General features: G+C 45.4%; 50 protein-coding genes and 1 riboswitch (2 of these 51 only partly in view). Of the genes, 10 read left to right on the plus strand and 40 right to left on the minus strand.

All coding sequences use genetic code 11. From position 1 onward, the window contains the following. Nucleotides 1-1,439 carry the 5' end (the start) of an FctA domain-containing protein gene (locus tag A5867_RS00320; RefSeq protein ID WP_087626662.1) on the minus strand. Its footprint begins 5,086 nt before the window's first position, so 1,439 of the gene's 6,525 nt are visible here — the first part of the coding sequence; its start codon is at nt 1,437-1,439; the stop codon falls past the left edge of the window. Nucleotides 1,440-1,732: 293 nt separating this feature from the next. Here A5867_RS00320 and A5867_RS00325 point away from each other — a divergent pair, with 293 nt between their 5' ends. Continuing rightward, a complete protein-coding gene (locus A5867_RS00325) occupies nt 1,733-3,151 on the plus strand; it encodes a helix-turn-helix domain-containing protein (RefSeq protein WP_087626663.1) in 1,419 nt (472 codons plus the stop codon). A gap of 212 nt (nt 3,152-3,363) precedes the next feature. Here the strand turns inward: A5867_RS00325 and rpoC are convergent, their stop codons facing one another. Both rpoC and rpoB read right to left on the minus strand, forming a co-directional pair. Continuing rightward, nucleotides 3,364-7,014, minus strand: a complete 3,651-nt coding sequence (gene rpoC / locus A5867_RS00330; protein WP_015510610.1) for a DNA-directed RNA polymerase subunit beta' — start codon at nt 7,012-7,014, stop codon at nt 3,364-3,366. Nucleotides 7,015-7,101: 87 nt separating this feature from the next. Next, a complete protein-coding gene (gene rpoB, locus A5867_RS00335) occupies nt 7,102-10,719 on the minus strand; it encodes a DNA-directed RNA polymerase subunit beta (RefSeq protein ID WP_008381746.1) in 3,618 nt (1,205 codons plus the stop codon). Nucleotides 10,720-11,152: 433 nt separating this feature from the next. On the opposite strand from rpoB, the gene A5867_RS00345 reads away from it, so the two are divergent. Continuing rightward, nucleotides 11,153-12,115: a biotin--[acetyl-CoA-carboxylase] ligase gene (locus tag A5867_RS00345; RefSeq protein WP_087626664.1), complete on the plus strand. Its 963-nt coding sequence runs from the start codon at nt 11,153-11,155 to the stop codon at nt 12,113-12,115. 325 nt (nt 12,116-12,440) lie between these two features. Here A5867_RS00345 and menA read toward each other — a convergent pair whose 3' ends face one another. The 3 genes from menA to pplA all read right to left on the minus strand — a co-directional run bounded on the left by menA (nt 12,441) and on the right by pplA (nt 15,685). Further along, nucleotides 12,441-13,394 carry a 1,4-dihydroxy-2-naphthoate polyprenyltransferase gene (gene menA / locus A5867_RS00350; protein ID WP_005230333.1) on the minus strand — a complete coding sequence of 318 codons (954 nt, stop codon included), beginning with the start codon at nt 13,392-13,394 and terminating at the stop codon, nt 12,441-12,443. A gap of 12 nt (nt 13,395-13,406) precedes the next feature. After that, nucleotides 13,407-14,483: an FAD:protein FMN transferase gene (locus tag A5867_RS00355; protein WP_087626665.1), complete on the minus strand. Its 1,077-nt coding sequence runs from the start codon at nt 14,481-14,483 to the stop codon at nt 13,407-13,409. Between the two features lie 263 nt (nt 14,484-14,746). After that, a complete protein-coding gene (gene pplA / locus A5867_RS00360; RefSeq protein WP_016608361.1) occupies nt 14,747-15,685 on the minus strand; it encodes an extracellular electron transfer flavoprotein PplA in 939 nt (312 codons plus the stop codon). A gap of 270 nt (nt 15,686-15,955) precedes the next feature. On the opposite strand from pplA, the gene A5867_RS00365 reads away from it, so the two are divergent. The 4 genes from A5867_RS00365 (at nt 15,956) to A5867_RS00380 (ending at nt 20,079) form a co-directional block, all read left to right on the plus strand. Then, nucleotides 15,956-17,896, plus strand: coding sequence for an NAD(P)/FAD-dependent oxidoreductase (locus A5867_RS00365; protein ID WP_005230327.1), 1,941 nt, complete (start codon nt 15,956-15,958; stop codon nt 17,894-17,896). Nucleotides 17,897-18,102: 206 nt separating this feature from the next. Continuing rightward, nucleotides 18,103-18,510, plus strand: a complete 408-nt coding sequence (locus A5867_RS00370; RefSeq protein WP_010748871.1) for a NusG domain II-containing protein — start codon at nt 18,103-18,105, stop codon at nt 18,508-18,510. A 10-nt stretch (nt 18,511-18,520) separates the two neighbouring features. After that, nucleotides 18,521-19,081 carry a Gx transporter family protein gene (locus A5867_RS00375; protein WP_005232987.1) on the plus strand — a complete coding sequence of 187 codons (561 nt, stop codon included), beginning with the start codon at nt 18,521-18,523 and terminating at the stop codon, nt 19,079-19,081. 11 nt (nt 19,082-19,092) lie between these two features. Then, entirely contained in the window at nt 19,093-20,079 is a 987-nt protein-coding gene (locus A5867_RS00380) for a polyprenyl synthetase family protein (RefSeq protein ID WP_010748870.1), read from the plus strand. A 162-nt stretch (nt 20,080-20,241) separates the two neighbouring features. Here the strand turns inward: A5867_RS00380 and gor are convergent, their stop codons facing one another. From gor to A5867_RS00470, 18 genes are all read right to left on the minus strand, one after another. After that, nucleotides 20,242-21,588 (minus strand): glutathione-disulfide reductase, encoded by a 1,347-nt coding sequence (gene gor, locus A5867_RS00385; protein WP_087626666.1) that lies wholly within the window; start codon nt 21,586-21,588, stop codon nt 20,242-20,244. 93 nt (nt 21,589-21,681) lie between these two features. After that, nucleotides 21,682-22,923, minus strand: a complete 1,242-nt coding sequence (locus A5867_RS00390; RefSeq protein ID WP_008381725.1) for a U32 family peptidase — start codon at nt 22,921-22,923, stop codon at nt 21,682-21,684. 13 nt (nt 22,924-22,936) lie between these two features. Then, entirely contained in the window at nt 22,937-23,857 is a 921-nt protein-coding gene (locus A5867_RS00395) for a peptidase U32 family protein (RefSeq protein WP_074934236.1), read from the minus strand. A 269-nt stretch (nt 23,858-24,126) separates the two neighbouring features. Further along, on the minus strand, nt 24,127-26,607 hold the full coding sequence (locus A5867_RS00400) for an ATP-dependent Clp protease ATP-binding subunit (protein WP_010748867.1): 2,481 nt from the start codon (nt 26,605-26,607) through the stop codon (nt 24,127-24,129). Between the two features lie 5 nt (nt 26,608-26,612). After that, a complete protein-coding gene (locus tag A5867_RS00405) occupies nt 26,613-27,080 on the minus strand; it encodes a CtsR family transcriptional regulator (RefSeq protein ID WP_005230319.1) in 468 nt (155 codons plus the stop codon). A gap of 229 nt (nt 27,081-27,309) precedes the next feature. Beyond that, complete coding sequence (gene pknB, locus A5867_RS00410; protein ID WP_087626667.1) at nt 27,310-29,304, minus strand: Stk1 family PASTA domain-containing Ser/Thr kinase; 1,995 nt, start codon at nt 29,302-29,304, stop codon at nt 27,310-27,312. After that, nucleotides 29,301-30,041 (minus strand): Stp1/IreP family PP2C-type Ser/Thr phosphatase, encoded by a 741-nt coding sequence (locus tag A5867_RS00415; RefSeq protein WP_074536310.1) that lies wholly within the window; start codon nt 30,039-30,041, stop codon nt 29,301-29,303. The genes pknB and A5867_RS00415 overlap by 4 nt, the downstream gene beginning before the upstream one ends. 14 nt (nt 30,042-30,055) lie before the next feature. Then, nucleotides 30,056-31,414, minus strand: a complete 1,359-nt coding sequence (gene rsmB / locus A5867_RS00420; protein ID WP_015510616.1) for a 16S rRNA (cytosine(967)-C(5))-methyltransferase RsmB — start codon at nt 31,412-31,414, stop codon at nt 30,056-30,058. Next, nucleotides 31,404-32,357 (minus strand): methionyl-tRNA formyltransferase, encoded by a 954-nt coding sequence (fmt, locus tag A5867_RS00425; protein ID WP_010748863.1) that lies wholly within the window; start codon nt 32,355-32,357, stop codon nt 31,404-31,406. The genes rsmB and fmt overlap by 11 nt, the downstream gene beginning before the upstream one ends. Then, on the minus strand, nt 32,350-32,841 hold the full coding sequence (gene def / locus A5867_RS00430) for a peptide deformylase (protein WP_005230314.1): 492 nt from the start codon (nt 32,839-32,841) through the stop codon (nt 32,350-32,352). The genes fmt and def overlap by 8 nt, the downstream gene beginning before the upstream one ends. Before the next feature lie 10 nt (nt 32,842-32,851). Next, nucleotides 32,852-35,254, minus strand: coding sequence for a primosomal protein N' (gene priA / locus A5867_RS00435; protein ID WP_087626668.1), 2,403 nt, complete (start codon nt 35,252-35,254; stop codon nt 32,852-32,854). A 128-nt stretch (nt 35,255-35,382) separates the two neighbouring features. Next, nucleotides 35,383-35,688 carry a DNA-directed RNA polymerase subunit omega gene (rpoZ, locus tag A5867_RS00440; protein WP_005232977.1) on the minus strand — a complete coding sequence of 102 codons (306 nt, stop codon included), beginning with the start codon at nt 35,686-35,688 and terminating at the stop codon, nt 35,383-35,385. Nucleotides 35,689-35,693: 5 nt separating this feature from the next. After that, complete coding sequence (gmk, locus tag A5867_RS00445) at nt 35,694-36,308, minus strand: guanylate kinase (protein WP_005230308.1); 615 nt, start codon at nt 36,306-36,308, stop codon at nt 35,694-35,696. A gap of 124 nt (nt 36,309-36,432) precedes the next feature. Further along, entirely contained in the window at nt 36,433-36,714 is a 282-nt protein-coding gene (locus A5867_RS00450) for a hypothetical protein (protein WP_005230307.1), read from the minus strand. A 13-nt stretch (nt 36,715-36,727) separates the two neighbouring features. Then, the gene (locus tag A5867_RS00455) at nt 36,728-37,612 is read right to left on the minus strand and encodes a YicC/YloC family endoribonuclease (RefSeq protein WP_010748861.1); all 885 of its coding nucleotides are present in this window, start codon (nt 37,610-37,612) and stop codon (nt 36,728-36,730) included. Nucleotides 37,613-37,639: 27 nt separating this feature from the next. Further along, nucleotides 37,640-37,855 carry a YdbC family protein gene (locus A5867_RS00460; protein ID WP_005230288.1) on the minus strand — a complete coding sequence of 72 codons (216 nt, stop codon included), beginning with the start codon at nt 37,853-37,855 and terminating at the stop codon, nt 37,640-37,642. Next, nucleotides 37,848-39,512, minus strand: coding sequence for a patatin-like phospholipase family protein (locus tag A5867_RS00465; protein ID WP_087626669.1), 1,665 nt, complete (start codon nt 39,510-39,512; stop codon nt 37,848-37,850). The genes A5867_RS00460 and A5867_RS00465 overlap by 8 nt, the downstream gene beginning before the upstream one ends. A gap of 75 nt (nt 39,513-39,587) precedes the next feature. Continuing rightward, nucleotides 39,588-40,304 (minus strand): class A sortase, encoded by a 717-nt coding sequence (locus tag A5867_RS00470; protein WP_005230283.1) that lies wholly within the window; start codon nt 40,302-40,304, stop codon nt 39,588-39,590. Between the two features lie 231 nt (nt 40,305-40,535). Here A5867_RS00470 and A5867_RS00475 point away from each other — a divergent pair, with 231 nt between their 5' ends. Then, nucleotides 40,536-41,324 (plus strand): hypothetical protein, encoded by a 789-nt coding sequence (locus A5867_RS00475; protein ID WP_005230281.1) that lies wholly within the window; start codon nt 40,536-40,538, stop codon nt 41,322-41,324. A 55-nt stretch (nt 41,325-41,379) separates the two neighbouring features. Here the strand turns inward: A5867_RS00475 and thiT are convergent, their stop codons facing one another. The 7 genes from thiT to A5867_RS00510 all read right to left on the minus strand — a co-directional run bounded on the left by thiT (nt 41,380) and on the right by A5867_RS00510 (nt 48,361). Further along, nucleotides 41,380-41,952, minus strand: a complete 573-nt coding sequence (thiT, locus tag A5867_RS00480; RefSeq protein WP_015510621.1) for an energy-coupled thiamine transporter ThiT — start codon at nt 41,950-41,952, stop codon at nt 41,380-41,382. A 52-nt stretch (nt 41,953-42,004) separates the two neighbouring features. Next, nucleotides 42,005-42,106: riboswitch (TPP riboswitch) on the minus strand. Nucleotides 42,107-42,287: 181 nt separating this feature from the next. Continuing rightward, nucleotides 42,288-43,262 (minus strand): ribose-phosphate diphosphokinase, encoded by a 975-nt coding sequence (locus A5867_RS00485; RefSeq protein WP_005230276.1) that lies wholly within the window; start codon nt 43,260-43,262, stop codon nt 42,288-42,290. A 115-nt stretch (nt 43,263-43,377) separates the two neighbouring features. Continuing rightward, on the minus strand, nt 43,378-44,751 hold the full coding sequence (gene glmU, locus A5867_RS00490; RefSeq protein ID WP_005230274.1) for a bifunctional UDP-N-acetylglucosamine diphosphorylase/glucosamine-1-phosphate N-acetyltransferase GlmU: 1,374 nt from the start codon (nt 44,749-44,751) through the stop codon (nt 43,378-43,380). Nucleotides 44,752-44,929: 178 nt separating this feature from the next. Continuing rightward, nucleotides 44,930-45,754 (minus strand): pur operon repressor, encoded by an 825-nt coding sequence (purR, locus tag A5867_RS00495; RefSeq protein WP_005230273.1) that lies wholly within the window; start codon nt 45,752-45,754, stop codon nt 44,930-44,932. A gap of 151 nt (nt 45,755-45,905) precedes the next feature. Continuing rightward, complete coding sequence (locus A5867_RS00500) at nt 45,906-46,736, minus strand: metal ABC transporter permease (protein ID WP_005230272.1); 831 nt, start codon at nt 46,734-46,736, stop codon at nt 45,906-45,908. Then, nucleotides 46,709-47,389 carry a metal ABC transporter ATP-binding protein gene (locus A5867_RS00505; RefSeq protein ID WP_005232967.1) on the minus strand — a complete coding sequence of 227 codons (681 nt, stop codon included), beginning with the start codon at nt 47,387-47,389 and terminating at the stop codon, nt 46,709-46,711. The genes A5867_RS00500 and A5867_RS00505 overlap by 28 nt, the downstream gene beginning before the upstream one ends. A gap of 12 nt (nt 47,390-47,401) precedes the next feature. Continuing rightward, nucleotides 47,402-48,361: a metal ABC transporter substrate-binding protein gene (locus A5867_RS00510; RefSeq protein WP_034696266.1), complete on the minus strand. Its 960-nt coding sequence runs from the start codon at nt 48,359-48,361 to the stop codon at nt 47,402-47,404. 306 nt (nt 48,362-48,667) lie between these two features. Here A5867_RS00510 and A5867_RS00515 point away from each other — a divergent pair, with 306 nt between their 5' ends. After that, the gene (locus A5867_RS00515; protein WP_005230269.1) at nt 48,668-48,847 is read left to right on the plus strand and encodes a hypothetical protein; all 180 of its coding nucleotides are present in this window, start codon (nt 48,668-48,670) and stop codon (nt 48,845-48,847) included. 172 nt (nt 48,848-49,019) lie between these two features. On the opposite strand, the gene ispE is transcribed toward A5867_RS00515, so the two are convergent. Beyond that, nucleotides 49,020-49,871 carry a 4-(cytidine 5'-diphospho)-2-C-methyl-D-erythritol kinase gene (gene ispE, locus A5867_RS00520; RefSeq protein WP_034858541.1) on the minus strand — a complete coding sequence of 284 codons (852 nt, stop codon included), beginning with the start codon at nt 49,869-49,871 and terminating at the stop codon, nt 49,020-49,022. 174 nt (nt 49,872-50,045) lie between these two features. Here ispE and A5867_RS00525 point away from each other — a divergent pair, with 174 nt between their 5' ends. After that, a complete protein-coding gene (locus A5867_RS00525) occupies nt 50,046-50,453 on the plus strand; it encodes an Hsp20/alpha crystallin family protein (RefSeq protein WP_005230267.1) in 408 nt (135 codons plus the stop codon). A gap of 56 nt (nt 50,454-50,509) precedes the next feature. Here A5867_RS00525 and A5867_RS00530 read toward each other — a convergent pair whose 3' ends face one another. From A5867_RS00530 to A5867_RS00545, 3 genes are all read right to left on the minus strand, one after another. Next, nucleotides 50,510-51,265: a DUF6681 family protein gene (locus A5867_RS00530; protein WP_060791862.1), complete on the minus strand. Its 756-nt coding sequence runs from the start codon at nt 51,263-51,265 to the stop codon at nt 50,510-50,512. Nucleotides 51,266-51,273: 8 nt separating this feature from the next. Further along, complete coding sequence (locus tag A5867_RS00535; RefSeq protein WP_074934244.1) at nt 51,274-51,717, minus strand: hypothetical protein; 444 nt, start codon at nt 51,715-51,717, stop codon at nt 51,274-51,276. A gap of 182 nt (nt 51,718-51,899) precedes the next feature. Next, entirely contained in the window at nt 51,900-52,451 is a 552-nt protein-coding gene (locus tag A5867_RS00545) for a hypothetical protein (protein WP_081117075.1), read from the minus strand. Between the two features lie 124 nt (nt 52,452-52,575). Between A5867_RS00545 and A5867_RS00550 the strand changes: the two genes are divergently transcribed. Further along, nucleotides 52,576-53,088, plus strand: a complete 513-nt coding sequence (locus A5867_RS00550; RefSeq protein ID WP_010748853.1) for a type 1 glutamine amidotransferase domain-containing protein — start codon at nt 52,576-52,578, stop codon at nt 53,086-53,088. 134 nt (nt 53,089-53,222) lie between these two features. Here A5867_RS00550 and A5867_RS00555 read toward each other — a convergent pair whose 3' ends face one another. The 5 genes from A5867_RS00555 to A5867_RS00575 all read right to left on the minus strand — a co-directional run. Further along, nucleotides 53,223-53,522 (minus strand): hypothetical protein, encoded by a 300-nt coding sequence (locus A5867_RS00555; RefSeq protein WP_015510628.1) that lies wholly within the window; start codon nt 53,520-53,522, stop codon nt 53,223-53,225. Nucleotides 53,523-53,697: 175 nt separating this feature from the next. Continuing rightward, nucleotides 53,698-54,846: a mannitol-1-phosphate 5-dehydrogenase gene (locus A5867_RS00560; protein ID WP_087626670.1), complete on the minus strand. Its 1,149-nt coding sequence runs from the start codon at nt 54,844-54,846 to the stop codon at nt 53,698-53,700. A 22-nt stretch (nt 54,847-54,868) separates the two neighbouring features. Beyond that, the gene (locus A5867_RS00565; protein WP_005230254.1) at nt 54,869-55,306 is read right to left on the minus strand and encodes a PTS sugar transporter subunit IIA; all 438 of its coding nucleotides are present in this window, start codon (nt 55,304-55,306) and stop codon (nt 54,869-54,871) included. A gap of 15 nt (nt 55,307-55,321) precedes the next feature. After that, nucleotides 55,322-57,094, minus strand: coding sequence for a PTS mannitol transporter subunit IICBA (locus A5867_RS00570; protein ID WP_087626671.1), 1,773 nt, complete (start codon nt 57,092-57,094; stop codon nt 55,322-55,324). Nucleotides 57,095-57,408: 314 nt separating this feature from the next. Further along, a protein-coding gene (locus A5867_RS00575) for a PTS sugar transporter subunit IIA (protein ID WP_005232954.1) crosses the window boundary here: on the minus strand, nt 57,409-57,671 show its 3' portion. It continues 172 nt past the right edge of the window; the window shows 263 of its 435 coding nt (coding positions 173-435); its start codon lies beyond the right edge, outside the window; it ends in the stop codon at nt 57,409-57,411.

Raw genomic sequence — 57,671 nt, forward strand, 5'->3', positions numbered from 1 at the left:
CCAAAGCGTACGATTTCCCCCTCTTTATTCTGTTGTTCTGTCCCATCAAAGGACCAGTCCTCTGAAGGGATTGGATTACCGTCTTTGTCAGTGATCACCAAAGTTTCTGGAACAAAAAAGTGCAAGGCTTTTTCAGGATCTGTTCCCGAGTAGGTCTGATCCAAAACTCTGGCTTGGTCTTTGTCCAATGTAACGGAAATTTCCCAAGATGTTCGTTTCGTTTCTGGATCGTAGCCTTTAAATCGTTTGTATTCTGATTGTTCATCATAGGTAACCGTTGCTTCTGCGGTTTTTTCTGTAAAATCGCTACCGTTGATTGTTGCCGTGTTTTTGAAAGAAGAAGCCGTTGGATCGGTGACTGCACTATTGATGACGATTCGAACCGGTTGATCAACCGTTTGATTGAAGGTAAACGTGTTGTTAACACTGTTATACGTATATAAGCCATCGGTACGAATCCATTCATCGGTGGATTCATCGTACAAGTAGCCTGTCGAGGTACTATAAGCTAATCCTTGTGGCATCTTATCGGTAATCACCACATCATGCAATTCACGACTGGTTTGGTTAAAAATAATTTCCCAAACCACTGAACCGCTCGAAGTCACGTTACCAGTCTTAATGATATCGACCTCATAAATAGGCAATGTAATGATGATCTCATGGCCATCTTCATCGTAAATCCCGGTAGGAATAGTCACTTCCTCAGTAACGGTGCTTACACTTAATTCAGTGATCAGATCAATAGTCCCTGAGCGGTTGGAAAGTGTTTGTGCCGCCTCATTAAAAGTAACGGTCAATGTACCATCGAGTGCTAAGGTAAAGCTTCCGATCGATTGTCCGCCGGAACGGGTCAATTCACCACTGACGGTGTTATGAATGGCAAAATAATTCGGCAATTGATACGTATAATAATCACCAGCACGAATTTCTTCCGTATCTGCTATCGACCAGTCAAAATGAATTTTGATATTGTCATTATACATCGGTGGATTTTCGGCAGTGAAAGGCTGATCGTTTAAGTCAGTGATTCGGACATTGTCAAAAAGCTGCACGCCCCGTTCATTCAGGTTGGCACTAAGATTTTCAGCGGTAGCAGAAGCTTCCGTTTCCGTCTCAGCATCTGGTGCTCGGGGTTGAATGCTGTTTTGATTCAGTGTCGAAGATGCTTGGGTTGCTTGACTTTCACTAGGGACGGTTGCTTGTTCTTCTTCTGCTTGACTCGTTGCTGACTGAACTGCTCCCGCTGTCGATGAATCCGTAGGTGCTTTTTCCGTATCGATCGTTCCGGTCACAGGTTCAGTACTTTCTAACGTTTCGGTCGTTCTTTCGGTGCTTTCGGTTGCGTTGATTGCTTCTGCCAGTATGATCGTTGGTTCACAAAGGATAGAACCAAGCAAGACTAGCAAACATATATAGATAGAAAATTGTTTTTTCATAATTGCTCATTCCTTTTTATAAATTTTTTTCAATTGATCTCGGAAGCGCTCGACGAATAATATTGTTCAACAGTGAGCAAGATATCCCAACAAACAACTGCTTTTTGCCTCCTCCCCATGATTCAAAAATTTTGGTCTTTGCTACTTGTATCAAACGTATTACTACTATTCCACACTTCTATTTTCCCAAAATTTTGGGGTGGGATGTATTCAAAAAAAATACAACACGCAATTTTTTTGAATACATGTAAAAACGTGATACTATTTACTTAAAAGGGGGCTCAGGGGCAATCATGTTACGGAAATTGTTATCATCTACAACACAAAAGAAACTACAGCTGATTGAGTATTTATTAGACGATCAGGGGACGAGTCTTCACGATTTGGCAGTGAAATTTTCCATTTCAATGTCTGCAGCGAAAACCTATATCGCGGAAATCGACAATGAATTTTCGTTTCTGGACTTACAATTTGACGATTATTCAGCTGTTCGCCTACACTTGCAGCCTTTCGCTACTCGACTAGACGTATACAGCCAGTTTTTAAATCGCTCGTCTGCGTTTCAATTGTTAGAACTACTCTTCTCATCAAGTTTCACTAGTTATGACATGCTGGCACTAGAATTAAATTTAAGCAAGTCATCGATCATTCGTTTGATCAAGAGGATCAATTTGGTTCTGGCACCGTATGATTTCTTCATCGCAACCAAACCCATCCAGTTAAAAGGAAATGAAAACAATATTCGCCAATTTTTTCTGATTTTCTTCTTAGAGAAGTACCAGTATGAATTTGTGGATGCCAACATTAACCAAGAGCAGGATTTCTTGAAGATCGCCCGTATCATGGCGGCTGCGACACCCTTAAAACTTTATTTTTCCGACATCAAAAAAATTGCCTTTGTCATCTATATCAACACGAAGCGCGATCGCTTATACGCTTCCAATCCCAATGGGAACCACATCGAATATTTCTTAGAAAAAATCGATTTAAGCGAATTTACTGGCTACAGTCGTGCTTACGTCGAGAAAATGGTCGGCTATATCACAACCCATATCGGTCAAGACCCCGCTGTCTTTCGCGAGACCAAACAAGAGTTTTATCAAATGACCAAGCGTATATTTAAAAAATACAACTATCATGAAGCCAATTTTGAAGAGAAGTTGGATGCCGTCGTCTTTTCCTATTTTCTTGGAATCAACTTGCAGGTTCCTTACTGCATCTTGGATGATCGCTTTGCTCGTTTTGTCAATAACTGTGATTTGGTCCAACAGACAGTCAACCAAGACATCGTTCAGCTTTTGACCCATTCGAGTTTACCGATCATTCGACCAAGTACGATCAATTACCTGATTTATATTTTTCATACTTCTTTTCCCAATTTTGCCAAAGAAATCATCGACGCCAATGCTGACTTTCACTTAGCCTTGTTCTATGATACAAATAGTTACCATACGGAATTTATCCAGACGAAAATCCAACAGTTTATTCCTTATCAGCTAACAATCACGATTTTAAATCCTCTGGACTCGTTTTCTCTGACCAAACTGGACGAGACTTATGATTTGATCATCGGCAATTTGACCCCCTCCTGCAGAAAAAATGTGTTTCATTATGCAGACATCAACCTGACTTCGAATGATTTGGCGTTTATCGCTCGGCAGATTCAGGAAAAGGGGATTCGGATGCTGCAAGAACGGCAAGAGGAAAACTAATACACCAAAAAAGCACCTTCGAAAGAGTTGAATGACATACGCCAAAGAACAATTTGAGCGCATGTCGGGATTCATCATACTTTCGAAGGTGATTTCTTTTGCACATATGACCTAACAACATTCATTTCTATAATATAAACAAAAAAAGCTTGCCATTCCGAAGAATGACAAGCTTTTCCGTCACACTGAGTCAATCAGGTGCTGGGCATTGATTAGTTTTGGCTGTTCAATGCGTCTTCAGCAGCCATTTGTGCTTCGATGTCTGAGATGCTGTAGACATTTTCGCTGGCAACTGTTACTTCTTTTGGTTCCATTTCACGGTAACGAGGCATACCAGTACCAGCTGGGATGATCTTACCGATGATAACATTTTCTTTCAATCCAAGAAGTGGATCTTTCTTGCCGCGGATCGCTGCATCGGTCAACACACGAGTGGTTTCTTGGAAGGACGCAGCAGACAAGAAGCTGTTGGTTTCCAAGGATGCTTTCGTGATCCCTAATAGGACTGGACGGCTAGTTGCAGGAACGCCGCCGGCTACCAATGTGTCGTAGTTGCGGTCTTTAAAGTCGGCGATATCCAACAATGTTCCTGGCAAGATGCCTGAATCACCTGGATCCATGACGCGGACTTTACGCAGCATTTGACGAACCATTACTTCGATATGTTTGTCGCCGATTTCTACCCCTTGCATACGGTAAACGCGTTGAACTTCCCGTAATAGGTAGTTTTCAACAGACAAGACATCGCGAACTTGTAACAGTTGTTTTGGATCGATCGATCCTTCCGTCAATGGTGCACCACGATGGATAAAGTCGCCTTCTGCTACTTTCATCCGGGCAGTATAAGGAACGGTATACGTACGCGTATCGGTTTCCCCTTTGATGGTCACTTCTTTGGTCCGAGTTGAAGGGTCTTCTGAGATATCGATGACTTCTCCGGTAACTTCGGTAATGACCGCTTGTCCTTTCGGATTACGGGCTTCAAAGATTTCTTGGACACGAGGGAGACCTTGCGTGATATCGTCTCCGGCAACCCCGCCGGTATGGAAGGTACGCATGGTCAACTGAGTACCAGGTTCACCGATTGATTGGGCAGCGATGGTACCGACTGCTTCCCCAACTTCAACTTCAGAACCAGTGGCTAAGTTGCGGCCATAACAATGTTTACATACACCATGTTTGGTGTTACATGTGAAGACAGAGCGAATGGATACTGTTTCGATGCCAGCGTCCACGATGGCTTTAGCTAAATCTTCAGTGATCAATTCATTGACCCCGAGAAGGACTTCGCCAGTTTCAGGATGGATCACTGATTTACGTGTGTAACGTCCAATCAAACGTTCTTCTAAGGATTCGATGATTTCGTTTCCTTCGCGAATTGCTTGAATGTCTAAACCACGGTCAGTACCACAATCGTCTTCACGGATGATGACATCTTGGGCAACGTCAACTAAACGACGTGTCAAGTAACCGGAATCGGCTGTTTTCAAGGCGGTATCGGTCATCCCTTTACGGGCACCATGGGTCGAGATAAACATTTCCAAGACAGATAGACCTTCACGGAAGTTTGAGATGATCGGCAATTCCATGATTCGTCCGTTAGGCGCGGCCATCAATCCACGCATCCCAGCAAGCTGAGTAAAGTTGGAGATGTTACCACGGGCACCGGAATCAGACATCATGAAGATTGGGTTTTTCGCTTCCAATGATTCCATCAGTTTTAACTGAATTTCATCTTTGGCTGCATTCCAAACACCAATAACTCGTTCATAACGCTCGTCATCGGTAATCAAACCACGACGGAATTGTTTCGTGATCGTTTCTACTTGTTTGTGGGCATTGTCGATGATGTCATGTTTTTCGTGCAAGTTCATGATATCAGCGATACCAACGGTGATACCTGCCATTGTTGAATGGCTGTATCCTAAGTCTTTCATGCGGTCAAGCATGCGTGACGTTTCAGTGATGCGGAAACGTTTGAAGACTTCTGAAATGATGTTTCCTAAGTTTTTCTTCTTGAATGGGCCCACAAGCTCTTGTTCTTTGATGAAGGCAGGCACATCTGTACCAGCTTCAATAAAGTACTTGTCTGGTGTTTGAACCGTCAAGTTGTAGTCAGTCGGTTCGTTCAAGAATGGGAATTCTGGCGGCATGATCGAGTTGAAGATCACTTTACCTACCGTTGTTACCATCAAACGTTGTTTTTGTTCAGACGTGAATGGTTTGTCCCCTAAAGTGTTTGGATTGATGGCGATCCGTGTGTGTAAATGCACGTAGCCATTGCGCCATGCCGTAACTGCTTCGTCCATGTCACGGAAGATCATGCCTTCCCCTTCACGGCCTTCTTCTTCCATCGTCAAGTAGTAGTTCCCTAGGACCATATCCTGAGATGGTGTTACAACTGGTTTTCCGTCTTTTGGATTCAAAATGTTTTGGGCTGCTAACATCAGCATACGTGCTTCTGCTTGCGCTTCTTCGTTCAATGGTACGTGAACGGCCATTTGGTCTCCATCGAAATCGGCATTGTAGGCTTCACAAACAAGTGGGTGCAAACGAATGGCACGGCCTTCAACTAAGACTGGTTCAAATGCTTGGATACCTAATCTGTGAAGCGTAGGTGCCCGGTTCAATAGCACTGGATGTTCTTTGATGACATCTTCTAAAACATCCCAAACTTCGTCTTCTTGACGTTCGATTTTGCGTTTGGCATTTTTGATGTTTGACGCGATTTCACGAGAAACAAGCTCCCGCATCACGAATGGTTTGAACAATTCGATCGCCATTTCTTTTGGCAGACCACATTGATACATTTTAAGGAATGGACCAACGACGATAACTGAACGACCTGAGTAGTCGACCCGTTTTCCTAGCAAGTTTTGACGGAAACGACCTTGTTTCCCTTTCAACATGTGAGAAAGAGATTTCAATGGGCGGTTCCCTGGTCCTGCAACTGGACGGCCGCGACGACCGTTATCGATCAAGGCATCGACTGCTTCTTGCAGCATCCGTTTTTCATTTTGAACGATGATGTTTGGTGCATTCAAGTCTAACAAGCGTTTCAAACGGTTGTTACGGTTGATTACACGACGATACAAGTCGTTCAAGTCACTTGTGGCAAAACGTCCACCTTCTAATTGCACCATTGGGCGCAAATCAGGCGGGATAACTGGGATAACGTCCATGACCATCCAGCTTGGTTTGTTTCCTGAAGCACGGAATGCTTCTAAGATATCCAAACGGCGGATCGCACGGGTCCGTTTTTGACCAGTTGCGTTTTTCAATTCTTCTTTCAATTCAGCAACTTCGCCTTCAAGATCAACGCCATCTAATAATTGTTTGATGGCTTCGGCACCCATCGCTGCTGAAAATTCTTGACCGTATTGGTCACGTTTTTCACGGTATTCCCGTTCAGTCAATAGTTGTTTTTTCTCAAGGCTGGTGTTTCCTGGTTCAATCACTACGTAAGAAGCAAAGTAGATGATTTCTTCCAATGCACGTGGGCTCATGTCTAAAACAAGACCCATCCGTGAAGGAATGCCTTTGAAGTACCAAATGTGTGATACTGGTGCTGCTAGTTCAATGTGTCCCATGCGTTCACGACGCACTTTTGAACGTGTTACTTCCACGCCGCAACGGTCACAAACGATGCCTTTATAGCGGATCCGTTTGTATTTGCCGCAAGCACATTCCCAGTCTTTGGTTGGACCGAAAATACGCTCGTCAAACAACCCTTCGCGTTCAGGTTTTAACGTACGGTAGTTAATGGTTTCTGGTTTTTTTACTTCACCATAAGACCAGCTTCTGATTTTTTCAGGAGAAGCCAAACCGATTTGCATACTTTCGAATTTATTTACATCGATCAAAAAAGGTTCCCTCCATTTCATTTCATGGACATATCCGATAGAACGGGGGCTATTTCCGCTAGTGGCGGAAATAGCGAGGGCCGTCTATTATTGCAAGCGATCTTCTGCTGTCTCGATTTGTTGGTTCAACGCGTCGGCGGCATTTTTAGCTTCTGTTTGTGCTTTTTGTTCTAATTCGCGGGCTGTTTGTTGCTCCGCAAATTTTGTTAAGGCATCAACGGTGATCAAATCATCATCGTCATCATCCATATCACGTAGTTCGATCTCTGCATCATCGATATCTAGGACACGCATGTCTAGACCTAGTGATTGCAATTCTTTTACTAATACGCGGAATGATTCTGGTACACCTGGTTTTGGAATTGGTTCCCCTTTGACGATTGCTTCGTATGTTTTCACACGACCAACCACGTCATCTGATTTGTAGGTCAAGATTTCTTGCAAGGTGTAAGCAGCACCGTATGCTTCCAGTGCCCAAACTTCCATCTCTCCGAAACGTTGTCCACCAAATTGGGCTTTTCCTCCCAATGGTTGTTGCGTAACCAATGAGTAAGGTCCAATGGAACGGGCATGCAATTTATCATCGACCATGTGGGCCAATTTGATCATGTACATGACACCAACGGAGATACGGCCATCAAATGGTTCGCCGGTACGTCCGTCGTAAAGCACTGTTTTGGCATCGCTGGCCATTCCTGCTTCAGCAACGGTTGCCCAAACATCTTCATCGCTGGCTCCATCAAAAACTGGTGTTGCCACGTGAATGCCTAATTGACGCGCAGCCATTCCTAAGTGTAACTCTAATACTTGTCCAATGTTCATCCGAGAAGGTACCCCTAATGGGTTCAGCATGATATCGACTGGTGTGCCATCTGGTAAGAAAGGCATGTCTTCTTCTGGCATAATGCGAGAAACGACCCCTTTGTTTCCGTGACGTCCGGCCATTTTATCCCCTTCATGGATTTTCCGTTTTTGAACGATATAAACGCGAACCAGCATGTTCACACCTGGTGACAATTCATCGCCAGCTTCGCGGGTAAAGATTTTGACATCGTGGACGATTCCGCCGCCGCCGTGAGGCACACGTAGAGAAGTGTCACGCACTTCGCGGGCTTTTTCACCAAAGATTGCGTGCAATAAACGCTCTTCTGCTGAAAGTTCCGTTACCCCTTTTGGAGTGACTTTCCCAACAAGCAGATCGCCATCTTTGACTTCCGCACCAATGCGGATAATCCCCATTTCGTCTAGGTCTTTCAATGCGTCTTCCCCAACGTTCGGGATTTCGCGAGTGATTTCTTCAGGTCCTAATTTTGTGTCGCGGGCTTCTGATTCATATTCTTCAATATGGACAGAAGTGTAAACATCATCTTTCACCAAACGACGGCTCATGATGATGGCATCTTCATAGTTGTACCCTTCCCAAGTCATGAATGCGACTAAGACGTTTTGTCCTAGTGCCATTTCGCCTTGTTCCATAGATGGGCCATCTGCTAAGATGTCGCCTTTTTCGACTTTTTCACCAAGTGCCACTAATGGACGTTGGTTGTAGCTGGTTCCTGAGTTTGAACGACGGAATTTGGTAACAGAATAAACGTCCAATGCGCCATTGTCACGACGAACGCGCACTTCGGCTGCATCCACGTATTCTACGATTCCATCATGTTTACATAACAAAGCAGCTCCTGAGTCATGTGCTGATTTGTATTCCATACCAGTACCAACCCAAGGTGCTTTCGGATTGATCAATGGTACAGCTTGCCGCTGCATGTTGGCACCCATCAAGGCACGGTTGGAGTCATCGTTTTCCAAGAAAGGAATACATGCGGTTGCGACTGCGACTACTTGTTTTGGTGATACGTCCATGTAGTCGACTTTATCGATCGAAACTTCCAAGTTTTCAGAAGTAGCACGCGCCATAACAACGTCGTTTACGAAAGAGCCGTCTTCATTTAACAAGCTGTTTGCTTGGGCCACAACGTAGTGGTCTTCGGTATCGGCAGTCAAGTAATCGATCTTGTCAGTAACACGGCCTGTTTCGCGGTCAACTCGACGGTATGGGGTTTCAATGAAGCCATACTTGTTGACTTTGGCATAAGAGGCCAAGCTGTTGATCAACCCGATGTTTGGTCCCTCAGGCGTTTCGATCGGACACATACGGCCATAGTGGGAATAGTGAACGTCTCGGACTTCATAGCCGGCACGGTCACGGGTCAAACCACCAGGTCCTAAGGCAGATAGACGACGTTTATGGGTCAACTCACCCAGTGGGTTTGTTTGGTCCATGAACTGTGACAACTGAGAAGAACCAAAGAATTCTTTGATACTTGCGACAACCGGACGAATATTGATCAATTGTTGCGGTGTCAAGGTTTCGGTGTCTTGGATCGACATCCGTTCACGCACGACACGCTCCATCCGAGCAAGCCCGATCCGGAATTGGTTTTGCAATAATTCACCAACAGAACGAATCCGACGGTTTCCTAAGTGGTCGATGTCATCGACATTGCCGATGCCTTCCATCAAGTTGAAGAAGTAGCTCATTGAAGCAATGATATCCGCTGGACGAACCGTACGTGTAGCAGTATCTGGATAGCCATTACCGATCACGTTGACTTCTTGTTCTGGATCTTTTGGTGAAAAGACTTTGATGACTTGGACGGTCATTGGTTCGGTAACGACCCCATCTTCTGATGGATAGTACGTTACACTGTTTAGGCCATTATCGATAAATGCGCCTAGTGTTTCCATGACTTGGTGAGTCAAAACCGTGCCTTTTTCAACAATGATCTCGCCTGTTTCAGGGTCAACCAAGGTTTCTGCTAAGGTCAAGTTCAATAGACGTGTTTTCAAGTCTAATTTTTTGTTTACTTTGTAACGACCAACATTTGCTAAGTCGTAACGTTTTGGATCAAAGAAACGTGCGTTCAGCAAGCTACGTGAGCTGTCTGCTGTTTTTGGCTCGCCTGGACGAAGACGTTCGTAAACATCTTTCAATCCTTCTTCGGTACGAGAATCGCTTGCGTTTTTATGCAAGTCTTTTTCGATCGTGTTGCGCAATGATTCACTGTCGCCGAAAATTTCAAAGATCGTGTCATCAGAACCAAACCCTAGGGCACGGACTAAGACCGTCAAAGGAATTTTACGGGTACGGTCAATCCGTACGTAAGAGATATCTTTGGCATCAGTTTCCATTTCTAACCACGCACCGCGGTTAGGGATAACAGTTGAACCAAAGCCTTCTTTGCCGTTTTTATCGACTTTGCCATGGAAATATACACCTGGAGAGCGGACCAACTGAGAAACGATAACCCGTTCTGCCCCGTTGATGATAAAGGTTCCTTGTTCAGTCATTAATGGGAAATCACCAAAGAATACTTCTTGGGATTTGATTTCCCCAGTTTCACGGTTCGTCAAACGCAAAGTAACATGTAATGGTGCCGAATAGTTTGCATCATGGGCACGGGCTTCTTCTACTGTATACTTTGGTTCTTTCAATTCATAATCCACAAATTCTAGGGACAAGTTACCGTTGAATCCTTCGATTGGCAAAATATCTTCAAACATTTCTCTTAGGCCCTCATCTAGGAACCATTGGTAAGAGTCGGTTTGAATTTCAATCAAATTCGGTAATTCTAATACTTCACTGATCCGTGCGAAACTTCTACGTTCGCGATGCTTTCCGTATTTTACTACGTGTCCAGCCAAGCTCTTCACCTCTTCATAAAGTCTTTCAAAAAGGCTATCCGATTATTTACAAAACTGTAACAAATATTAAATATAGGTTACAGAAAGCATTTTTTGCGGCTTTTAGGCAAAAAAAAACCAAAAATAGAACGGATGCATTGGGCATTTTCTACTTTTGTTTCCTTATTCCTAAGCCGAAACGGACAATATTTCGTTTCTGCTTTTTTCGTTCAGATAGTTTTTGCAACTCCTTATTATACAGACGAAGCACTTTTCTGTCAAGCTTTCATTGGAAGTTACAATGCTTTTCTGACGCACCCATTTCCTAAGATTTTCTAAAGAAAAAAACAAGGCTGGTGAGGACTGTTTTTCGTAAGAAACTACTTTGCTTTTTGCCGATTTCTTGCTATGCTAACGAAAACGTTACACGTGAAACATTAGGAAGGATATCCTTATGACGACAAAAGAAAAAATACTGACCTTATTACAAAAAGAAGATACTGTACTGTCCGGAGAAAAACTAGCCCAAGCCTTGTCGATCTCTCGTACAGCAGTCTGGAAAGCCATTAAAGAACTTGAGAAAGAAGGCTATCATTTCGAACACTTGGCCAACGGCTATCGCTTTGTCTCCGCTGACCGCTACGATCAAGCAGCACTTGCAGCCGCCTTGCCGATGATCCCCACGATTCAAATCAAGGATGCTGTTGAGTCCACCATGAAAGAAGCCAAGATCGCCGCTTTGGATAGTGGACTGGCAACCCCCGCCCTTTTTTTGACCGAAACGCAAACAGGCGGTCATGGCCGCTTCGAACGACCGTTTTTCTCACCGAAAAAACAAGGGATCTACATGAGCTTGCTCTTAAAACCCAACCAAGCGTTTCAAGAATTGCCGCAATATACCGTTTTGGCGGCGGTGGCAGTCGCAGAAGCCATCGATGCCCTTCTAATGAAGGAAACGGCCATTAAGTGGGTCAACGATCTGTACTTAGATGGAAAAAAAATCTGCGGTATTTTATCTGAAGCAACCAGTGACTTTGAGACAGGTCGCATTACTTCGGTTGTAATCGGTATCGGCATCAGTTTTTCGATTCCGCAACAGCAATTTCCAGCAGAGATTCGGGAAAAAGCGACCTCACTCTTTCCTGGTGAAGAGTATCCAACCTTTTCTCGGGCAACCTTGATCCAAGAAATTTGGCGCCGTTTCTTCCAATTGTTGGCAAAGCTGCCTGACATGGATTATATGGCCCGCTATCGGCAGAAGTCCTTCGTTTTGGGCCGCACCGTTCAGTTTACACAACAAGGTGTGACCTATGAAGGAATCGCCAAAGACATTACTAACACAGGTGAATTAGTGGTGGAAACAGCAACGGAGCGCAAGGTGCTTTCTTCTGGAGAAATCAGTTTGGACCGGTATTGATGCTGAGAAAAGTCGCAAATCCGCTTGCTGATTCGCTGCTTTCGCAAGGAATCAGTCAAGCATAAATGCTCCATAAACAGATCTGCTTATTACGAGGGGTCATACAAAAGAACAACCTAGGCAGCTCCCCTTTCTATCGGGTTTAGCCACTGTCACCAAAACTTTACTGTTGCAATCAGGATCGCAAAGAAAGCGAGCCTCATCTTTTCATACTAAGTAGGATGCTCGTTCTTTTATCATGTCTTTTCTACAGTTTTCATGCGCTCTTTCATTCCCCACATAAAAAGATCGACCTGCTCTTTCAAGAGCGGGTCGATCTTTTCTTTTACAGCAATTGCCACAGCAGACACAAAAGCAAGCCCAAGGCATAGCTGCTGTTGAATAAAATCATGTTCTTAATCGAATAGCCGAAGCTACGTGGGTGGGGCAGGCTGGTTTGATGTTCTTTCAAGTTTTGGCGGATTTTTGGCAGTGTTAGAAACACGAGCAAAATCGGCCATTGAAAGAGTCCAAACAAGAGGCCCAATAAGATAGCGGCATAAGACGCCAACATCATGCCTTGAAACAGACGGATACCTGCTTCGCGACCGATGTAGTACACCAGCGTGTAGCGATGGTTTTCGATATCGGCTTCCAGATCCCGTAAGTTATTGGCTAACATGATGTCAGCAATCGTGAAAATCAACGGCAAGGATGCCAACACGATGGCGCACACGGCCCAGAGGTTCCCCACTAAGCCAAAGGTTCCGTTTGCAAAATCCAGTGCCAGATAAAACACTTTTTGATCAATGGTATTGATATAGATCGTGATGGCAAAAATCCCTAATCCCATCGTTACACCGCTGAACACCTCGCCTAAAGGCATTCGCGATAACGGAATGGGGCCAAAGGTATAAAAGACCCCGATAAAACAAACCACCAGCCCCATCACTAGCAGCAGCCAGCCGGTAACAAAGGTCAAGTAAAGACCGATCAGTAAGGTTCCTGCCAGCATCGCAAAAATCAGATTGCGAACAGTAGCTTCTGAGATGTTTTCGCGCCCGATCACATTGTGCTGGTATTTGTAGGTCTCTGATTTGGCTTTTTTGAAATCCATATAATTGTTGATGGACGTCGTCGTCAAATCAAACAGCAGCATCCCCAGAAAAAAAATCACAGTATTCAACGGATGAAATTCATGAAAATACACCAACGAGAACAACACACCCATAATGAAGGGGAAGACACTCGCCACCTTGGTGCGGATCTCCACCACTTCTAAAAACACTGAAAGAGACATCTTTCACTCCTCCTATTCTAAATCAGCACGATCACCCATCGTGTAGCCTGATTCCTCTGAAAGCTCAAAGGTATCTTTGATGCCGTCTGTTACGTACACTTTATCTTCTTTTGTGATAAAGATCGCATCGGTTCCCTTTTCGGTATGCTGTTCGATATAAGCCAAGCCTTCTTTGACTCCTTTATCAAACGCCACCGTAGTCAACCCGTCACCATCGATGGATTTGTCAGTGATCACAGTCACACTTGCTACATCGCTATCGTAAGGATAGCCCGTCTCAGAATCAAAAATATGGTGATACGTTTTGCCGTCTACTTCTAAGAAGCGTTCGTAGATCCCTGAAGTAACTACTGTTTTATTGGTTTCTTTGATACTGCCGATAATCGAGCCGCGAGATTTGTTTGGATCTTGGATTCCGACATTCCATGGCTCATCTGCACCGCGGTTGCTATGACCTAACACATAGACATTCCCGCCCAAATCGACGATCGCGGAAGTCACGCCATTGTCCTTCAGTACTTTGACGACTTCATCCGTGATGTAGCCTTTGGCGATCGCCCCAAGGTCAAGGATCATGTCCTTGTCTTTTAAATACACCGTGTGGTCTTCGTCGTTAAACTCGACTTGTTCATAATTGATATGTTTCAACGCTTCATCGATCTCAGATTGTTCTGGCTTGCGGGCATCATCAAAGCCGATTCGCCATAATTGGGTGATCGCACCGATGGCCATATTAAAGCCGCCTTCTGATTTCACACTATAATCATAGGCTTCTTTCAACAAATAATAGATATCATCTGAAACCTTCACTGGCTTGATGCCAGCTTGCGCATTGATTTCATCGATCTCTGACCCTGCTTGGTTGATGGTGATTTTATCGCCTAACTCTCTGATGCGGTCAAAGGCAGGCTTCATAGCGTCCTCTTTGCCTTCATCATAAATGCGAATCCGAGTATACGTACCTAATAAAAATTCTTCTTGAAAATATGGTTCTTCTCGCAGCGTCGTTGCTTCCTGATCACTGCCGCAGGCTGCCAACATTGTGCCTAAAAAAACAAACATCAGAAAAAACGTTACTTTCTTTTTCATGATTTTCCTCTTTTCTATTGTCTTCAACCTTCATATAATAGCCTTTTTTTGGCAGAATGAAAAGGGGCATTCCGTGATTCCTCAACGTATTTTAGGAATCCTTAATCGAACCTTTTCTTCTTTGTAAAAAACAGTTCTTTTTTAAAAAAACTTCCCACCAGATTGCTTCCTTTTGCACGAACTTGCTTTTGTGACCTTGTTGCCCACGAAAAAAAGACAGCACTCAAAACGAATGCTGTCCTCTTCATGGAAAGAAGTTGTGATTATTCAGTAACGAAGTTATCCACTTCGATTGTTGTTTGGTCGCCTTTTTCAGCGGCATTCAACAATTGTTGTGCATAGATAACAAAGCTGTGGAAGCTGTGGGTTGCCCCGGAAACAACATCCATGTCTGCCACAGAGCCGTCTTCGGCATTGACTGCAGAAACAAAGGCTTCATTGAAGTTTGGAATGAACTCTTCTGGACTTGTACCAGATTTTGCTTCCATGTTTTCGTTGTATGATGCATCATCTTTTTTCGACTCGCCTGCTTCGTTTAGGTAGTCGTAGTTTGATTCAGAGATTTTGCCGTCAGCCACAGTCATTGAAAAGACTACACGGTAACCGTTTGAGTAGTTCTTTTCTTCTAATGTATAGGTTCCGTCTTTCAAGTCTGCACCATTGTCGATTTCAATGGTTTCCGTGTTGCCTGCTTGCGCCGCTTGAATCAATTGTTGTGCATAGTTTTGGAAGGAATCAAAGGAATGAGTCGCGCCAGAAACTACTTCGATTGAAGAAGGGCTTTGTGCGGCAACTAACTCTTCATTGAATTTAGGAATAAATTCTTCTGGGCTGATGCCTGCTTTTTCTTTCATTGTTTCATTGTATTCCGTGTTTTCTGTTTTTGATTCGCCATCCGCATTCACATTGTCATATTTTGATTCAACAATTTTGCCGTCTTTGACTGTGATCTCAAATGTGACACGGTAGTCGTTTTTATAGTTCTTTTCTTCTAAACGATACGTACCATCTTGCATTGGCTCGCCTGCAACGACGGTTGCTTCTGAGCTTTCTGTAGTTGCAGAATCGCTTGCAGAAGTTTGTGATGTACTTTCACTAGTTGACGAAGAACCTGTATTGTTGTCGTCTGCTCCGCATCCCCCTAACAATAATGCTGCGAATGAAAATACCGCCATACCTACAATCAATTTCTTTGCTTTCATAATTATCCACCTTTTACTTGTTTATTTTCCCCACAAAAAAGTTTGTGATACATCTAACATTGTAAAGTAAATTTACGAGATGTCAACCGCTTCCTTTCCGCTTTTTCAATAAAAAATGACTTATTTTTTGATTTTCGCAAGTTTTCACGAATTTCAGGAAATATGCGTTTTTTTCATCAGAATCGTTAGACAAATGAACCATTTGTCTATATAATAGGAACGATTGTGTAATTATTATCATAGATTATTTTTATTAAGGAGAGATTTGCAATGGCAAAGAAAAACATTGTCGTTGTCGGTGCCGGTTATGCAGGCGTTTCTGCTACGAAGTACATGGCAAAGAAATTGAAAAAAGACAATGATGTTGAGATAACATTGATCGACCGTCACTCTTATCATACGATGATGACTGAACTGCATGAAGTCGCTGGAGGACGTGTAGAACCTACCGCAATTCAATATGACTTGCAGCGCTTGTTCTCACGCAAGAAAAATGTTCGTTTAGTAACCGATACAGTAACCGGGATCGATAAAGAAAATAAAACCGTCCAAACAAAATTAGGCAGCTATTCATTTGACTACTTGATCTTAGGGATGGGTGGCGAACCGAATGACTTCGGTACACCTGGTGTCAAAGAAAATGGCTTTACTCTATGGTCATTTGACGATGCTGTCCGCATTCGCGAACACATTGAAAAAACTGTCGCAAAAGCAGCGATCGAACCAGATGCAGCATTACGTAAAGCAATGTTGACGTTTGTCGTTTGTGGTTCTGGATTTACTGGGATCGAAATGATCGGTGAACTGATCGATTGGAAAGATCGTTTAGCTTCCGATTATAAATTGGACCCAAGTGAAATCAGCTTGAAAGTCGTTGAAGCAATGCCAACGATCTTAAACATGCTTGATCGTAACGATGCAGCCAAAGCAGAACGTTACTTGAAGAAAAACAATGTTGATCTTGTCTTGAATGCACCAATCGTTGAAGTTGCACCTGACCACATCAAACTAAAAGATGGTTCAACGATCCCAACCCACACATTAATCTGGACTGCCGGCGTCAAAGGAACTAGCGATGCTGCTGATTTCGGTTTAGAAACCGCTCGTGGTTTCCGTCTAGTTGCCAATGAGTACATGGAAGCAAAAGGCTACGAAGACAAAAACATCTATATTATTGGTGACTTGGTTTACTTCGAAGAATTCCCGAACACACCAACACCACAAATCGTGCAAGCAGCTGAACAAACTGGGCACACTGCAGCAACGAATATCGTTTCAGCCATCAAAGGCGGCGAAAAACATAAATTCAAAGGAAACTACCAAGGATTTATGGTTTCCATCGGTGCCAAATGGGGCGTGGCAAACTTATTCAATAAGATTCACCTGAGCGGTTTCTTAGCGATCATTATGAAACATATCGTTAACTTGAAATACTTCTTTGATATTCGTTCTGGTTACTACATGTTCCAATACTTGATGCATGAAATCTTCCACATCAAAGATGACCGGACAGTCGCTCGTGGTCATACGTCTCGTTACGGAAACGTCTTGTGGAGTGTTCCGCTTCGTATTTTCTATGGTCTTGTCTGGTTCGTTGAAGCTTTCAAGAAAATTTTGGGTACGAATGGGGAAGTCTTCAAACCTGGTACATGGTTCGGTGAAGGTTCTTGGTTCCAAGGCAACAGCGTTTTCCCTTGGACTTGGGAATACCAAACAGTCGCTGATGCAGCAAGTGGTGCTAGTGAAGCAGCCGATGCAGCAAGTGCCGCTAGTGGTGCCGGTGAAGCAGCCGATGCAGCGACACAAGCCGCACACTTCGGTTTGAGCTATGCCTACGGTGAGCAACCAATGATCGTGATTGAAAAATCACCTGACTGGTTCACAAAAGTTATGCAATTTATCATGCCAAACAACGACGTTGCCATGTTCTTCCAAAAATTCATGGTCTTCTTTGAAATTGCTTTAGCTCTTGCATTGATGGCTGGTCTCTTCACTTGGTTAGTAAACGCAACGACTATCGTTTTAGTGTTGACTTTCTGTATGTCTGGTATGTTCTACTGGGTAAACATCTGGTTCATTCCAGTTGCATTTGCCTTGATGAACGGTTCAGGACGCGCAGTCGGTTTAGACCGTTGGGTAATCCCATGGTTGCAACGTACCCTTGGAAAATGGTGGTACGGTACCCCTCGCTCCTTATACGGCAATAAATAAGCCAGCAAAATAGAATACCTGTACGACTTCATGAGACTAAGACATTCTGATTTTCAATCAGTGTCTTGGTCTCTTTCCAAGTACAGAACTTTTTCTTGATCGTCCTTGCACAGAAATCGGTGGATTATTGAGGATTCAGCTAGTAGAATCTTGTCTTCTTATGCTAGAATGAGACACATCACATGAAAGAACAGGAGTCTTTTTTGATGAAATTAAAAGAATTTATCCGCGATGCCCATTTAAAACCATGGGATGGCGTCATCATACTTGTTTTGATCCTCAGCTCTTTTTTACCGATTTTTATTTTTGGCCAGACGCAAACAGCGGACAAAGAAGCCGTCTTGCGGGTCGATGGGACAGAAATCAAGCGTTTTGACTTAGTTGAAGGTCAAAAAACGTACACCTATCTTTATGAAGATGAAGATGGCGATACCAATTTACTGGAGATCGAAGGGGATCGGATCCGAATCAAGGAAGCCGATTGCGGCGACCAGATTTGTGTCCGCCGTGGCTGGGCTAGTAAAAATGGGGAAACCATCGTCTGTCTGCCTCATAAATTGGTGATCGAAATCCAAGCCGCAGATGGGAGTGAGACCGACGATCTAATCTATTGATCGTTTGCTTATGAGTCGATTACAACGAATAATTTTCATCTCACTGCTGGTCGCCCAAGGGGTCGTGATTGGTTTAGTTGAAAATATGATCCCTTATCCATTTGCCTTTGCGCCTGGTGCGAAACTAGGTTTGGCAAATTTAATTACCATTATTGCTTTGTTCACCATGCCAAAAAAAGACAGCTTTCTCTTGATTTGGCTAAGACTGATCTTAACGACGTTACTAGGAGGAACGGTTTCGACCTTCTTATATAGTATGAGCGGTTCCTTATTGAGCTACTTTGGGATGTCTTTGGTGAAACAGTTGGGGCCTAAGCGTGTCAGTATCATCGGCATTAGTGCGGCCGGCGGGTTCTTACACAACGTCGGACAGTTGATCACTGCCTCATGGATCGCTCAATCCTGGAGCGTGATGCTCTACTTGCCGGTCCTGTCTTTCTTTGGGATCTTGTCCGGGATCGCTATCGGAATCGCCGCCAACTACTTGCTGCGCCGTGTCGAAACACTGCGCCGTTTTCAAATTGATTATGAACGCCAGACCAAAGTCAAATGGCGCTCGGATTCAGAATAAAGGAGTTAATTATGAAACTTCATTCCATGTGGCAAGAGTATCCAGCACTGCAAGCTGACTTATCTGCCTCCTTGCAATTGATGGAAAAATCATTAAAACTAAAAAACAAAGAGGTCGAACAAGCGATCCTGTCCATGATCCATTCAGGTGGGAAACTGCTGCGTCCTGCTTATCAGCTGCTCTTTTCTGCTTATGGCAGCGACAAAGATCGTGAAAAAGCCGTCGCATTGGCGGCCTCGATCGAAATGCTCCACACTGCCTCGTTGATCCACGACGATATCGTCGATCATGCGGACACCCGCCGCAAGCTGCCAACCATTCGTTCCGAATTTGGCAACGATGTCGCTGTCTATGCTGGTGATTACCTCTTTGTCTGCTGCTTTAAATTGATGGCGGATTATGCCAGCTCCATGAAAAGCTTGCAGATGAATTCCCGTAGTATGGAAAAAATCCTGGCCGGCGAATTAGGACAAATGAGCAAACGATACGATTTGTCCGTCACTGTCGAGGATTACTTAGAAAACATTCGCGGCAAAACCGCTGAGTTGTTTGCTTTAAGCTGCTTCATCGGGGCTTACGAAAGCGGCACCTCCTTGCGCTTTGCCAATCAAGCCCGTGAGATCGGTGAAGCCATTGGCCTTGCCTTTCAAATCATGGATGACGTCTTAGATTACAGCCAAGATGCGGCTGCTTTAGGAAAACCAGTATTGGAAGATGTTCGGCAAGGCGTCTATTCCCTGCCGCTGTTGATGGCATTGAAAAGTGACCGCCAACAGCTGCTCCCATTGCTGGAAAAACAAGACGCCATGACGGACACCGACACCCACGAAGTCTATCGGATCGTCCAAGAAAGTGCTGGGATCGAGGAAGCCAAGAAACTCGCAGCCGACTATACGAAAAAAGCTTTGCAGGCGATCCAGAAATTACCTGAGACCAAAGATGAAACCAAAACGTATCTTTACCAGATCACTGCTCAGATCCTAGGGCGTCAGAACTGATCAAGGATCTAGCAAAAGCCTAGCAGCTGGAATCATACTGAAATAAGTCCCCAAGGTTAGATTTTTGATCTACCTTTGGGGGCTTTTTAGTTGATAGCTAGAATTTTATACGCAAAAAAGCCTCAACGGACAAATCATCTGTCCGTTGAAGCTTTTTTTCTTTTAACGCATCGTCACAAATTCTTCTGACCCTGTCGGATGAATGGCAACGGTTTGATCAAAGTCTGTTTTTGTAGCACCCATTTTGATGGCTACAGCGAAGCCTTGCAGCATTTCATCGACACCGATCCCGATGCCGTGCAGACCGATGATTTTTTCTTCTTTTCCTAAGCACACCAATTTCATCTCACATTTTTGGCGATACTCATTTAACGCAAAGTACATCGGTGTAAAGCGCGAGCGATACACCTTTATCTGCTCTTGGCCGTATTTTGTCAAGGCTGCTTCTTCGGATAAACCAATCGTGGCAATCGGTGGATGAGTAAAGATGACCGTCGGTACTAAGTGATAATCCAAGTACGCATCGCTTTGACCGTTGAACAAGCGCTCAGACAAGCGACGACCGGCGGCGATCGCAACCGGGGTCAAATCCAATTTTCCGATGACATCCCCCACCGCAAAAATCGAGTCAGTTGTGGTATTTTGATATTTGTCCACAATGATAAACCCTTTTTCATCCAATTGGACATCGGTGTTTTCCAGACCTAACTTATCCGTATTCGGCACGCGACCACCAGCAAAAAGGACGCAATCGCCGGTCAAGGTTTCGCCATTTTCAAAGTGAACGATATACTCGTCACCTTCTTTAATGATACGAGAGGCCACGTAGCCTGCATAAGTTTCGATTCCTGATTCTTGGTACATCTCCACGAGGTTATCCGCAAGCATCTTGTCAAAGGTTCGTAATGGCCGCTCTTTGCGGTACGCCCAAGCCACTTGGCTGCCCAGCTGTTGGCTGACACCGCTGATTTCGGCTGCGATGTAGCCTGCCCCTAAGACGACCATACGCTTTGGTGCTTCTCGCAACGCAAAAAAACCATTCGAGTCAATGGCGTACTCACCGCCGGGAATATTCATCGCGCTAGGTTTTCCACCGGTGGCAATCAAAATATTTGCTGCATGGTAGTTTTCCCCATTGACGGTAACCGTGTGGTTATCCACAAACTGTGCATAACCGTGGATAACTTCTACATTGTTACTGTCTAAGCCTTTTTGATAGGCTGTGTGTAAAAAATCAATGTATTTTTCACGGTTATCCACAAGCTCAGTAAAATCAAATTTATCCACATGTGGATAAATGCCGTAGCTAGTTGCATCCCGTTTGATCATTTCTAACATCTCACTAGCTTGCCACATGACTTTTTTCGGTACACAACCGACATTGACACAGGTGCCGCCTAATTCATTGACTTCGATCAATAATACTTTGGCGCCGTGCATCCCTGCCCGATTGGCTGAGGCGATTCCGCCGCTGCCGCCACCAATTACTATGTAGTCGTATGTTTCCATATTTGTTGTTTCCTCCTTAAGATTGTCTATGTTCTCATCGATCCTTTTTGGCTGGATTGATTCAACAAAAAAAGCCGAGAGAAACTCTCGACCTTATTTTTTCTTCCGAATCATGTCTCCGACTTCCACCGGTTCTTTGACCGGCATCGTCAACAGCATCATAGGATTTGGTGCACGATCGATGGATTCACCGTCTTCATTATACATGACTTCGACGGTTTGGTGAAAGTGATGGAATCCGGGACCGTAAAATTCGATTTCATCGCCAACGGAAAAGTGGTTCCGTTGCCGAATCGTAGCTGTTTTTGTTGCCGGATCATACGCCATGACTTCCCCAATAAATTTGTATTGCGGAATTTTCCGACGCGGACCAAACAACTGCTCATTTTCACTTGGGGTATCGTAGTAAAAGCCTGAGGCAAGCTCTCGCTGCGCAACTTTCCACAGTTCATCGATCCATTCTTGTTTGCAGACATAGTTCTCTGGATCGGCCATGTAACTGTCCACGGCTGCTTTATAAACGTTCGCCACGGTCGAAACATAGTGGATCGATTTCATGCGGCCTTCGATTTTGAAACTATCCACGCCGTTTTCAATCAAATCAGGGATATGTTCGATCATCGACATATCCACAGCACTCATGGAAAACTCTTCTTCCACTGTCCCGTTTTTAGTCAAACTGTTTCGTTCCGTTGCAAAGGGCATGTCAAACAGATCATATTTCCAGCGGCAAGATTGCGAACAGCCGCCGCGATTGGCGTCTCGCATCGACATATGATTGGACAAAGTACAACGGCCAGAATAAGAAATACACATGGCGCCATGAATAAAGGCTTCGATCTCCACGCTAGTATTTTTGCGGATCTCAGCGACTTCCTCCATGGACACTTCTCGGGCGAGAACGACCCGTTCTAGACCTTCTTCCCGCCAAAATTCCAATGTTTCATAGTTCGTGGCACTAGCTTGGGTGGACAAATGGATCGGTAGACCTGGCGCTTCTGTTGCGCAGATCTGGATCAAAGCGGGATCAGAAACGATCACTGCCGAAATACCGACATCTCGCAATTCCCGAAAGAATTCCCCTGCACCTTCTTGATTGCCCTCATGGGTCACCATGTTGGCTGCTACATAGACTTTTGCGTTGTGGGCTTTGGCAAAAGCCACCCCTTCCGCCATTTCTTCATAGGTAAAGTTTCCCGCGCGACTCCGTAGACCATAGGCATTGCCGCCGATATAGACAGCGTCAGCGCCATAGTGGATCGCTGTTTTTAATTTTTCTAACGTACCAGCTGGTGCTAACACTTCTGGTCGTTTCAATGCTTGTTTAACGGTCATTTGTTCTTGCTCCTTACTTGATATCGTCAGGATCGATGGCATAAAATCCAGTGTCCAACCCACGTTCTGCTGGATGAAGTTGGGCAACTTGTTCACTGAGCACAGTTGCTTGCTCTGCTTGCCACTTCCCACTTTCCACAAGGCTCTTGGCTTGGGCAAACAGCTTAGCAATTGCCACAAAGGCAGCCCCTCGTGTATAGATTCCGTCCAGCTTCCAGGTTTGAAAGCCTGTTGCGGCTAATTCCCCCAGCTGCAGCATCAGATTGATGTCGTTATTGGCAAAAATGTGCGTGCCGTGGCTATCTTCATAAATGGAATAGTGAGTTTCTTCTTTTTTCGGTTCAGATAAAAACAACCCACGGTCGTGGTTCTTTTCTTCCGATTGTTGGGTATAGTTATAATAATTTTGTAAAAGCGGACGCTTCGATTGGTGAATGCAGGTCGCACCATAAACCAATACTTCCACAGGAATATTTAGTTGTGGTGCCATGATTTTCATTTCCTCGAAAGGAACTTCTCGTGCTAAAACGGCTGCCTTTGCTCCTTTTTGTCCCCAAAAATTGATTTGACGAGCGCTCGTTACTAAGGTTTCCCCTGCATAAATAAATGGCACGGCACATTCTGGATTTTGCTTCATGCGGTAAATGATCCCAGGATCTCCGAGAGCGATTTGATCGGCTTGATTGGTCTTCAGAAATGCTAGGTATTCTGGAATCCGCTTCATTTTTTCTGGATGCATGATGCCATTGACTGCGATCGTCACTTTCTTTCCAGCTTCGTGGGCCATGTCGATCAGTCTGATTTGCTCTTCACGAGAAAAAGAGGCCGGTAGGCGCAGCCCGAATGTCTCTTCTCCAAAAAACAATGTATCAACATAAGGGATGAGCTGCTGTGCTTGCTCGATCGATTCCACCGTGGCGATAATCTCAACCATAATACTCCTCCTTTTTTCAACTCATTCATAGTATCACACAGCAGGGTTCTTTCCAAGAGGTCTCGTTACTCTTTTTTTCACGAATATCGCTTTTTCCGTTAATCAACCGTTGTCATAAAGCTATTTAGAAGGATATTTTTTTGTGAATCATCAATCATAATTAATAGAGATCACTTGATCACTACTAGACATAGCAAGACAAAAAAGCGACGTTTCTATGGGTGCCGATTACTCGACCATAGAAACGCCGCTGCCGTTATTGGCTCGACTTAAACTTGTTGCAAGACCCGTGCTTGTCCCTCTTTGACATTGAGAGTGATCGATCCTTTGGAAGCACCAATCGTCACTTTGTCACCTAAATGAATTTGTCCTGATAGGAGTGCTTCACTTAAACGGTCTTCGACTTCTTTTTGCAATGCTCGACGAATCGGCCGTGCCCCATATTCTGGATCAAAACCAGCTTTACCGATCACATCGATGGCAGATGGCGTGATCTTCAATTGGATGTCTTGGTTGCTTAACCGTTTGATGATCGCTTTGCTCATAATCTTCACGATTTCGTGGATCTCCCCTTCACCTAAGGATTGGAAGACCACTGTTTCATCCACACGGTTCAAGAACTCTGGACGGAAGGCTTTTTTCAGCTCTTCTAAGATCCGTTTTTGCATCGCTTGGTGATCTTTCGTTAAATCAGTGACATTGAATCCAACGCTTTTTTCTTCGCGGATTTGTTGGGCACCGATATTAGAGGTCATGATCAAAATCGTGTTGCGGAAATCGACCTTCCGACCTTTGGCATCCGTCAAATGACCATCATCTAGCACTTGCAAGAGGATATTGAAGACATCGGGATGGGCTTTTTCCACCTCGTCCAATAAGATGACGGAGTAAGGTTTTGAACGGATTTTTTCCGTCAATTGCCCACCTTCATCATAGCCGACATAGCCTGGCGGTGAACCGATCAAACGGCTCGTGCTGTATTTTTCCATAAATTCGGACATATCGACACGAACCAAGGCATCTTCACTACCAAACATCGCTTCCGCTAAGGCTTTAGCAAGCTCGGTTTTCCCGACACCAGTCGGGCCTAAGAACATGAAGGAACCAATTGGACGGTTGGGGTCTTTCAACCCACTGCGGGCGCGACGGATTGAACGAGCGACTGCTTTGACCGCTTCTTCTTGGCCAACTACCCGTTGATGCAAGATCTTTTCAAGATCCAACAAGCGTTCGCTTTCTTTTTTCTCCATCTGTTGCAAAGGTACACCAGTCCATTGGGAAACGACCGTAGCAACATCTTCTGCAGTAACACTATCGGCATAGCCTGACGCTTCTTTGACTTCCATAAACGCCACTTCCGTCAGTTGTTGGGTCAATTTCTTTTCCTTGATCCGCAGACGAGCTGCTGCTTCAAAATCTTGCTGGCGAATGGCTGCTTCTTTTTCTTCGATCAAGTTAGCGATCTCGTTTTGTAGATCTGCCAATTCCGAACTTTCATCGGTTTTGTCTAGACGCACTTTGGCTGCTGATTCATCCATCAAATCGATGGCTTTATCTGGTAATTGGCGCGAATTGATGTAACGTACGGACAATTGCACAGCGGCGTGTAACGCATCATCAGAAATTTCCACCCCATGATGTTCTTCATAACGAGGACGCAAGCCCCGTAAAATTTCTTCCGCTTCTTCTGGTGTTGGTTCGTCGACTTGCACTCGGGCAAAACGGCGTTCTAACGCAGAATCTTTTTCAATGTATTTTTGGTACTCATCTAATGTCGTGGCACCGATAGTTTGCAATTCTCCACGGGCTAAGGCTGGTTTCAGGATATTCGAGGCATCAATCGCCCCTTCGGCTCCGCCGGCCCCAATCAGTGTATGCAATTCATCAATGAATAAGATGATTTGACCATCTTGATAGATCTCATCGATGATTTTTTTCATTCGGTCCTCAAATTCTCCACGGTATTTCGTTCCAGCAACTAAAGCCCCCATGTCCAGCATCATCAAACGTTTGTTTTGCATGTCTTCTGGGACTTCCCCATTGATGATTTTTTGGGCTAAGCCTTCGGCGATCGCGGTTTTCCCAACACCAGGTTCCCCAACGAGAACAGGGTTGTTTTTGGTCCGACGGCTAAGGATCTGGATCAGCCGTTTGACTTCTTTGGCACGACCGACAACAGGATCTAGCCGTTTTTCACGGGCTAATTTGGTCAAATCACGGGCTAAGGAATCCAAGGTCGGTGTTCCTTGCTGCGCTTTGGCTTGGGCTGGACGACGACGACCAGCACTTCCGTTGGTTTTGCTTTCATTGAAGCCCATTTTTTTCTTCAAAAGCTGACGCATTTTCGCGAGACTCAAGCCGAGATTCAGCATGATTCGTGAAGCCAAAATGTCTTCGTCTCTTAATAAGCCTAATAATAGATGTTCGGTACCGATCTGTGGTGCCCCTAAACGCTTGGCTTCATCCCCTGCATAAGCAAATGTATGTTTTGCTCGTGGTGAATACGCGAGATAGGCGTTTTCTGGGTATTGACGAACGGTGCCGTACCCTGTTAAATGTTCGATTTCTTCACGAATATCGTTTTCTGTGATATTCATTTCCCGTAACGTTTTGCCAGCGATCCCGTTTTGTTCAATGACCAGTGCCAATAGAATATGTTCAGAACCTACCGCTTGGTGCTTAAAGTATTTTGCTTCTTCTTGGGCGATAGCCAAAACGGCTTTCGCGCGTTGGGTGAATAATTCATCCATCTCTTTCACTTCCTGTCTTCGTAACTTAATCGTTCTAGAATTGCATGGAGCAAATCTGCTCGTGTTCTATTTTCATAAGGAGAACGTCCTAGAACTGCTTTCGCGATGACGGTCAACAATAAATTGCCTTCTCGCTTGGACAGGATTCCTTCCTCATAAAGTTTCTGGATTATTGCATACGCATCTTTTTCCGAGATGGTTTCATCGAATAGTTGATTCATTTCTTTTAAATAGTGGTGGCTGTCAGTAATTTTGACTTTCTCGATCCGAATATAGCCGCCCCCGCCGCGTTTACTTTCAACCGCATAGCCTCTTTGAACGGTAAAGCGGGTATTGATCACGTAATTTATTTGTGAGGGCACGCAGTTGAACAAATTTGCCATTTCTGCGCGACGAATCTCAATGGTTTCACTGTCTTCAAGAATTTTCTTCAAATATGCTTCAATCAAATCGGAAGTGTTGTGATGACTCAATTCATTCCCTCCCTTGACTAATTCTGACCTTCATTATACCCAATTTTTGAATCCTTGGAAAGATGTACGCTTGCACAAAAGGAAGGTCTAAAGGAAATTTTAAAGACACTTATCCCTCGCTTCAGCTTTTTTAGCTACAAAAAGAAACAAGCAACTCATCGGGGAACAAAAAGAAAATTCTTTGGTCCCCGAAGGCTGCTTGGTTAAAATATTGGGTTTTAGCTAGTTTCTAATCACTTTCGGAACTGCTTTCGCTCGTAGCCGTTGAATCCGAGGAGTCATCTGAACTACTGCTTTGGGTAGTTGAAGAAGAATCTTGCTCTGGTCCTCTTGAGATCGTTAACGTTACTTGCGAACCGGCAACGACTGAAGAACCTTCCTCAGGTGATACGGAGATCACTTGACCTTCAGGAACACTATCATCGTATTCGCGGTTAGTATTCGGTGTTAATCCTGCACGACGGACTGCTGCTTCGGCTTCTGATTGCGTAAGTCCGATCACAGTCGGCACATTTGTCATTTGAGGACCACTACTAATGAATAGCGTGATTGCAGTTTTTGATGTTACGACAGCCTCGCCACTATTAGGCGTTTGCCCAACAACTGTGCCCTCCGGTTCATCACTCGTCTGAGGCGTGCTAATGATCCGCGCTACATCGACTCCTCGAGAGGTCAATTCTGCACGAGCCTCTGCCTCCGTTAGTCCAATAAGGTTGAGCATTTCAAAGGTATCTGGTCCCGAACTAACTTTAAAGGTAATTTCACCATCAACTGGCGAAATCTCACGTCCAGCCGCAGGTGACTGACTAATGATGTCCCCTTCACTGACATCATCAGATTCTTCTAATTCTGATTTGATATTGTCTTCATCAAAGCCTAGATCAATCAGTTCTTCCTTCACCTCTTCGAAGGAACGACCTTCATAATCATCAAGAGTGATTTTCTTGGCTCCGCTGCTGATATAAAGAGTCACGACGGAATTCTTTTTGACTTCATTGCCTTCTGGCGGATCGGTCTTGACGACATTGCCTGCTTCGACTTCATCGTCTTCAATTTCTTCTACCTCGTCTGCCACTTGCAAACCAGCAGCTTCCAGCTCGGCACGGGCAGCTGCTTCTGTCTGGCCACTGACTTCAGGAATTGCCACATCTCCCCGACCACCGCCGAATAGGAAGTAACTGCCTATGCCTAGCAGTGCGATCACCATAATGATGGGCAGCAGCAGCCACCGTTTGCGTTTTTTCTTTTTCGGCTGCGCTGGTTCTTCAGCTTGATCCGCAACCTTATCTTCTACGGGTTCTTCTACTGGCGGCGTTTCGACTTGGGCTGCTTCCAAAGGAGTCAGCACTCTCGTTTCATCCATCAGGGCATGAGGTTCCCATCTCGGTTCATTGAGTCGGTCAGGAGACAACACGGTATCAAGGTCCGCTCGCATTTCATCGGCAGTTTTGTACCGATCCGCCGGTTCTTTGGCGGTCGCCTTCAATACGACGTTTTCCAGCGATTGCGGAACATTTTTGTCATAGATCCGAATCGAAGGGATCTCATCTTGGAAATGTTTCAAGGCGATCGTTACGGCTGATTCGCCATCAAAGGGTACTTTGCCCGTTAAAATTTCATAGAGGATAATCCCAATCGCATAAATATCTGATTGATTGGTCGCCATACTGCCTCGTGCTTGTTCTGGTGAAAGATAATGCACCGAGCCTAGCATCGAGTTGGTTTGGGTGATCGATGTTTCTGATAAGGCGATCGCGATCCCAAAATCGGTGATTTTCACCACGCCGTCTTCATTGATCAGCACATTCTGGGGCTTTAGGTCCCGGTGAATGATGCGGTGCTGATGGGCCAATGCCACCGCTGATAAAATTTGTTGGATGATATCAACGATCTGCAAATAAGGTACGGGATAGTGCGTTTGGATATAGCGCTTGAGATCCATCCCTTTGACATATTCCATCACCAAAAACTGCATGCCGTCTTCTTCGCCGACATCATAAACGGTTACGATGTTTGGATGAACCAGCTCAGTCGCCGCCAAGGCTTCTCGTTGAAAGCGCCGAATCGCACTTTGGTCGTTTTGGAAGTCAAAACGAAGCACTTTGATTGCCACTTCACGGTCTAAGATTAAGTCATGCGCCAAAAACACATTTGCCATTCCGCCGCTGCCGATATTGCCGATGATTTTGTATCGGCCGTTTATCTTCTTCCCAATTTCGATCATGGGCGCTCTCCTCCAACTTTAATCAATAATACCGTGATATTGTCGACACCGCCGCGTTCGTTGGCTTGATCGATCAATGATTGCACTGCTTCTTCCAGCACAGGGTTTTCTTGGATCGTTGCTGTGATCTCTTCATCTGAGACCATGTTGGTCAATCCATCTGAACACAGCAGCAAATAATCCCCGTCTGCAATAAAGTGGATCGCCACATCGACTTCGACTTCGCTTGGCATACCGATCGAGCGGGTCAAAACGTTTTTGCGAGGATGATTCAAGGCCATTTCTGCCGTGATTTGTCCCGACTTCACCAATTCATTGACCAGTGAATGGTCCTCTGTGATTTGAGTCAGCACTTGATTGCGTAAAAGATAGGCACGGCTGTCCCCGACATTGGCGATCGTAAACTGGTCGCCTAATAAGGCCACAGCAATGATCGTGGTGCCCATGCCGCTAAGTTCTTCTTGTTCTTGTCCTTTTTGGAAAATCACTTGGCTTTCCGCTTGGATTTTTTGGATCAGCCATTGGGCAGTTTTTTCACTGTCTGTCAGCTCTGTCTGTTCCCAAGCGGTGCCGATCTCACTGACTGCTTGACGGCTAGCGACATCTCCGGCCCGGTGGCCCCCCATGCCATCGGCAAGCAAGGCCAATGTCACATTGGCTTTATTTACATAGGTTGCTGCAAAATCTTGGTTTGTGTTGCGACGTTTGCCGACATCTGTTTGAAAACGAATCTCCAATTTCTTTCACCTCGTTACTTTTTGCGTAGACAACTGATAAAAAAGCCATCTGTCATAAAATCTTGCGGATAGATCGTCAACATATCCTCTTGAACCGCTTCGGCTGCCAGCGGTCCTACCGCAAGAGGCATTTGCTCAAATTCAGGATGGTCAGCGAGAAACGCTGCCACGACTTGTTGATTTTCTTCCGCTAGAATCGTGCATGTGCTGTAGACCATTATACCCGATTTTTTCAGGGTTGGGGCGGCACTTTCCAAAATCTCTCGCTGAATCTGCGGCAAGCGTTGGAAATCGGCTTCCGTCTTGCTGTATTTGATGTCCGGCTTACGGCGCATCAACCCTAATCCAGAACAAGGGGCATCCACTAAGATGCGATCAAATTGTTCGGGTGCAAAGGTTTGAGCCGTCTCCCGCGCATCCATCACGCGGGTCTCCACAACTGCTTCGACGCCTAAACGTTGGGCATTTTGCTGAATCAGCTTAACCTTATGGGCATGGATATCCAGTGCTGTCACTTTGCCGCCCTCTGCGGCAGACAAGAAGGCAGCGATATGGGTCGTTTTGCCTCCTGGTGCTGCGCAGGCATCCAGTACTTGATGGTCTCGGGCTACTTGTAAAACGGGGGCAACCAGCATCGAACTTTCATCTTGGATCGTCAGTAAACCTTCTTTGTAGAGAGACGAGCCCGCCATAAAGCCTTTGTCAGCCACAACCCCATAGGGGGAAAGCTCACTTGGTCGTGCGTCGATGCCTTCTTCTTGTAGCCGTTCGATCGCTGCTGCTTGCGAGATGCGCTGCAGATCGATACGACCACTGGCATGATTGGGTTCAAATAGGGCATAGCCCAGCTCACTGGTTTCTTCGATCCCAATTTGTTTGACTAGTTTCTTCGTTAGCCACAGGGGCAAACTGATTTCCGTTGCTAAACGTTCCATTGGGTCTTTGATCAATGCCAAGTCTGGCACTCCTTGTCGTTGGATCGTGCGCAGGACGCCATTGACGAATTTTCCAGTTCCCGGATTGCCTTTGGCTTTCGCAATATCCACGGCTTCATGAATGATGGCATGGGCGGGTACTTTATCGAGATACAGCATCTGATACAAGGAAAGCCGCAGCAGCGTTTTGACCCACGGGTCGACTTTGCGGGCATTTTTAATAAAGCGATCCAAATAATAATCCAATAAAAGCTGACGACTGATGGTGCCGTACACCAATTCAGTCAGTAAGCGACCGTCTTTGTCATTTAAACGCCCTTGATTCATCAATTCCCGCAACAGTAGATTGGAATAAGCACCGCCTTTTTCGATTCGCAACAACGCTTCTAGTGCCACAAAGCGCACTGTATATTGTATGTCTCCAAGATTACGCTTCATAGGTACCTACCTGATCCCCTTTTTGAATCTGTTGTCCACTGCCGTTTAAGAATGCAGCAATGTCTTGTCGGCCTTTTCCAGCTGGCTGCAATTCATCGATAGCCAATACCGTGCCTTCCCCACAAGCGATCAGCAACGTTTTTTTCGTCCGTTCAATGATCGTTCCTGGCTGGGCTGTCGTCGTTTGCTCCAGCGGTGTTACTTGCCAAAGTTTCCAGCGGTTGCCATTTTGTGTCGTAAAGGCGATCGGCCATGGTCGCATGCCTCGGACTTGGGCATCGATTTGCACCGCCGTTTTCTGCCAGTCGATGGCTTCTTGTTCACGGCTGATATTTGGTGAAAAGGTGACTTTTGCTTCTTCTTGCGGGACAGGCTGCAGCTCTCCCGACAAGATTTTCGGCACAGTTTCCAGCAGCAAGTCTTTGCCTAATAGGCTCAACTTATCAAACATCGTCCCCACATCATCTTGGGCCGTGATCGGCAAACGAGCTTGAGCAAAAATACCGCCAGCATCCATTTTTTTGATCATTTCCATGATGGTTACACCCGTTTCTTGCTCCCCTTCCATAATGGCATAATGCACAGGTGCTCCGCCACGGTATTTCGGCAGTAGGGACGCATGAACGTTGATAGCGCCATGCTTTGGTACTTCTAGTAACGCACTAGGTAAAAATTGGCCGAAAGCTGCCGTGATCAGCAGATCAGGTGCTAAAGCTTGAATCTGCTCCATTTCTGGTGACCCACTGATTTTTTCTGGTTGTAAAACCAACAAGCCATGCTTCATCGCCGCTTCTTTAACGGGGGTCGGAGTGATGGTTTTTTTGCGACCGACGGGACGATCCGGCTGGGTCACCACTGCTGCCACTTCATAGCCAGCTTCAAGCAAGCCTTCTAAAATTGGGACGGAAAACGCCGGGGTACCCATAAAGACGATTTTAGTCATTTTCATGTTCCTCCATATACTTTTCTAAGTCTTCTTCAGGAATGCGTTCGACGAGCTTGTCGACAAACAGCACGCCATTTAAATGATCGATCTCATGCTGCATCGCACGCGCCAAGTAGCCGAATGCTTCCACTTCCATTTCCTCTCCTTCTCGGTCGAAATAGCGGACAGTGATCTCGTCTGCTCGTTTGACGGTCCCAAAGGTGTGGGGAATACTCAAGCAGCCTTCCACATCAAGGGATTCACCAGAAGAAGCGATGATCTCAGGGTTGATCATTTCAAAGCGGTCGTCTTCTTCGACTTCCACGATCGCCACTTGCAGGTTTTTGCCGACTTGCGGTGCGGCAATACCGATCCCGTCGTGGGCGACCATCGTTTCATAAAGGTCGTCTAGTAGCTGAACGAGCTCATCGGTAATTACTTTGACGGGTTTTGCTTGCCGACGAAGACGTTCATCGGGGGTGATAATAATAGGATAACGCATATTTTCTCCTCTAAATAAAATTCAACGGCTCTTGGTCAATCGACACGTACAATCCTTTGCGCTGATCGATTTGACTTTGATCCAACAGACGGGTCAACAAAGCAGGTAGCTGCGGTTCATTTTTGTATTTAATGATCAATTGGTAGTAATAACGGTTTTTCACCCGTAAAATCGCACTGGGTGCCGGACCCAACAAAATACTTTGTGGTGACAGCTCCTGCTGCAGATCCCGCGCGATCGCAAACATCTTCTGAGCTGCGACTTGCTCTTCGGGATGACTGCAGGTGATTTTGACGGTGAAATAATACGGTGGATAGCCGCTTTGGTGCCGCATCCACATCTCTTTTTGATAGAAATCTTCGTAATCTTGCGACTGCGCCAATTGGATAGCGTAGTGCTCAGGGTTGAATGTTTGAATCACCACTTCGCCGGTTTTTTCTGCCCGACCTGCCCGACCACTGACCTGAGTCAACAGCTGGAACGTCCGTTCACTCGAACGAAAATCTGGCAAATTCAAGGCGGTATCGGCATTCAAGACCCCTACCAGTGTGATATCAGGGAAATCCAAGCCTTTGGCGATCATTTGAGTCCCTAACAAAATATCCGCTTTTTTCTCCCCAAACAAGGTCAAGATTTTTTCATGGGCGCCTTTTTTGCGGGTGGTATCGACATCCATCCGTAAGACCCGCGCTTCGGGAAACAGTTCCTTCAACTCTTCTTCCACTTTTTGCGTGCCCGTTCCGTAATACCGAATCTTGTCTGCATTGCAGTTGGGGCAACGATGGGGGATGTGTTCTTCATGTCCGCAATAATGACAGCGCATCGTTTTGGTATCCATATGCAGCGTCAAGGAGATGTCGCAATTTGGGCAAGGCAAAACATACCCACAATCGCGGCACATCACGAAGGAAGAGTAGCCGCGCCGATTCAGCAGCAAGACGATCTGTTCTTTGCGGGCCAAGCGGTCTGTAATTTTTTCCTGTAACGGACGAGAAAAGGTTTGATACTTTTTATTGGCAAATTCGGTACGCATATCCACGACTTCGATCTGCGGTAATTGCGCACTGGTTTTTGCCCGTTGATTCAATTTCAATAAGCGGTAGACTTCTTTTTGCGCCCGAGCACGAGATTCCAATGACGGCGTCGCACTGCCTAACACCACTGGACAGTGATGGTACTGGCTGCGCCAAATCGCTAAATCTCTCGCATGGTAACGAGGGGCTTCATCTTGCTTGTAGGAGGCTTCGTGCTCCTCATCGACGATGATGACCCCGATGTTTTTCAACGGAGCAAAAATCGCCGAGCGGGCGCCAACCACCACCTGCGCCTCCCCACGTTCGATCTTACGCCATTCATCGTATTTTTCACCTTGGGACAAGCCGCTGTGTAAAACAGCCACTGCGTCGCCGAGACGGCTTTTAAAGCGTTCGACCATTTGCGGGGTCAACGCGATCTCTGGCACGAGCATGATCGCGGTTTTGCCTTGTTTCAGCAATTGGGCGATCGCTTGCAGATAGACTTCTGTTTTTCCACTACCGGTGATCCCTTCCAGTAAAAAAGTCTGTGCCTCTTGGTTATCCGCACAAGCAGTGATTTGCGCTACTGCAGCTGCCTGTTCTTCATTTAATTCAAGCGGGACCGTTTTTTGAAATTGACGGTCTTTGTAAGGATCACGGTAGGCTTCAACTTCCGTAAAGGTCAGCCAACCAGCTTCTTGCGCTTGGTTCAAAGCCGCGGTGGAAATCCCTTGTTCGGTAAAAAAGGAAACCGGCAAGCGGGCTTCCTCTGTCAAAATCTGTAAGATTTCCAGCTTGCGTTTGGCCCCTTTGCGCAGCTGTTGCTGGACGGCGGGGATTTCTGCTGGATCGATCTTGCGTTCAATGTAACGGGTCATTTTCGCTTTGTTTTTATTTTTCACGAGATACTGCAATTCAACTACTGCGGCTTCCCGCAAAGGCTTCAACTGCGGCAACAGCCCTGCACTTTCGGCGTCTTGCCAGCTGAGGATGCCGTTTTCGGGAAAATATTCTTTGATGGGATGATTTCCTTCCAGCAAAACGATCTGCTTTTGGTACTCGGCTTTCATCACACTAGGCAGCATCGTCTGCAAGCAAGTGATCTTAAAGGCAAAGGTCGTTTCCTTCATGTAGTCGGCTAATTGGAGAAGTTCTTCATTGACGACAGGCGACAAATCCAACAAACGAACGATTGGTTTTAAGGTCTGCTGCGGTTCGGCAACTTCTGAAAGGCCGACGACGAACCCCTGGATATGGCGGTCGCCCTTGCCAAATGGCACTTCGACTCGCATCCCTGTCTCAATGGCGGCTTGTAATTCTGATGGGATCAGATAGGTAAAAGGCTGATCGGTCTGCATCGTGGGAACATCCACGATCACTTCTGCTATGTACGCCATTTCTTCTCCTCCTTTTAGGTTCTATTTTACTAAATGGGTGGGGGTTTGTCTGTACCCCTTACAAAAATTTAACCATCATCATTCAAAAGAAAAAGCCAGAACACAGGCGTGCTCTAGCTTGCTTTTGTCTATAGCTTTTGTTCGTCGCGGATACGCGCTTCTAATTCTTTTTGTTCTTGGTCTTTTTGCGCTTTGCGCTCTTCTTGTTCCATTTTCAAGCGGGCGCGCTTGATTTCTGGATGCGGATCATTAACGACTAATTCCGCTTCGATTTCTTCAAGTGCTTGACCCACGCTTTTCACTGAATCAAAGTTTTCTAGTGTTGCTTGCGCACCGGCGTCAAGTTCATGCGCCCGTTTGCTTGCTAAGATCACTAATGAATATTTTGAATTGACACGATCCAACAAAGAATCGATTGAAGGTTTTAACATCATATTTCTTACAGCTCCTCTAACATTTTGATATAGGTTCCGATCACTCGGTCAACGCGAAAATGTTCACTCGAAATAATTTCGCGAATTCGTTGGACTGCCTTAGGTACTTCATCATTGACAACGGCATAATCATATAAAGCCATCATTTCGATTTCTTCACGGGCGACACGCATCCGTTCATCGATCACTTCGGCAGAGTCGGTTCCTCTTCCTGTAATACGAGAGCGTAATTCTGCCAGATCAGGTGGCGTCAGAAAAATAAACACACCATCGGGAACTTTGTCTTTTACTTGTTTTGCCCCTTGCACTTCGATCTCTAAAAACACATCTTTTCCTTGATCCAGTGTCTGTTGGACATAAGATAATGGGGTTCCATAATAATTGCCGACATATTCGGCGTATTCCAGCATTTCACCGGCTTCGATCAAGGCTTCAAATTCTTCACGCGTGCGGAAATAGTAATCGACCCCTTCCACTTCCCCCTCGCGTTTTTGACGAGTGGTCATTGAAACGGAATATTGAAAATCGTTGTCGTCACTCTCAAAAATTGCTTTGCGCACGGTCCCTTTCCCTACTCCGGAAGGTCCTGATAAAACTATAAGTAATCCTCGCTCTGACATAATGACGTCCTTTCACTGACATTTGCTTAACGTCTATTTTGCACTTTTTTTCAGCAACTTTCAAGAACTACTTTATTATAATGGGAATTTCATGAAATTGCTAGTCTACACTTCGGCCGCGTTCTTAAAAGCCCATGTTGCTTAAAGTATTGATGACCCCTGCCAATTCGTCTTTAGCGGTGATCGCTTTTTCAGTAGGATCCGTCACTTCTTGGCAATCGATACGTACGATGTACCGCCGATTTAAAGAAACAGCTACGCCATCAACTAATAGATGGAGAAAATCTGGCTCGATGGCTACGCAAGCATCTTCCCACGCAGAGAAATTCTCTTTGTCAGAAGGAATACTGCGCTTGATGACATTTTTTCCGCTTAGTTCGTGAAAGGTGATATCGTAATATTTCATTGGTTCATTCCTCCTACTCGATGTTTTGAACTTGTTCTCTGATTTTTTCAATGATCGTCTTCATTTGGACGACACTGTTTTTGATTTGGATCGGACTTGATTTTGAGCCAATCGTATTGACTTCTCGGTTCATCTCTTGGATCAAGAAATCCAGCTCTCGACCTATCGGTGTCTCAGCTGCCAGCAGCTCCGTCATCGTCGTTAAATGGATACTTAAACGATCCAGTTCTTCGTGGATATCGCCGCGTTCTAATAAAATCGCCAACTCTGTCAGTAAACGATCGCGATCGACTTCTTCCCCTAAATAAGCAGTCAGTTTCTTTTCAAAGCGTTCTTGGTAGTCCGCCTCATAGAGGGCCACGAATTGTTTGAGTTCTGTCAGCTTTTCCTGCAGCTGTCGCTGGTTTTCTTGCAAGATCTGCAGAATACCTTGCCCTTCCACCCAGCGGCTTTGATCGATCGCTGCCAGCGCTTGATCTAATGCTTCCATCACGCCATCGGCCAAGGTGCTTTCTTCTGGCTCTTGATCAGAGATCGTTAGAAAGGCCTCATGGAGCAGGAATTGTTCCAGCAATGCTGCTTTTGGCAGCTCTGCTAGGTCAAAACGGTCTTTGGCTTCGGTATCGATCTCCTGCATGAAACGTTCCAGCAAGTCCCATTGGATCTCGATCTGTTTCGTATTTGTGGTTTTTTCTTTTAACGTCACATACAATTCGATTCGTCCTCGCTGGAGGGTCTGCTTGATCGACTGCCGTAAAGCACCTTCTAGAGGATTCAATTGTTTGGGCATTCGCAGCTGCAGGTCCAAAAAGCGCTGATTGACACTTTTGATCTCAATTTCGATCTGCACATCTGGCGTTTCTGCACTGCCTTTGCCAAAACCAGTCATACTTTTCATTTGATCACTCCTCACCGTTTTGCTTTCTTACATGGAAAGCAGGGCTTTTTTAAGTTCTGCAAATTCTTCATTGGATAAGGTCACGCCTTTGCCCATCTTCTCGTGCTCTGGGCCCCAATCTCTCAGATCAAATTTTGGCGGGCGCCCATTCCAGCTCACCAAATTCAATTCTTTGCGCCAGCCTCTTTGATTTTCCGAAAGCACGGCGATCTCTTCAACGATTTCATACGAAAATTTATCCATTTTCTGCTCCTTTCAAAAGATAGTGACTATACGCTGCCATTAAAGCAGTCAGTGGGTAACGCCGACGAATCTGCTGAAGGGCGGGCAGATTCAATTGCTGCGTCCGATAAAAAAAGAAAAAGCGGTTTTGCTCGGACAAGACAAAAAAACGGTCGCGATAATAGCTCAGCCACTCGGTGATCGACCAGGCATCGGCTTCTTCCACTGCCTTTAGCGCAATTTTTTCAGCTAAAGCCGTTAGAATCGTTTCCTGCTCATAAATCACTGTAGGCGCTAGATACAATACTTTCGCGGTACACTCTATCAGTATACGCCCCCACTGCTCAAATGGCACATCCTGTTGATAGAATTTACGCATTTTTTTCCAAAATTCTTTTTTCTTTAGTTCCTGATAAAGCAGCGGGTCTGTCTGGCGCAGCTCTTTCAAAAAGCCCCGCCATAACGGCTGAAAATCAACCGTCCTTTCAAAGGTATACCAATGGCCTTGGTATTTGCCGAACACTTTCAAGGTTTCCAAATAGCCTAAGGTCATATTATCCAGCGAACGCTGGGCATCAAAAACCAAAAAGCTGCCTAAGGACCAAGGAGACCCCAACGAAAGCTGCGCAGTTTCTTCCGTCACAATCGTCCTTTTATTGATGCCAGGTCCTTGGACATCCACGGTGATACATTCCGTTGCCCCTTGCTGGACAGCGACATCGATGGGCAGGTTGTTGCGATAGCCGCCATCGATGTAATAAGCGTCGTTAATTTTTTGCGCCTGCATCGCTGGATAAAATGAAGCGGATGCCAACAGCCAATGCAGGTTTTCCTCTACTGCGGATGGATCAAAGGCATAAACCGTCTCCTTGAAATCGGGCAGACGAGTCGTACAGATCAGCAAACGACAAGCAGTTTGGCTGAATTTTTCTTGATCAAAGGTCTTTTGCAAAAGCTTTGCCAACGGTTCGGTACTGGCACCGTTGCTTTTGACCGCTTCGCGGACCAGCGAATTGGCTTGATTCATCAAATCTCGCAGTGTTTGGGCACGTACCGAAGCAAGCGGATAGTGCAATACTTGCTCGTTAGAGATATTTGCCCATAAATCGACGGCCGCTTCCACATCGTTCATTAAAATCAAGGCGCCATTCAAGGCACCGACGGAAGTTCCCGTGATCCATTCAAAGGTGATGCCTCGTTCTTGCAGCGCTTGCCAAACACCGATTTGATACGCCCCGTGGGCACCGCCACCGCCTAAAACCAGCGCCGTCTGATAAGCTAGCGCTTTTTGATACCCTTGAGGGACCAACTGATACCCTTGCTGGATAAACCACTCAGCCAAGGGGGGCCGATGAGGAAGTTGCCACAAGACAGCTGCTACAAAACGACTGCGAGCAAAGCTTTCTGTCACGGCTAGCAGTTGTTTCCAAGTAAAATCGGCGGCTGCTTCCACCAGCAGATTGGTGATAGTCAGTGTCTTTTGGTCAAAATCAAACTGCCCAGCAAGGTAAAAACGTCCGTAACGGCTGTCGATCTGCCAGCCCTGCTGCGCTATATCGGCTAGAAAGGCTCGTCGCGCTTTTGAATGCGACTCAAAAAAGGAAAAGACGAGTCGGCTTTCTTGAAATCCTGCCCTTTGTGCAAGAAAATCGATCGAAGTCAGTTTTTTCACTTTCATCAAGACGCCTCCTCAAGCAAAAAAGAATAGACGAATGACACGCCAGCTGCCGTACCACTCGAGCTATTCTTTTGATTAAAATGTTCGTTGTGCCATGTTGAATGCCGCCAGCATCTCATCCGTTGCTTCGTCGACAGGCGTTACAGATTCCAGATCACCTTGGATCACACGACGGGTGACACCGCCCATTTCGCCACAGGTGATCAGCGTGATCATTTTACGGCCTTCCACTTCGTCAAGCAAATAGACATCGGTCGGGTCGACCCGCACAGAAGAAGTCGCGGTATACGTGTAAATATTTTCCAGATCGGTCACATAGATAGCCGCTCCGATGGCGACATCATCCAATGGCGTAAACAAAAGCTCTGGCGATTGAGCGCGATGGCTGGCTAGTGCGTAATTGCCTTCCCCCATTTTTTGGGTGGGACTTAACGTACCAGCACCATACAGCAAGGCCTCGTTGGCCAAGCCTTTAAAAATCGGCAGATTGATCCCCACACTAGGAACCGCCACGCCGCCGATCACTGGCAAGGCTTTGTTGCTCAGCTGCGCCCGTAAGACTGCTTCTGAACTCGCCGGCTCCACGGCATCAAAATCAAAGGTCGCTTCCGCTTCCATATTTTTTTCCACATCACTGCGATCAATGGTGCCGACTGCGTAAGCTTCACCCGTTTGTTTAATAAAATAATTTTTGATTTGATTATTAAAAATCAATGCTAAACCAATCAATAACAGCAAAAGCAAAAAGAGATTGCTCAGCCAATTTGAAAGTCTGCGTTTCTTTTTTCTCATAGGTTTTCGTCTCCATTAGTTTCTTCTTTTATCATACCAAAATCCTCATAAAGACGCCAATTTTGGCCAGTTTTTTTACGAAAAGACAAGATTTGCCTTTTTTTGTCGAAAAAGGGAACTTAAAAATTGTTTTTTCTGTTATTTTGTAATATAACTTTAAACGAAAAGATACAAGCAATTTTCAGCGCTTTGTTGTAGAATGAACTTAGTATATAGGAGGGATCGATCGGCATGTCTAACACGATTTACGTACATATTGATACAACCAGCAATGCCGTCTTGACCCGCGGGCTTGCCCCCCAAGATTTTAACAAGAGCATCGTCCATCAGCCCAAGAATTTGCTCTTGCTTGATCCTTCCAGTGATTTCGGCGAATTCGACGGTCATACGGGCTTAAAAGTGATACGCGGAATGGAAGACGTCCAACTGTTTTTTCAGCAGATCAACAAAGGTCGTGTTGCCGAAGAAATGAAGTGGATCGATTTTAATGATTACGAGATGGTCAAAGAATTGACGCCTTTAGAGATCTCCGAGTTGTTATATTTTGGCCACATGAAGACACACCTCCACTCCCCTTTCTTTTACAAACTGCAAAATAACTTTGTTTTCTTTGACTTAAAAGATGCACGTTCCCGCGTTTATTATCGCTATTTAGATGAATATTATCGGATCTTGGCGGATCGGATCACCCGCATCGTCTTAGAAAAAATCAATGATCGCCTCTCCTTTTTTAAAAAAGCAACACCGGTGGAAAAGCTCGATTTTAATTTGCTGAAAGAATTGCGGGGAATCATGCAAGAAGGCATCGTCTTTTGTCTGACACAAGAACAATTGATCGACAGAACCTATACGATCCCGATCTATCTGTCAGAAGATGCTGGCTTAAAAAACACGCTGGTCAATCAAAAAGAGCTGGATCAAATCGCTGTTTTACGCTATTCAGCCAGCAAAAAAAGCTGGTCGTTGGAAATCGACCAAGAAGATCTAGCGTTTGGCTTTATCGACAAAAAAATGTCTTGATGCTTCTCTTTCTCAAAGAGCCTCAAGACATTTTTTGATGGTTCCATTTCTAAAACTAAGCTTTCGGGACAAATAATTTCGGGGCTGCCTTGACTAAGAGTCCTAGGACGACCCCTACATAAACGATATTGATAATGACCGATGATCCATTAAAGATCAAGGAATACAGATACGGACTTTGTCCTGGCGGTGCGTACATTCCCCAGACAAAGACCCCAGCCCAATAATGCCAAAACCAACGGCTGATCACCGCCACGATGCCCCCTAAGACGACATACCACGTAACGGTTTTGCTGTTTTGACGGATCGCTTGCTGGATTTTATTAGCAAACAAGCCGCCCATCCCGCCAAAAGCAAAGGCAAAGGGGTATTCAAAGATGATCTGTGGAACGGTGATAAAGTTACGCATGGCGCTACCAATCAAAATATTCAGCAAGCCCCACATAAATCCAGCCGTCATTCCCGGCAGCACTCCGCGACGATACGAATACAAGACCAAGGGCACGAGACCTAGAGACAAGTCGATACTGGAATTGGCTGTCTGGATCGGGATATACGACAAGACGACCCCAATCGCAGCGATCATCGTTCCTTCCGTCCAGACCTGCAGCGACATTTTTCGTTTCAAAAAAAACTCCTCCTTTAGAATCATCACAATTCACAAAGGAGAAGTGTTGGACACTTCAACTCGTCACAATTCCTACGTTCGCATGATCGAAACAGGTACGAAGGGTTTAGAGTACTCTCATTCTCAGCCTTTGCAGACTCCCCTTTGTGATTAGATTCTATTTTATTTTTTGCTTGCATTTCGCAAGTCACTTTCAAGAATACCATAAATTGGTGAAAAGAAACATGACTGCGATCGTTTTTTCTAAAAACATCCTGAAACTCCTCAGAAAAAAACAGCCAATGAGCGGCTAAAGACCGACCATTGGCTGTTGTTCTCATGCTTATGAGACACGATTAAATTGATAATTTTGATTCAAACAGTGGACTGACTGGTTTGTTCTCATGGATTCGTTTGATCGCTTCGCCCATCAAGGCACCGACACTGATCTCATCGATTTTTTTCGACTTGCGGTCTTCTGGCAAGTGAATCGAATCTGTCACAACTAGATGCTCAATGGCAGAATCTTCGATCCGTTCCAAGGCAGGTCCTGACAAGACAGGGTGGGTACATGAGGCGTAAACACTTTTAGCACCTGCTTGTTTCAACGCATTCGCAGCCAATGTGATGGTACCAGCAGTATCGATCATATCGTCGATCAAGACACAAGTTTTGCCTTCAACATGACCAATGATATTCATGACTTCCGCTACGTTGGCTTTCGGACGACGTTTGTCGATGATCGCGATTGGTGACTTAAGAAACTCAGCTAATTTACGGGCACGAGTCACGCCCCCGTGGTCTGGTGAAACGACGACGACGTCATCGCCTTGAATGCCTCTTTCCAAGAAATAGTTGGCGATCAATGGTGCACCCATCAAGTGGTCAACTGGGATATCAAAGAACCCTTGAATCTGTGAGGCATGCAAATCCAGTGTAACCATGCGGTTCGCACCGGCTTTTTCGATCATGTTTGCTACAAGTTTTGCGGTGATTGGTTCTCTTGATCGCGCTTTGCGGTCTTGTCTTGCATAACCATAATAAGGCATTACTACATTGATCGTCTTCGCACTGGCGCGCTTCAAAGCATCGATCATGATCAGCAATTCCATTAAGTTATCGTTTACAGGGCTGCTGGTTGATTGAATCACGTAGACGTGGGCACCACGAATACTTTCTTCAATATTCACTTGGATTTCACCATCGCTAAATTGTTTGACTGAACACTTACCTAATTCAACACCTACTGCAGCTGCGATTTTTTCCGCCAAAGGACGATTTGAGTTCAGAGAAAAAATCTTCAATCTTGGATCAAAATAATGATTTGACATGAGAACCTCCACTTTCTTTGCGTTCATCTAGAAAAAAATGACTCCTTTTACTAGAATCTTCTTCCTAATAAATAGTAGTCATTTTTCCTTAAGAAATCAAGTCATTTCGCTATTTCTAATTTAGATAAGGCAACTTTTTCGCGTAATCCGCTTTATTTTCCTGACGGGCGCGGGCAATCGCCATACTGTGTTTAGGAATATCTTTGGTGATCGTTGAGCCAGCAGCGATCATCGTTTCCTCTTCGATGGTCAATGGCGCAACTAGATTGGAGCCAGAGCCGATAAAGCAATTGTCGCCGACAGTCGTTTTGAATTTGCTCTTGCCGTCATAATTAACAAAGACTACGCCGCAACCGACATTGATGTTTTTGCCTAAGGTCGCATCGCCAACATAAGACAAGTGTCCGACTTTGGTGCCTTCACCAATCGTCGCATTTTTGACCTCCACAAAGTTCCCGATATGGGCATGGGCCAAAATTTCCGCATGGGGACGAAGATGGGCATTGGGACCGACATCGGCGCCATCATGAATGATGCTCTCCTCGATCGTCGATGCCTTGATCGTCACTTGGTTGCCGATCTTGCTGTCTTCTATTTCAGAAGCTGCCGTAATGACACAGTCTTCTCCGATCGTCGTCTTCCCTTTGATGGTGACACCGGCTTCGATCAGAGTATCTGAGCCGATCACAACACCTTCGTCGATATAAGTCGTTGCCGGATCGATCAAGGTCACGCCATTTTGCATGTGCTGACGATTGATCCGCTGACGCATCAAGCGATTGGCTTCGGCTAAGGCGATGCGGTCATTGACTCCTAATGATTCATGAAAATCTTCGGTTTGATAAGCAGCGATGATTTTGCCGTCTTCCTTTAAGATCTCGATGATATCAGTCAAGTAGTACTCCCCTTGGGCATTGTCCGTATCTAATTTTGCCAAGGCGTCAAATAACAATTCATTATCGAAGCAATACGTCCCTGTATTGATTTCTTGGATCAGCGCTTCTTCGATCGACGCATCTTTTTGCTCAACGATTTTCTCCACGATACCGACACGATCCCGCACGATTCGGCCATAGCCTGTTGGGTCTGCCGCTTGCGCCGTTAAGATTGTCGCCGACGCATTTTTCCCTTGGTGGTAATCGAACAAGTTATTCAAGGTTTCCGTCGTCAATAACGGTGTATCCCCACTGATCACTAAGGTCGTCCCTTTTTTGCCTTTTAAAAACGATTCGGCTTGAACGACAGCATGGCCAGTACCCAATTGTTCGGCTTGTAAGGCATAGTTGGTGCGATCCCCCAGTTGCTCTTTGACCATTTCTGCCCCGTGACCGACGATCGTCACGATCTCTTCAGGATTGGTTTCCACCACTCGATTCATGATGTGCTCCACCATTGGTTTGCCACAAACAGGATGTAACACTTTATATAACTTCGATTTCATGCGCGTGCCTTTTCCAGCCGCTAAAATTATTGCAAAACGTGCGTCCACGTATTCCACTCCTATCAATCTGAACGATTTTTGTTCATTGAATTTCCTATAAACAGTTTAGCCCAAGTACTTGTAAATTTCAACGATTTAAGGAATTCCCACCTAGACCAATCAAAAAAAAGACTGGCGGCCGCCGTTTAAAAACAGCTGCTTGCGCCAGTCTAAGAGCCACAAAAAATCAGGCTTTTTTCTCAAAGTAATTTCCCGGTACTACCGAGATCGTTTTGGTCTGGGTATCGACATCTTCAACATACAGCAGAGAACTGTAATCGCTGATGGCCCGCTTGCCTTTGAATTTCGTTTCGGCAAAAACCGTAATACCGACTAATTCGGCTTCAAATTCTTCAATCAAGCTCTTCATCCCATTGACCGTGCCGCCGCCTTTCATAAAGTCATCGACCACCAATACTCTAGAGCCGCGCTTTAAGCTGCGCTTGGATAATTCCATTTTTTCGATGCGCTCTGAAGAACCAGAGACATAATTGACACTCACGGTCGAGCCTTCAGTGATCTTGGAATCACGACGCACGATCACGAAGGGAACATTCAAGTAGTAAGAGACTGCTTGAGCGATCGGCACTCCTTTAGTAGCAACGGTCATCACCGCATCGATTTGTTCGCCTAAATATTTGGAAGCGATGATGCGGCCGACTTGGCGCAGCAATTCCGGTTCGCCTAATAAGTCAGATAGATAAACATAGCCGCCAGGCAACAAACGGTCTTGCTCAGACAAGCGTTCTGCCAGCCCTTCGACGTACGCATACGCTTCTTCTTCAGAAATTTCAGGCACAAAAAAAACACCGCCAGCAGCGCCTGGCACGGTATCAAGAATGCCTGTTCCTCGTTCTTTAAAGGTCTTTTTGATAATAGATAAATCTTCGCTAATCGATGATTTTGCAGAGGCATATCGTTTAGAAAAGAAGGACAATGAAATCAATTCATGGGGATGATTCAACAAGTAATGTGTCATATCGATCAGTCGTTCACTTCGACGTATTTTCACACCGGACAACTCCTTTAGTTTATTCGCCTTATTATAAGGCTTTTTCGGGATAAATGCGAGCATTATCTAAAATATTGCTTATATTGTTCGGTTTTGATTAGAGTTTAAAAAAAAGAAACGAAAATTCTTCGTTTCTTTTTCATAAAGCCCTTTATTTTAGGCGTTGTTTTCGTTGCACGAGGATCACGATGCGTTTGATCAAATTGATCACTAAGAAAAGAGCGATAAAAACCAGCGTGATCGTCGCTCCCGGTGGTGTGTCCAAATAAAAGGAACTGGTCAAACCAGACATCATCCCAATCATGCCGATCACGACACTGATCAAAATCACGGCATTGAAGCTCTTGCCTAAACGCATACTGATGGCAGCTGGTAAAACCATGATCGCAGAGATCAACAATGCACCCGCAATCGGGATCATCATGGCGATTGCCACCCCCGTCAAGACATTAAAGAGCATCGACATCACTCGCACAGGCAAGCCATCGACATGGGCGGTATCTTCATCAAAGGTCAAAATGTACATGGGCCGTTTGAATAAGAAGAATAAAGCAAAAACGACTAAAAACAAAAAGCCTAAGATCCAGACTTGTTCTTGTGTGATCGTAACGATCGACCCAAACAAATACGATTGGATACTCGTTGCGGAGTTCCCCCCGCTAAGGTTCATCAAGACGAGGGCTAACGCTAAGCCGCCGGACATCAAAATGGCGATCGAGATCTCTGAATAACTGCGGTACAGTGTTCGCAAGTATTCCAAAATGATTGCGGCAATGACTACGATCAATAGCGTCGTCAAACTCGGATTTAGATTTAGAAAGAAGCCTAGTGCCACCCCTGCTAAAGAGACATGGGACAGCGTATCAGCCATCAATGACTGTCGCCGAATCACTAGAAAGACCCCCAGCATCGGTGCGATACCAGCAATAAAAATCGCCGCAAGAAAAGCTCTTCTCATGAATTCATATGAAAGCAACGCCATGGTGAATCCTCCTTCCGCACTAAACGGATCTGACGGTCCGCGTATTCTTTGATATCTTCATGATCATGGGTGATCATCAAAATCGACTTGCCGTGGTCATGAGCATTGTGCCGCAGCAGTTCATAAAACAGATTGCGGGATTGTTCATCCATCCCCGTAGTCGGTTCATCTAAAATAAATAAATCAGGGTCCGTGGCAAAGACCCGTGCCAAGCTGATCCGCTGCTTTTGGCCACCGGACAACTCGCCGATCCGTTTATGACGCACGTCCCACATCCCGACGGCATCTAATGCACGGCGGACATGTTCATGGTCTCGTTTCGTCAAGCGCTTGAACCAGCGATCTCTTGGGTAGCGGCCCGATTGGACCAATTCCAAAACGGTGCTGGGGAACCCGACGTTAAAGGAAGCAATCTGCTGAGGAATGTAGCCGATGCTTAATTTTTCACCAGCAGCATTTTTGGTCGCCAAGGTGACTGCTCCTTTAGAAGGTTTCAACAAACCAAGGGTTGCTTTGATCAAAGTAGATTTTGCCGCCCCATTTTCGCCAGTCAAAATCACGAATTCGCCGTCTTCGACAAAGTAGGAAATGTCTTCCAGGACGGGTTCATCATCATAATAAAAGGTCAAATCTTTTACATCGATATAACGCACGCAGGCGCCTCCTTAGTGAATACTTTTTTGTAATGCTGCCAAATTGTCTTCCATTACAGACAGGTATGTTTCGCCGTTATCCATCTGCTCTTGCGTCAAGCTTTCTAATGGATTCAAGACCGCCAGCTCCACTCCTGTTTCAGACGCTAAGGTCTCAGCCACCTTCGATGACGCGTTTTCTTCAAAATAGATAACTTTGACTTGTTTTTCTTCTACATATTCTTTCAGCTCAGCCAACCGACTTGGCGTTGGTTCTTGATCGGGTGAAATGCCCGAAATCGATTCTTCGACTAAATCATACTGCCGTGCCAAATAGCCAAAGGCTGCGTGCTGCGTAACGAAGGTTCGTTGGGTCGCATCCTTTAACGCCGCTTGGTAGGCTTCATCTAAAGCAGAAAGCTTTTCGATATAGGCAGCTGCATTTTCCGTGAAAGTTGCCTTTTGCTCAGGAAACTTCGCAATCAAGTCATCGCGGATCGTTTCTACTTCTTGGATCGCTAAGACTGGGTCGGTCCAAACATGAGGATCGTACGTATGATCATGGCCTTCATGGCTGTCTTCGCTTTCGTGATCATGCGCGTCATGATCTTCCTCCTCTGTGCCTTCCACCAACTGAATGTTTTTGGCCGCTTCGATCACGGCTGTTTGCTCAGGATCGACGGAATCCGTCAAACTAGCGACCCAAGTTTCTAGCTCAGGACTATTGTAGACAAAGGCATCTGCATCCATGATTTTGGTCATATCTTTGGCACTTGGCTCATAGTCATGGGGTTCGGTTCCTGCAGGGATCAACAAGGAGACCTCTGCTGCGTCGCCTACGACTTCTTTCGTAAATTCGTACATTGGATAAAACGTCGTGACGATCGACAGCTTCTCGGTGTCACTCGATTGGCTTGTCGCTTCTTGCTGCCCACAAGCGCCAAGAAGCACGCCCCCTAAAAGGAGTGCTGTAGTAAGTAAGATTTTTTTCATCGGGATTTCCCCTTCCATTTGCTGGCTCTTCTTTTTATTTTAAAACGGAACAACTCCGTTTTGTTAGCAAAAGTTACTCTATCAAATGATTTCCGGTTCGTCAAGACAAATCGTACGTTTTACGATTTAAAACTTTTATTTCGAGATAAATCGGAAAACATAGGAGAAAACGTTCATTTGAAGCGGATTCTTCTCTCAGGAACTTAGCCATATTTTACACCATTCGCCATGCGCCCCTGCTGTACCAGCTTGAAAAATTAGAGAGTATGTAGGATAATAACCTAAAAGCACTTGGAGGAAACGAAGATGAACGAATTTGTAACTGTGCCGCCAACTGTAAACAACAGCGACTTGTTGACTCGAATCGTCTTACCAGAAGATCCTGCATCGCAGCAAACCGAAGAAATCCGCAAAACGATCGACAAACCATTGTATGAAGAAGACAAAAAGAAAAAATCCGCAAAGAAGCAGCACCAAAAAGAATAGCCTTTGCTTTACGTAAAGAATCAGACCCCGCCGCCTTATTTTCGTCGGGGACTTTTTTTGTAGGGCAGCTTCTAGATGCTTCCTTCCCCACTTCAGCTGCCTTTTTCTTTACTATTGAAATAGAAGGCATACAAAAAAACACAGGCGAATTCAGCCTGTGTCCTTGACTCATTCATTTCAATGTACGTACAAGATAAACCTCATCGCAGAATCCTTTTAAGGCATTATAGACCCGCTGTGCCCGCGAATATTTTTGACAAAGAGCAAAGACAGTCGGTCCGCTGCCGGTCATCAAGGCAACATCGGCACCATATTTCATCATGCGATCTTTGATCTGTTGGACGATCGGATACTTCGGGATCGTGATGGCTTCTAGGCTATTGCCCATGGCAGCGATCATTGCTGGATAATCTTCGGCTAAGACGGCGGCCGACAATGCCGCGATATCTGGATGGTGCAGTTGGTCTAGCTCAACTTCTTGAAAGATTTTCCCCGTTGAAACACTCAAACGAGGTTTAACCAAGATGACCCAACATTGCGGCATCGGCCGCAGCGGCGTCACCAGCTCCCCTTTTCCTGCAATGTGGGAAGTGGTCCCATAAAGACAATAGGGAACATCGGTGCCGACTTCCATACCAATATCGATCAGCTCTGCCATGGAAAGGTCTAAATGCCAGAGGCGAACCATCCCCCGCAGCGCTGCCGCACAATCCGTACTGCCCCCACCTAACCCAGCTGCCACCGGGATATTCTTGGTGATGCGGATACGGATGCCTTTTTTTATGCCGTAGCGTTTTTTTAAGATACTGGCGGCTTGATAGACATTATTGCGTTTGTCGATCGGCAAAAAGGCTTTGTTGGTTTCTATAATGATCTTATCTTCTGCTATCTCTTCCATTATCAGACGGTCGGCTAGATCAACACTAGACATCACCATTTCCAACTCATGGTAGCCGTCTGTTCTTTTCTCTAACACATCGAGACCGAGGTTGATCTTAGCTGGCGCTTTTTCAATAATCTCCATCTTCATTCATCCAATCATCTGATAGTTATTTAGTTCTATCATAGCAGATTCTTATAAGATAGTTGAGTGATTTCTCTTGTTTTTATGATTGTTGCCATTTTGGTTGCCCTTTGGCTTGGTTCCTCGTAAAATAGAAGTACCAACTCAATAGATAAAAGAAAGCGGGGGAACCACATGGCAAATTTGATTCCAAGAGATTTCGCAGGCGGCGAAGAACTATTAGGCAAATTAATGAACAGTTTTTGGCAAGAACGGCAAATGAATACGGACATTAAAGAGTACGAAGACAAGTATCTCGTTCAAGCAGATTTACCCGGCATCAAGAAAGAAAACATCCGCGTCAGTTACGTCAACAACACGCTGACGATTTCAGCGGCTCAAACAGAGACCACGGAAACCGAGGAGGATTTCGGACATTATTTGCGCAAAGAACGCTCTAGCAGTGCCTATCAACGGACCTTCACCATCACAGACATTGATGACGAGTCCATTAAAGCAGTGTTTGAAGACGGCGTTTTGACCCTGACGTTACCAAAAGCCAGCTACAAAGATGCACCCGCAAAAAATATCCCGATCGAATAACCGAGATACCAAAAAGGCAGTCCCTTCAGAGAACGCTCTGGGGGAACTGCCTTTTCTTATTTGCGTGCTTGTCGTCGATACGCCTGTCTTGAGGTCTGTGGTTCTTCTTCAGAAATCTCTTTTTTGACGTACAATTTCAAACTGTATGGTTCATGGTATTTTACATCATTTTTGACAAAATCACCGCCAGTGATAAATAAGCCCACTGGTTCTAAGGGCTGTTTGCCTGTCCATTGGATCGTGCCGACTTTCGTCATCTCCGTGTAGCTAGTACCGATCTGCAATGCGTACTCATTTTCCCCTTGCTGTTTGACAAAATAGTAAGGATACAAGGTGTTTTTCGGGATCGTAAAGCCGTTGGATGACGGTTTGATCGCCAATTCTTCTTGAGCGATCAAGGTCTGCAAATGATTCGCCAATACCAGCTGATAGTCTTCTTCAAAATGGATCACCGCTTTTTCAGTCGTCAAACGATCAATGTCGGTGGTGCTGATGGTTTCTCCTTCAATATTGAAGACTTCGTCTGGTAAAACTTTGACAAAGGCCTGAGTGACATCGAACTTCATATTTTTGTTTAAGAAATAATAGAAGATATTCAGTACCCAGAAGTAGACTAAGACCAAAAAGCCGACCGTATAAAGGATCGCTTGAAAATAGTTTTGGTTCGCAAACATCCCGTAGACGATCCGCAAAATATACGCCGTTGGAATGATACTGAGGATGGTATAGGCACGGTTCAAATATTTAGGACTGATATCGAGATAGCCCAAAAATTTATGGATGCCGTTGATTAAATCTAAAATAAGAGTCATTTTCTCACCTACTCATTTCCTTGATTCTCATCCATGATCCCTTGTGGATCTGGCGTGGTCTCTTCACTTGAAGAAGGTGTTTCCTGATTGTTTTCCGATGGTGCTGGTGAAACATTGGCATCGCTTGATGGCGTCGTTTCTGCAGGCACCGAAGAAGACGGAGTCGTTGCTGGTGTTGCTGGTTCACTGCTGGATGACGGTGTTGTCTGCTGGTCATCGTTCGTCGGTTGTGAGTCCGTGCTAGCAGGTGTCTGATTTTGACTGTCTTCAGTCATCGAAGAGGGTGTGCTTTCACTTGGTACTTGTTCGGTCGTTTCTGTCGTCTCTGTCGTTTCCGTCGCACGACTTGGTTGGCGGTAGCTGCCTGAATTCACCACGCCGGTGGCAGTGGCAATGATCGTTGATATCGTTAAAAGTGCAATTGGTTTTAAAATAGGCGGGACTTTTCGCATGATTCTCATCCTTTTCTTACCCGATGTTGCCCATTGGCAGCCTCGGTTCCTTCAGCCTCTTCTTACCTTTATAATCGTTTCTGACAAAAGGGTCAAGATTCCAGAGGCTTCTGTCGCAGGATTTAAAAAAAACTAAACATGTAACTGTTTTCACAAAAAAACAACGACGGCAGTTGCCGCCGCTACACAAGGTATTCATAAAACTTTTCAAAGGTCAATCGCAACGTGCCATGGTAATCCCGTAAAAGGGCGGGCAAGGCGATCACTTCTTCATGTTGGATCGGGGCATCGATTTGGATCACCGCTTCTTCCTCATCCAGATAATAAGAACTAAACAGTTCATCATCTGCGACTTCTTCTAGCTGATTGGTCAGCTCCTCATAAAACTTTTCTACGATCGGTTCTGCCAACTCATCAAAGACTGGCTGCAAGGCTGCTTCTACAGCTGGAAACGGCTGCGCGAGTAATTGCTGTCCGCTGAGGGAATGGCGGGTATTCTCATAGGTCAAATAAAGCAGGTCGAAATAATCCTCTTCTTCCCCGATCGCTTCTAGCGTCAAAAGGGCTTTTTCTACCAATGAAACCAAGGCCGAGGATACCTCCTGATGCATCACGGCATCAACTTTTTCAAATAATTGCTGTTTCTCGATGACAAATGTTTCTTCCATAAAAGTGAATTCCGCTTTTTCAAAGCAAAGGGGGGTATCAGAGATAAATAGTTGGATCGTTGCCATGGCGTTGCCTTCTTTCTTTTTCAAGCTGCGGACAAACAGATGATTTGTCAACAGCGAAAATCTTCGTTAGCATAAATAATAGCAGGTGAACAAATTGTTCATCAAGTAATAAGGAGGAGATCGAATGAGTAAAGTTGCTGTTATTGTCACTGATCTAGTTGAAGATGTTGAGTTGACGTCACCAAAAGAAGCACTGGAAGCGGCTGGACACGAAGTAGTCGTTATTAGTAATGAAGGCGCCGAGACCGTCGAAGGCAAACAAGGTGGAACATTTACCGTCGATGCGACCATCGATACGATCGATCCTGCAAGTTTTGATGCTTTGTTGATCCCAGGCGGTTTCTCCCCTGACCAATTACGGACCGATGAGCGCTATGTGTCATTGACGAAAGACTTTTTGACATCTGATCGTCCCGTCTTTGCCATTTGCCACGGCCCACAACTGTTTATCCAAACAGGACTGACAAAAGATTTGACCTTGACGGCTTATGATTCTGTGCGACCAGATTTAGCCTACGCAGGTGCCACCGTCAAAGATGAGCCCGTCGTGATCGACGAAACCTATCGGTTGATCACCAGCCGAAACCCAGATGACCTAGATGCCTTCAATCAAGCCATTACCGAGGCATTGAACTAACCACGAATAAGACTTGGTTTCTTAGAGAAAAAAGCCGCCAGTTGCAGCGTTCGATCCTTCGTATCGATCGAGCTGCAGCTGAGCGGTTTTTTCTTGCGTAGCTTTTCAGTTTTCAGTGAATGGCTCTTTCCCCGTTACTCGTCAGAGGGCAGCTCAAAACCATCGAAAGTCTCGCCATCATAGTAGCGCAATAATTCTTCCGTCGATAATAAGGAAGACGTCATTTCTTCCTGTGTCTCATTGGCCTCTCGAAGTTGGGCAAGGTAAGCCGCATAGGCTTCTGCCAACTGCCGATAAACAGCTTGCCGCGAAGTTCCTTCTGCTTGGATCGTCGGCAATTCACGGATAAAGGCCCGATAGACGGGGCGGTTTTCCTGCCATTCGATCGGCAACTCAATTACTTGAAGCTGGGCTTCTTCAAACCATCGTTCCATCGCTCTCCCTCATTTCTTTTCTTATTATCGTCAAGTTAGCAGCAAAGGTCAATCGGTGAGCAAAAAAACACAGAACAAGCGTTGAAAGAAATTGCCACATCCGCAAAAGCTCGCTTGTTGGGCTCGCTTTTACGGATGCGGCAATTTATCTGCTTGTTCTGTGTGTTACTCGTTTTTATGCGGCAACATACGCATATTTTTCAATGTTTTGTCGGATCGTTTCAATCATGTCTTTATCTTGTAAGCCAGTGATTTCCGCAATGACTTCCGGTAGTGATTTTTCATCCAAAAGTGCTTGCAATTGTTGGCTTTGCTCATCTTCAGGGTCTTTGTAGTTGAAGATCATGCCAATCGTTTCATAGAGATGATCTGGCTGCATGTTGCGTTTTTCTAACTCAAGGACTGGTCGGATAAAGCGTTCTTCGGTTCCTAATTTGCGGACAGGTGTCCGTGCCACCCGTGTGATAGCATCGGAAATGTGTTTGTTTTTAAAGCGTTGGATGATTTTTTCGATATACCGTTCATGTTCTTCAGGATCAAAAGCCCACTTCTCAATTAAAAGCCGCCCAGTTTCTTCGAGAACGGATTTTAATTGGATAACCACTAAATGGTCCTGCATCGCTTCATCGATCGTCTGATAGCCTTGGAGGGCGCCTGTGTACGCTACCGTAGCATGACCCGTATTGACACTGAATAATTTCCGTTCAATGTACGGTTCCAGGTCCGCCACATAATGGACCCCTTGCAGATGGATCGAGGATTTCATCCCTGACTCTTGGATCACCCATTCGCAAAAAGGTTCTACTTGAACGAATAAGGGATCTTCATGGTGTTGCAGCGGTACGATGCGGTCCACCGCTGCATCTGGAAAACCAACCGTCGCTTCTAACGCGGACCAATCCGCAACGTATTTTTTCACTTCGCTTTTTAAAAAGGTCGATCCGCCGATCATGTTCTCACAGGCGATCACATCAATGGCTGGCTTGTCTGGGTATTGTTGACGTGCTTCTAAGCCTTTGGCGATCAGCTCAGCGATATGCGGCAAAATGTTGGGACCAATGGCAGTCGTAAGGATGTCTGCCTCGGCGATCGCTTGGATCACCGCTTCTGGTTCTTTGGCATTGTTCAATCCCGTCACATGCTCGATGTGGATCTGTTCTTGGGTCTCATCGGCTAATTCGATCGTGTACCCTTGTCTTGCTTTTAAGGCGTCAATGATCGTTTCATTGACATCAATAAATGTGATTTCAAAGTTGTTGGCAGCCAATATCTCGCCGATAAAGCCGCGACCAATATTACCTGCACCAAAGTGAACTGCCTTCATGTCTTGTCTCCTCCTTAAATCCTTATGCTACGGTCAAACTTTGGGCGATTTCTTCTTTATCTAAGGCATCCGCCAATTCGACAACGTTATCGATATCGCTGCAAAAGAGGGCGATTTGTTGGACCAATTGCAGGTGATCTTCCCCTTTGCCCGCGATGCCGAAAAGGACGGTGACGATTTTTTCTTCGTCCGCGGTACCGAAATTCACGCCATCAGGTACTTGCACGATACAGATACCAGATTTTTTGACGTATTTTTTGGCTTCATCCGTGCCGTGAGGAATCGCAATAAAGTTCCCCATATAGACTGAGAGCATCTCGTCACGCTCAAGCATGGCTTCGACGTATTCTTTTTCCACACAGCCTGCCGCCAGCAATTTTTCGCCGCAGTAACGAATGGCTTCTTCTTTGGTCGCAAATTGTTTGTTCAATTCAATCATGTCTTTTTCTAATACTTGCATTCGGCTCATCCTTTCTTAATTCGCTGCTTTGATCGATGCTACGATCCGTTGATAGTTCGTCGTTCCCATCAAATTATTGACAGATAGGTGGATCGCTTCTGGCGCTGACGTTTGCGCTTGCGGCGTTAGGGCTTCTTTTGTGATCACCAGTGAAGAGGCGTTGGCATGGAGATCATTGATATGGCTTTTTCTGATTGGCATCGTCAGAGCTTCTTTGGCTAAAAGATCTTGGAAAACTTTCTGTGCCATCGTTGCCGAACCTTTGCGATCATCGTGGGCCAAAATGATTTCACTGACTTGCTTAAGGTCATTGGCGGAAGGAACATCTATCTGGTTGCCTGCTTCAGACTTTTTTGCTGTCTCCCCCGCTGTCTTAGTCCCTGACAATGTGGCTACGATTTCATCGTACCGTGGAGAGTTCAGGAAATTTTCAACCGCGACAAAGGTCGCATTTGGCGCTTTTTGTTTGGCACGTTCTTGCAATTCTTCTTGAGTGACGATCAGCGTATTGGCATCGTCCGTCAAATTGTTGATGGCGGAATTCGAGACATTTTGTGGAAGACCCGCTTCTTTGACTTTTTTACGTAAGATCGATGCCCCCATAGCACTGGAGCCCATGCCTGCATCACATGCGAAGATGATACGATTGATGCCAGTAATTGGTTGAGCCGCCAAGCCTTTTGAGCTGAGTTTAGCTGCTTGCGTTTGTTGTACTTTTTCTTCAAAATTATCCACCGTATCCTTCGCATCCGCTTTCAAGATCGCGGCAGCGACGATAAAGGACACGCCTGCTCCTACGGCAATTCCGGCTAAGACAGAAACGACACTCATCACTGAGTTGAATGGCGTCATTGCTAAGATCGCAATGATCGAACCTGGTGAAGCAGGTGCCCGTAAGCCTGCACCTAGTAATTGGAAGGTAAAGCTTCCTGATACACCGCCGGCAATCACTGCTAAGAACATCAATGGTTTCATCATGACGTATGGGAAGTAGATCTCATGGATCCCACCGATAAAGTGAATGATGATCGCTCCAGGTGCCGAAGATTTCGCTGCTCCTTTTCCGAAGAAAGTGAAGGCTAGCAAGACTCCTAAACCAGGTCCAGGATTGGCTTCTAATAAGTAAAGGATCGATTTCCCAAATTCGCTGACTTGCTCAGTACCTAATGGTGTCAAAATTCCATGGTTGATAGCATTGTTTAAGAATAAGATTTTTGCTGGTTCAATAAAGATATTGGCTAATGGAATCAAGTGGGCATTGACGATCACTTCGACCCCTGCTGCCATTGCTTCTGTCAAGGTGTTAACAACTGGCCCGATTGCTACAAAGCCCAGTAATGCTAAAGCAAAACCGATCAAACCTGATGAAAAGTTGTTGACCAACATTTCAAAGCCAGCGCGAACTTTGTCTTGGAAGATCTCGTCAAATTTCTTGATGACCCAACCGCCTAAAGGACCCATGATCATTGCACCCAATAGCATTGGGATATCCGTTCCGACGATGACCCCCATCGTTGCGATCGCCCCAACCACGGCTCCGCGGTCACCAGCAATCACTTTCCCGCCAGTATACCCGATCAAGATTGGGATCAAATACGTTAGCATTGGACCGACCATCGTTGCAAAGGCTTCATTTGGTAAATACCCATCTGGAATAAATAATGCCGTTAATACACCCCATGCAATCAATGCGCCGATATTCGGCATCACCATACTCGACAACGTACTGCCTAATTTTTGAACTTTTGCTTTGACTGATGATTTGGCTGCTTTTTGTGTCTGTTCCATTTTTTTCTCTCCTCTCGTCTGCTTACACCCTTATTGTAGGCGCTTCCCAAAAAGCTCGAAAGTCGTACTTTGGCACAAAAAACTGTGCCAAAACTTGTAGCCAAACGGATAGAACAAAAAAAAGGCGAGCAGCCCCTGCACTCGCTTATTTTTGTTATGTTTCACGTGGAGCATTTTTTTGGATTTTGCCAAAACGCAAAAAAAAACGTGTACTCACTCCTTCTACACAAGGTAGAAAGAGCAAGTACACGGAGGCAGCTCATTCACGTATTTCGTTCGCTGCTCTTGTTGCAAGCCAGTCTGCTGCTGATTGCTTATTCTTCTGCTAACAAAATCTGTTGGATCTCTTCAACCGATTCGGCATCACTAAGCGCCCGAACATTTTGCATATCAGAACAAAAAAAGGCGATTTCTTGCAAAACAGCTAATTGCTGCTCTTTTAGGACGACTACGAAAAGGATCGTAGCGATTTTGGGCTGCTCCTTCGTGCCGAAGTCAACGCCATCAGGCACTTGGATCAAAAAGAGTCCTTCTTCCTTGATCCATTGCTGGGCTTCTTCTTCCGCATGGGGCAATG

The sequence above is a fragment of the Enterococcus sp. 6D12_DIV0197 genome (genome assembly GCF_002174385.1).
GTDB classification, from domain to species: domain Bacteria; phylum Bacillota; class Bacilli; order Lactobacillales; family Enterococcaceae; genus Enterococcus_D; species Enterococcus_D casseliflavus.

Coding starts and splice junctions, on each gene's coding strand:
- A5867_RS00325 (WP_087626663.1), top strand. CDS start 1,733: ATGTTACGGAAATTGTTATCATCTACAACACAAAAGAAACTACAGCTG.
- A5867_RS00450 (WP_005230307.1), bottom strand. CDS start 36,714: ATGAAATATTACGATATCACCTTTCACGAACTAAGCGGAAAAAATGTC.
- def (WP_005230314.1), bottom strand. CDS start 32,841: ATGCGTTATCCTATTATTATCACCCCCGATGAACGTCTTCGTCGGCAA.
- A5867_RS00475 (WP_005230281.1), top strand. CDS start 40,536: ATGTCTAACACGATTTACGTACATATTGATACAACCAGCAATGCCGTC.
- A5867_RS00400 (WP_010748867.1), bottom strand. CDS start 26,607: ATGGATGAATTATTCACCCAACGCGCGAAAGCCGTTTTGGCTATCGCC.
- A5867_RS00570 (WP_087626671.1), bottom strand. CDS start 57,094: ATGGAACAGACACAAAAAGCAGCCAAATCATCAGTCAAAGCAAAAGTT.
- A5867_RS00510 (WP_034696266.1), bottom strand. CDS start 48,361: ATGAAAAAAATCTTACTTACTACAGCACTCCTTTTAGGGGGCGTGCTT.
- A5867_RS00460 (WP_005230288.1), bottom strand. CDS start 37,855: ATGGATAAATTTTCGTATGAAATCGTTGAAGAGATCGCCGTGCTTTCG.
- pknB (WP_087626667.1), bottom strand. CDS start 29,304: ATGATCGAAATTGGGAAGAAGATAAACGGCCGATACAAAATCATCGGC.
- fmt (WP_010748863.1), bottom strand. CDS start 32,357: ATGACTAAAATCGTCTTTATGGGTACCCCGGCGTTTTCCGTCCCAATT.
- A5867_RS00530 (WP_060791862.1), bottom strand. CDS start 51,265: ATGACTCTTATTTTAGATTTAATCAACGGCATCCATAAATTTTTGGGC.
- A5867_RS00565 (WP_005230254.1), bottom strand. CDS start 55,306: ATGCAAGTATTAGAAAAAGACATGATTGAATTGAACAAACAATTTGCG.
- A5867_RS00560 (WP_087626670.1), bottom strand. CDS start 54,846: ATGAAGGCAGTTCACTTTGGTGCAGGTAATATTGGTCGCGGCTTTATC.
- rsmB (WP_015510616.1), bottom strand. CDS start 31,414: ATGAAGCGTAATCTTGGAGACATACAATATACAGTGCGCTTTGTGGCA.
- A5867_RS00355 (WP_087626665.1), bottom strand. CDS start 14,483: ATGAAAAAGAAAGTAACGTTTTTTCTGATGTTTGTTTTTTTAGGCACA.
- A5867_RS00470 (WP_005230283.1), bottom strand. CDS start 40,304: ATGAGAAAAAAGAAACGCAGACTTTCAAATTGGCTGAGCAATCTCTTT.
- gmk (WP_005230308.1), bottom strand. CDS start 36,308: ATGTCAGAGCGAGGATTACTTATAGTTTTATCAGGACCTTCCGGAGTA.
- A5867_RS00380 (WP_010748870.1), top strand. CDS start 19,093: ATGAAACTTCATTCCATGTGGCAAGAGTATCCAGCACTGCAAGCTGAC.
- A5867_RS00515 (WP_005230269.1), top strand. CDS start 48,668: ATGAACGAATTTGTAACTGTGCCGCCAACTGTAAACAACAGCGACTTG.
- A5867_RS00390 (WP_008381725.1), bottom strand. CDS start 22,923: ATGACCGTTAAACAAGCATTGAAACGACCAGAAGTGTTAGCACCAGCT.
- A5867_RS00465 (WP_087626669.1), bottom strand. CDS start 39,512: ATGAAAGTGAAAAAACTGACTTCGATCGATTTTCTTGCACAAAGGGCA.
- menA (WP_005230333.1), bottom strand. CDS start 13,394: ATGTCTCTTTCAGTGTTTTTAGAAGTGGTGGAGATCCGCACCAAGGTG.
- A5867_RS00485 (WP_005230276.1), bottom strand. CDS start 43,262: ATGTCAAATCATTATTTTGATCCAAGATTGAAGATTTTTTCTCTGAAC.
- A5867_RS00345 (WP_087626664.1), top strand. CDS start 11,153: ATGACGACAAAAGAAAAAATACTGACCTTATTACAAAAAGAAGATACT.
- A5867_RS00550 (WP_010748853.1), top strand. CDS start 52,576: ATGAGTAAAGTTGCTGTTATTGTCACTGATCTAGTTGAAGATGTTGAG.
- A5867_RS00500 (WP_005230272.1), bottom strand. CDS start 46,736: ATGGCGTTGCTTTCATATGAATTCATGAGAAGAGCTTTTCTTGCGGCG.
- priA (WP_087626668.1), bottom strand. CDS start 35,254: ATGGCGTACATAGCAGAAGTGATCGTGGATGTTCCCACGATGCAGACC.
- gor (WP_087626666.1), bottom strand. CDS start 21,588: ATGGAAACATACGACTACATAGTAATTGGTGGCGGCAGCGGCGGAATC.
- A5867_RS00365 (WP_005230327.1), top strand. CDS start 15,956: ATGGCAAAGAAAAACATTGTCGTTGTCGGTGCCGGTTATGCAGGCGTT.
- A5867_RS00375 (WP_005232987.1), top strand. CDS start 18,521: ATGAGTCGATTACAACGAATAATTTTCATCTCACTGCTGGTCGCCCAA.
- ispE (WP_034858541.1), bottom strand. CDS start 49,871: ATGGAGATTATTGAAAAAGCGCCAGCTAAGATCAACCTCGGTCTCGAT.
- A5867_RS00395 (WP_074934236.1), bottom strand. CDS start 23,857: ATGGTTGAGATTATCGCCACGGTGGAATCGATCGAGCAAGCACAGCAG.
- A5867_RS00370 (WP_010748871.1), top strand. CDS start 18,103: ATGAAATTAAAAGAATTTATCCGCGATGCCCATTTAAAACCATGGGAT.
- A5867_RS00525 (WP_005230267.1), top strand. CDS start 50,046: ATGGCAAATTTGATTCCAAGAGATTTCGCAGGCGGCGAAGAACTATTA.
- pplA (WP_016608361.1), bottom strand. CDS start 15,685: ATGAAAGCAAAGAAATTGATTGTAGGTATGGCGGTATTTTCATTCGCA.
- A5867_RS00545 (WP_081117075.1), bottom strand. CDS start 52,451: ATGGCAACGATCCAACTATTTATCTCTGATACCCCCCTTTGCTTTGAA.
- A5867_RS00535 (WP_074934244.1), bottom strand. CDS start 51,717: ATGCGAAAAGTCCCGCCTATTTTAAAACCAATTGCACTTTTAACGATA.
- A5867_RS00555 (WP_015510628.1), bottom strand. CDS start 53,522: ATGGAACGATGGTTTGAAGAAGCCCAGCTTCAAGTAATTGAGTTGCCG.
- A5867_RS00455 (WP_010748861.1), bottom strand. CDS start 37,612: ATGAAAAGTATGACTGGTTTTGGCAAAGGCAGTGCAGAAACGCCAGAT.
- rpoZ (WP_005232977.1), bottom strand. CDS start 35,688: ATGATGTTAAAACCTTCAATCGATTCTTTGTTGGATCGTGTCAATTCA.